This is a genomic window from Caloramator sp., assembly GCF_020054765.1.
Classification (GTDB): domain Bacteria; phylum Bacillota; class Clostridia; order Clostridiales; family Caloramatoraceae; genus Thermobrachium; species Thermobrachium proteoclasticum.
The window spans coordinates 1-41,619 of sequence record NZ_JAIHAO010000015.1; the positions used below are offsets into that span (position 1 = coordinate 1).

At 31.6% G+C, this 41,619-nt stretch carries 44 protein-coding genes and 1 tRNA gene; 37 read left to right on the forward strand and 8 right to left on the reverse strand.

The window, feature by feature from the left end; translation table 11 throughout:
- Positions 1-263 precede the first annotated feature (263 nt).
- The 24 genes from tsaE (at position 264) to JG776_RS07015 (ending at position 21,156) form a co-directional block, all read left to right on the forward strand.
- Positions 264-689, forward strand: coding sequence for a tRNA (adenosine(37)-N6)-threonylcarbamoyltransferase complex ATPase subunit type 1 TsaE (gene tsaE, locus JG776_RS06900; protein ID WP_291966061.1), 426 nt, complete (start codon positions 264-266; stop codon positions 687-689).
- Positions 689-1,399: a tRNA (adenosine(37)-N6)-threonylcarbamoyltransferase complex dimerization subunit type 1 TsaB gene (tsaB, locus tag JG776_RS06905; RefSeq protein WP_291965975.1), complete on the forward strand. Its 711-nt coding sequence runs from the start codon at positions 689-691 to the stop codon at positions 1,397-1,399. Before tsaE ends, tsaB begins: the two co-directional genes overlap by 1 nt.
- The gene (gene rimI, locus JG776_RS06910; RefSeq protein ID WP_291965977.1) at positions 1,368-1,850 is read left to right on the forward strand and encodes a ribosomal protein S18-alanine N-acetyltransferase; all 483 of its coding nucleotides are present in this window, start codon (positions 1,368-1,370) and stop codon (positions 1,848-1,850) included. Before tsaB ends, rimI begins: the two co-directional genes overlap by 32 nt.
- A 17-nt stretch (positions 1,851-1,867) precedes the next feature.
- Positions 1,868-2,944: a dipeptide epimerase gene (locus JG776_RS06915; protein ID WP_291965979.1), complete on the forward strand. Its 1,077-nt coding sequence runs from the start codon at positions 1,868-1,870 to the stop codon at positions 2,942-2,944.
- Between the two features lie 17 nt (positions 2,945-2,961).
- Entirely contained in the window at positions 2,962-4,239 is a 1,278-nt protein-coding gene (gene aroA / locus JG776_RS06920) for a 3-phosphoshikimate 1-carboxyvinyltransferase (RefSeq protein ID WP_291965982.1), read from the forward strand.
- On the forward strand, positions 4,232-5,332 hold the full coding sequence (gene aroC, locus JG776_RS06925; protein WP_291965984.1) for a chorismate synthase: 1,101 nt from the start codon (positions 4,232-4,234) through the stop codon (positions 5,330-5,332). The genes aroA and aroC overlap by 8 nt, the downstream gene beginning before the upstream one ends.
- Positions 5,320-6,150, forward strand: a complete 831-nt coding sequence (gene aroE, locus JG776_RS06930) for a shikimate dehydrogenase (protein ID WP_291965986.1) — start codon at positions 5,320-5,322, stop codon at positions 6,148-6,150. The genes aroC and aroE overlap by 13 nt, the downstream gene beginning before the upstream one ends.
- 157 nt (positions 6,151-6,307) lie before the next feature.
- Positions 6,308-7,294 carry a sulfurtransferase gene (locus tag JG776_RS06935; RefSeq protein ID WP_291965988.1) on the forward strand — a complete coding sequence of 329 codons (987 nt, stop codon included), beginning with the start codon at positions 6,308-6,310 and terminating at the stop codon, positions 7,292-7,294.
- A 94-nt stretch (positions 7,295-7,388) separates the two neighbouring features.
- Complete coding sequence (locus JG776_RS06940; RefSeq protein ID WP_291965990.1) at positions 7,389-9,200, forward strand: FAD-dependent oxidoreductase; 1,812 nt, start codon at positions 7,389-7,391, stop codon at positions 9,198-9,200.
- Complete coding sequence (locus JG776_RS06945; protein WP_291965992.1) at positions 9,181-9,966, forward strand: (Fe-S)-binding protein; 786 nt, start codon at positions 9,181-9,183, stop codon at positions 9,964-9,966. The genes JG776_RS06940 and JG776_RS06945 overlap by 20 nt, the downstream gene beginning before the upstream one ends.
- A gap of 13 nt (positions 9,967-9,979) precedes the next feature.
- On the forward strand, positions 9,980-10,666 hold the full coding sequence (locus tag JG776_RS06950; protein WP_291965994.1) for a TVP38/TMEM64 family protein: 687 nt from the start codon (positions 9,980-9,982) through the stop codon (positions 10,664-10,666).
- An 11-nt stretch (positions 10,667-10,677) separates the two neighbouring features.
- The gene (locus tag JG776_RS06955; protein ID WP_291965996.1) at positions 10,678-11,910 is read left to right on the forward strand and encodes an ABC transporter substrate-binding protein; all 1,233 of its coding nucleotides are present in this window, start codon (positions 10,678-10,680) and stop codon (positions 11,908-11,910) included.
- On the forward strand, positions 11,903-12,775 hold the full coding sequence (locus tag JG776_RS06960; protein WP_291965998.1) for an ABC transporter permease: 873 nt from the start codon (positions 11,903-11,905) through the stop codon (positions 12,773-12,775). Before JG776_RS06955 ends, JG776_RS06960 begins: the two co-directional genes overlap by 8 nt.
- Positions 12,776-12,996: 221 nt before the next feature.
- Positions 12,997-13,596, forward strand: a complete 600-nt coding sequence (locus JG776_RS06965; protein ID WP_291966000.1) for an ABC transporter permease — start codon at positions 12,997-12,999, stop codon at positions 13,594-13,596.
- A 16-nt stretch (positions 13,597-13,612) separates the two neighbouring features.
- Entirely contained in the window at positions 13,613-14,632 is a 1,020-nt protein-coding gene (locus JG776_RS06970; protein WP_291966002.1) for an ABC transporter ATP-binding protein, read from the forward strand.
- Positions 14,633-14,661: 29 nt separating this feature from the next.
- Positions 14,662-15,258: a CDP-alcohol phosphatidyltransferase family protein gene (locus JG776_RS06975; protein ID WP_291966005.1), complete on the forward strand. Its 597-nt coding sequence runs from the start codon at positions 14,662-14,664 to the stop codon at positions 15,256-15,258.
- 299 nt (positions 15,259-15,557) lie between these two features.
- Entirely contained in the window at positions 15,558-16,412 is an 855-nt protein-coding gene (locus JG776_RS06980; protein WP_291966007.1) for a sulfide/dihydroorotate dehydrogenase-like FAD/NAD-binding protein, read from the forward strand.
- Positions 16,412-17,827, forward strand: coding sequence for an NADPH-dependent glutamate synthase (gene gltA, locus JG776_RS06985; RefSeq protein ID WP_291966009.1), 1,416 nt, complete (start codon positions 16,412-16,414; stop codon positions 17,825-17,827). The genes JG776_RS06980 and gltA overlap by 1 nt, the downstream gene beginning before the upstream one ends.
- A 343-nt stretch (positions 17,828-18,170) precedes the next feature.
- Positions 18,171-19,256 (forward strand): YedE family putative selenium transporter, encoded by a 1,086-nt coding sequence (yedE, locus tag JG776_RS06990; protein WP_291966011.1) that lies wholly within the window; start codon positions 18,171-18,173, stop codon positions 19,254-19,256.
- A complete protein-coding gene (locus JG776_RS06995) occupies positions 19,246-19,461 on the forward strand; it encodes a sulfurtransferase TusA family protein (RefSeq protein ID WP_291966013.1) in 216 nt (71 codons plus the stop codon). The genes yedE and JG776_RS06995 overlap by 11 nt, the downstream gene beginning before the upstream one ends.
- A 4-nt stretch (positions 19,462-19,465) precedes the next feature.
- The gene (locus JG776_RS07000; protein WP_291966016.1) at positions 19,466-19,687 is read left to right on the forward strand and encodes a DUF3343 domain-containing protein; all 222 of its coding nucleotides are present in this window, start codon (positions 19,466-19,468) and stop codon (positions 19,685-19,687) included.
- A 182-nt stretch (positions 19,688-19,869) separates the two neighbouring features.
- Positions 19,870-20,121: a TIGR03905 family TSCPD domain-containing protein gene (locus JG776_RS07005; RefSeq protein ID WP_291966018.1), complete on the forward strand. Its 252-nt coding sequence runs from the start codon at positions 19,870-19,872 to the stop codon at positions 20,119-20,121.
- Positions 20,122-20,225: 104 nt separating this feature from the next.
- Positions 20,226-20,513, forward strand: coding sequence for an autorepressor SdpR family transcription factor (locus JG776_RS07010; protein WP_027308189.1), 288 nt, complete (start codon positions 20,226-20,228; stop codon positions 20,511-20,513).
- The gene (locus JG776_RS07015) at positions 20,500-21,156 is read left to right on the forward strand and encodes an SdpI family protein (protein WP_291966020.1); all 657 of its coding nucleotides are present in this window, start codon (positions 20,500-20,502) and stop codon (positions 21,154-21,156) included. Before JG776_RS07010 ends, JG776_RS07015 begins: the two co-directional genes overlap by 14 nt.
- Before the next feature lie 23 nt (positions 21,157-21,179).
- Here the strand turns inward: JG776_RS07015 and JG776_RS07020 are convergent, their stop codons facing one another.
- Positions 21,180-21,593, reverse strand: a complete 414-nt coding sequence (locus JG776_RS07020; RefSeq protein ID WP_291966023.1) for a LiaF domain-containing protein — start codon at positions 21,591-21,593, stop codon at positions 21,180-21,182.
- Entirely contained in the window at positions 21,497-21,844 is a 348-nt protein-coding gene (locus JG776_RS07025; RefSeq protein WP_291966025.1) for a DUF5668 domain-containing protein, read from the reverse strand. The genes JG776_RS07020 and JG776_RS07025 overlap by 97 nt, the downstream gene beginning before the upstream one ends.
- A gap of 162 nt (positions 21,845-22,006) precedes the next feature.
- On the opposite strand from JG776_RS07025, the gene JG776_RS07030 reads away from it, so the two are divergent.
- Complete coding sequence (locus JG776_RS07030) at positions 22,007-22,228, forward strand: hypothetical protein (RefSeq protein WP_291966027.1); 222 nt, start codon at positions 22,007-22,009, stop codon at positions 22,226-22,228.
- A 7-nt stretch (positions 22,229-22,235) separates the two neighbouring features.
- Here the strand turns inward: JG776_RS07030 and JG776_RS07035 are convergent, their stop codons facing one another.
- The 5 genes from JG776_RS07035 to JG776_RS07055 form a co-directional block, all read right to left on the reverse strand.
- Entirely contained in the window at positions 22,236-23,471 is a 1,236-nt protein-coding gene (locus JG776_RS07035) for an MFS transporter (RefSeq protein WP_291966029.1), read from the reverse strand.
- Between the two features lie 14 nt (positions 23,472-23,485).
- The gene (locus JG776_RS07040) at positions 23,486-24,661 is read right to left on the reverse strand and encodes an ectonucleotide pyrophosphatase/phosphodiesterase (RefSeq protein WP_291966031.1); all 1,176 of its coding nucleotides are present in this window, start codon (positions 24,659-24,661) and stop codon (positions 23,486-23,488) included.
- Positions 24,662-24,892: 231 nt separating this feature from the next.
- Positions 24,893-25,516, reverse strand: a complete 624-nt coding sequence (locus JG776_RS07045; protein ID WP_291966033.1) for a TetR/AcrR family transcriptional regulator — start codon at positions 25,514-25,516, stop codon at positions 24,893-24,895.
- A gap of 19 nt (positions 25,517-25,535) precedes the next feature.
- On the reverse strand, positions 25,536-27,725 hold the full coding sequence (locus tag JG776_RS07050; protein WP_291966035.1) for an ABC transporter permease: 2,190 nt from the start codon (positions 27,723-27,725) through the stop codon (positions 25,536-25,538).
- Positions 27,725-28,423 (reverse strand): ABC transporter ATP-binding protein, encoded by a 699-nt coding sequence (locus JG776_RS07055; RefSeq protein WP_291966037.1) that lies wholly within the window; start codon positions 28,421-28,423, stop codon positions 27,725-27,727. The genes JG776_RS07050 and JG776_RS07055 overlap by 1 nt, the downstream gene beginning before the upstream one ends.
- Positions 28,424-28,580: 157 nt before the next feature.
- Here JG776_RS07055 and JG776_RS07060 point away from each other — a divergent pair, with 157 nt between their 5' ends.
- The 12 genes from JG776_RS07060 (at position 28,581) to JG776_RS07115 (ending at position 41,121) form a co-directional block, all read left to right on the forward strand.
- Positions 28,581-30,503, forward strand: coding sequence for a PrkA family serine protein kinase (locus tag JG776_RS07060; RefSeq protein WP_291966039.1), 1,923 nt, complete (start codon positions 28,581-28,583; stop codon positions 30,501-30,503).
- A gap of 5 nt (positions 30,504-30,508) precedes the next feature.
- Positions 30,509-31,681, forward strand: a complete 1,173-nt coding sequence (gene yhbH, locus JG776_RS07065) for a sporulation protein YhbH (protein ID WP_291966041.1) — start codon at positions 30,509-30,511, stop codon at positions 31,679-31,681.
- Positions 31,681-32,958 (forward strand): SpoVR family protein, encoded by a 1,278-nt coding sequence (locus tag JG776_RS07070; RefSeq protein ID WP_291966043.1) that lies wholly within the window; start codon positions 31,681-31,683, stop codon positions 32,956-32,958. Before yhbH ends, JG776_RS07070 begins: the two co-directional genes overlap by 1 nt.
- Before the next feature lie 73 nt (positions 32,959-33,031).
- Positions 33,032-33,865 carry a PRD domain-containing protein gene (locus JG776_RS07075; protein WP_291966045.1) on the forward strand — a complete coding sequence of 278 codons (834 nt, stop codon included), beginning with the start codon at positions 33,032-33,034 and terminating at the stop codon, positions 33,863-33,865.
- A 189-nt stretch (positions 33,866-34,054) separates the two neighbouring features.
- On the forward strand, positions 34,055-35,419 hold the full coding sequence (locus JG776_RS07080; RefSeq protein WP_291966047.1) for a sucrose-specific PTS transporter subunit IIBC: 1,365 nt from the start codon (positions 34,055-34,057) through the stop codon (positions 35,417-35,419).
- 31 nt (positions 35,420-35,450) lie between these two features.
- Entirely contained in the window at positions 35,451-36,392 is a 942-nt protein-coding gene (locus tag JG776_RS07085) for an aminoimidazole riboside kinase (protein WP_291966049.1), read from the forward strand.
- 5 nt (positions 36,393-36,397) lie between these two features.
- Positions 36,398-37,105, forward strand: coding sequence for a glycoside hydrolase family 68 protein (locus tag JG776_RS07090; protein ID WP_291966050.1), 708 nt, complete (start codon positions 36,398-36,400; stop codon positions 37,103-37,105).
- Between the two features lie 130 nt (positions 37,106-37,235).
- Positions 37,236-37,403: a hypothetical protein gene (locus JG776_RS07095; RefSeq protein WP_291966052.1), complete on the forward strand. Its 168-nt coding sequence runs from the start codon at positions 37,236-37,238 to the stop codon at positions 37,401-37,403.
- A 174-nt stretch (positions 37,404-37,577) separates the two neighbouring features.
- Positions 37,578-39,380 (forward strand): diguanylate cyclase, encoded by a 1,803-nt coding sequence (locus JG776_RS07100; protein ID WP_291966054.1) that lies wholly within the window; start codon positions 37,578-37,580, stop codon positions 39,378-39,380.
- A 4-nt stretch (positions 39,381-39,384) separates the two neighbouring features.
- Positions 39,385-40,446 carry a bifunctional diguanylate cyclase/phosphodiesterase gene (locus JG776_RS07105; RefSeq protein WP_291966056.1) on the forward strand — a complete coding sequence of 354 codons (1,062 nt, stop codon included), beginning with the start codon at positions 39,385-39,387 and terminating at the stop codon, positions 40,444-40,446.
- 225 nt (positions 40,447-40,671) lie between these two features.
- A complete protein-coding gene (locus tag JG776_RS07110; RefSeq protein ID WP_291966057.1) occupies positions 40,672-40,836 on the forward strand; it encodes a hypothetical protein in 165 nt (54 codons plus the stop codon).
- Positions 40,837-40,845: 9 nt separating this feature from the next.
- The gene (locus JG776_RS07115) at positions 40,846-41,121 is read left to right on the forward strand and encodes an SHOCT domain-containing protein (protein ID WP_291966059.1); all 276 of its coding nucleotides are present in this window, start codon (positions 40,846-40,848) and stop codon (positions 41,119-41,121) included.
- Between the two features lie 18 nt (positions 41,122-41,139).
- Here JG776_RS07115 and JG776_RS07120 read toward each other — a convergent pair.
- Positions 41,140-41,215 (reverse strand) — tRNA-Trp (locus tag JG776_RS07120).
- Positions 41,216-41,619 lie beyond the last annotated feature (404 nt).

Consider the following 41,619-nt stretch of genomic DNA (forward strand, 5'->3'; position numbering starts at 1 on the left):
CACAGGACGTGCCGAGCCGAGCGGCCATCAGGACGATGGCATCGCGAGGGTAGGACTTTTTCAAACAAAGAAAAGCTTAGAATTGCTTGGCGAAATGAAGGGATGCCAAGAAATCCTTCATGGGGCTAATCAATATATAACTTTTTCAGCAGCTTGAGAGTTGCCTTTGGGCAACTTTTTGCTTTCTAATTGATGATTTCACATTTATGGTATAAAATAGATTTATGCCAAAATAAATACTTGTGAGGTTGGTGTAATAGATGATTACTTTTGTTACAAATAATGAAAGAGAAACATTTGAATTAGGATATAAAATAGGTACTAAGTTAAAAAAAGGAGATGTAATCTCATTAAATGGTGACTTAGGTGCAGGCAAAACACATCTTACAAAGGGTATAGCAGCAGGACTTGGAGTGGATGATTATATCACAAGCCCCACCTTTACAATAGTAAATGAATATATGGGAAGGCTACCCTTCTATCATTTTGATGTATACAGGATAGATGACATATATGAAATGTATGAGATAGGTTTTGATGAATATCTCTATGGCGATGGTGTTTGTGTTGTAGAATGGGGAGATATGGTAGAGGAGCTTCTTCCTAAGAATAAAATATATATATACATAAAAAAGTTAGATGATAGCATAAGAGAAGTACAAATAAATGGATTGGAAGGTGAAGTGTAATGAAGGTTTTAGCAATGGATACGTCATCAAGCGTTGCAACTGTAGCTATTGTATCTAATGATAAGGTTGAGGGTGAAATATATCTAAACCACAAGATGCAACATTCAGTAATACTTTTTCCAATGATAGAAAAGCTTCTTGAGATTACAGAAAACAGTCTTCAGGATATAGATATAATTGCTGTATCAGGAGGGCCAGGTTCCTTTACGGGACTTAGAATTGGTGTTGCAGCAGCAAAGGGAATGGTTCAGGGTTCAAATAAAACCTTTATAACAGTTTCAAGCCTTGAGGCAATGGCATATCAGCAGGGCTATTTTGATGGTGTAATCTGTCCTATTATGGATGCACTAAGGGATAATGTATATACTGCAGTTTATGAGTTTAAAGATGGAGAATTAATAAATACAATGCCTATAGATGCACTGCATATAGATGAACTATTAGATAAGCTTGAAGAATACAGTAAAATTTTATTCTGTGGAGATGCAGTTTCAATACATATAGGAAGAATTAAAGATAGATTAAAGGATAAGGCTTTTTTTTCAACACAAAATAATATGCTTCCAAGGGCATCAAGTATAGGAGAGATTGCACTTAAAAAATATAGTAAAGGTGAAATATCAGATATTTATACCTTCAGTCCTTTATATATAAGAAAATCTCAGGCAGAAAGGGAATATGAAAAGAGGACAGGTGAGAAGATTGAGTGAATATATTATAGAAGATATGAAATTAGAAGATATTGATGGAGTTTATGAGGTTGAAGTTTTGAGCTTTAAAACTCCCTGGAGTAAAGAGGCATTTCAAACAGAACTTACAAGAAATAGCTGTGCTGTTTATAAGGTTTTAAAATATAGGGGTAAAGTAATAGGATATGCTGGTATGTGGTGTATGATTGATGAGGGACATATTACAAACATAGCAGTTCATCCTGAGTTTAGAGGAGCTGGACTTGGTGAAAAATTAGTAGATGTCTTGATTGATGAGGCAAAAAAGAGAAATGTTAATGCGATGACCCTTGAAGTTAGAGTATCAAACCTACCTGCTATAAATTTATATAAAAAAAAGGGATTTACCTGTGTTGCAACAAGAAAGGGCTATTATCAAGACACAGGAGAAGATGCCTACATTATGTGGAAGTATAATTTAGACAAAATTTGATTTTTTGGGGGGATAAAATGAAAATAAATGGAGTAGATATAAAAACACTTGAGGTTCCTTTAGAAAAGCCCTTTAAAACTGCCTTAAGAGAGGTTACTACATTAAAAACATACATAATAGAACTTTACACTGATGATGGGAATATAGGATATGGTGAAGCGGCATCAACACCAGTTATAACTGGTGATTTAGAGGGAAATATAAAAGATGCAGTGTTTAATTATATATTTCCCTCTATAAAGGGAATGGATGTTGAAGAGATAGAAAACATAATGTATAGAATAAATAAATGCCTAATAAAAAATACAAGTGCAAAGGCAGCAGTTGATATGGCAGTTTATGATTTGTTTGCAAAAATGTGCAAAAAGCCTTTATATGTTATTTTAGGTGGTGCAAGAACTGAAGTTGAAACAGATATAACAGTTAGTGTTAAAGAACCTAAGGATATGGCAGAGGATGCAGAGGAGTACGTTTCAAGAGGTTTTAATACCCTAAAGATTAAAGTTGGAATCGACAGTGAACTTGACATAAAGAGAGTTAAGGCAATTATAGACTCTGTTCCAAAGGATATAAATATAAGACTCGATGCAAACCAGGGATGGAGTGCAAAAGAGGCGGTTAGAACCATTAGAAAAATGGAGGATATGGGACTTGATATAGAGCTGATTGAGCAGCCTGTACCATACTATGATATAGAAGGCTTGAAATATGTAACCGACAATACATATATACCTATTATGGCAGATGAATCTTTATTTTCACTTCAAGATGCAGTGAGACTTTTATCAAATAGAGCCTGCGACATATTAAATATAAAGCTTATGAAGTGTGGAGGGCTCTATAATGCACAAAAAATATTATCTATTGCAGAAGCCTATGGTGTTGAATGTATGATAGGTAGTATGATGGAAAGTAGCGTTGGGATAACCTTTGCAGCATCCCTTGCCTGTGGAAGGCTTGGAATAAAAAAGGTTGATTTAGATGCGGCTCTTCTTTTGAAGGAAAACAGGGTTGATGGAGGAATAGAGTATCATAAAAACATAATAAAGATGTCAAAGGGAGTAGGCTCTGGAATTAAGGGAATAAGATACTAAGGTTTGAGGTGAATTTGGTGAAGAGCATAAAAATAATACCTAAAAGGTTAAAGGGGTGCGTAGAAATACCACCCTCTAAAAGTATAAGTCATAGGGCAATAATATGTGCTTCTTTGGCAGATGGAATGAGTAAAGTAGATAATATAGTCTTTTCTGATGATATTATAGCAACGCTTGAGGCTGTTAAGGCCTTTGGTGTTCAATATGAGATAGATTTAAAAGGTGAAATCAGCAATCTTTTGATTAAAGGAAAGGATAAATTGAATTTAATAAAGAATGAAATAGACTGTAGGGAATCAGGGTCAACTTTAAGATTTTTAATTCCTATTTGTCTTTTGCAGGATGGGGAGGTTACCTTTACAGGTCGTGGTAAATTAGTTGAAAGACCTCTTCATGTTTTTTATAAAATATTTAGAGAGCAGGGGATTAAGTATAAAAATAAGGATGGAAGGCTTCCTCTTACTGTAAAGGGAACTTTAAAGAGTGGACTTTATGAAGTTGCTGGGAATATAAGTTCGCAGTTTATTTCAGGACTTTTGTTTGCACTACCCCTTCTTGATGGAGATTCTAAAATAGTTATAACAACCCATCTTGAATCGAGGGGCTATGTGGATTTGACTTTGGACGCTTTAAATAGTTTTGGAGTAGATGTAATAAATAATGACTACAGGGAGTTTTATATAAAAGGAGGTCAAAGATATATACCTACAGATTATAAGGTTGAGGGCGACTATTCACAGGCAGCCTTTTGGCTTGCTGCAGGAATTTTAGGAGAAGAAGTTAAGTGCAGAGGTTTGAATATAAATTCACTTCAGGGCGATAGGGTAATATTAGATATCATAAATAGGATGAAGGGAAATATTACTGTTAATAGAGACTATATAACAGCTAAAAATTCCATAACAGAGGGTGCAGATATAGATGTATCCCAGTGTCCTGATTTAACTCCGATTTTAGCAACACTTGCAGCCTTAAGTAGAGGAACAACAAGAATAATAAATGCTAAAAGATTAAGAATAAAGGAATCTGATAGGTTAAAGGCAATTGCAACAGAATTAAATAAATTAGGTGCAGATGTCGAAGAGTTTGATGATGGACTCCTAATAAAAGGTAAAGAAACATTAGAGGGCGGTGTTGTGGATAGCTGGAATGACCATAGAATAGCTATGTCACTTGCGGTTGCTTCAATTAGATGTAGAGAGCCTGTTATTATACATAATTTTGAAGCGGTAAAGAAATCCTACCCAAATTTCTTTGACCACTTTATAAAATTAGGTGGTGAAGTGTATGAGTAGTATGTGGGGAAAAAATATAAAGATATCATTATTTGGAGAATCCCACGGAGAAGCAATAGGTGTTATAATAGATGGATTACCAGCAGGATTAGAGCTTGATTTTGATTTTATTAAAGAAGAAATGTCAAGAAGAAAACCGGGTAGAAGTAGTATTTCTACTCCAAGAAGAGAAGAGGATGAAATAAAAATATTAAGTGGCCTTTTTAATGGAAGAACAACTGGTACACCCCTTTGTTGTATTATTCAAAACGAAAATAAAAAATCTACTGATTATGAAAAAACTAAGAACATTTTAAGACCAGGACACGCTGATTATACGGGATTTATTAAATACAGAGGTTTTAATGATTATAGAGGTGGAGGACATTTTTCAGGCAGATTAACAGCCCCAATCGTTTTTGTAGGGGCAATAGCAAAAACAATTTTAAAAAAGAAGGGAATAATAGTTGGTGCACATATAAAGAGCATAAAGGACATAGAGGATATAAGTTTTGACTACTGTAACATAGAAGAAGAAACATTTAAGTCTCTAAAGTATAAAGAATTTGCTGTTTTAGACGATGAAGCAGGGCAAAAAATGAAGCAGGCAATTTTAGATGCAAAGAAAAATGGAGATTCATTAGGTGGAATAATTGAAGCTGCAGTAGTAAACGTAGAGGCTGGTTTAGGTTCTCCATTTTTTGATTCTGTTGAATCAAAATTATCCCAACTTCTATTTTCAATACCTGCAGTAAAGGGAGTTGAGTTTGGGGAAGGTTTTAATATAACAAAAATGACAGGTTCAGAGGCAAATGATGAGTTTATTATAGATAATGGAGAAATTAAAACAAAAAAGAATAATAACGGTGGAATTTTAGGTGGAATTACAAATGGAATGCCTATAGTTTTTAGGGTTGCTGTAAAGCCTACTCCATCAATATTGAAGGAACAGGATACGGTGGACATAAGTTTAATGCAAAATGTAAAGTTAAAGGTTGAAGGAAGGCACGATGCCTGTATTGTACCTCGTGCTGTTCCAGTAGTTGAGGCTGTAGCGGCAATAGTTATTTTAGACTTACTTATTGAAAAGGATGGATATTTATGGATGGTTTAAAAAATATATATGGTTTAATAGGAGAGAAACTTTCCCACAGTTACTCTCCTATTATTCATAATGAAATATTAAAAAGGATAAATATTGACGGTGAATATGTTTTATTTGAAGTAGAAAGAGGTAGATTAAAGGAAAAAATAAATGAGCTAAAATATAAAGTAAAAGGATTAAATGTCACTATTCCCTATAAAGTCGAAGTAGTGGAGTTTTTAGATGAGGTATCGGAGGAGGCAAAAAAGATAGGGGCTATTAATACAATAGATTTTAAGGATAATTTATTGGTAGGATATAATACAGACTACTATGGCTTTAAGGCTATGCTTGATGTTTTTAATATAGATATAAAGAATAAAGGGGCTGTAGTATTAGGAAGTGGAGGAGCCTCAAAGGCAGTAATCCACAGCCTTTTAGATAATGGAATAGGCGAAGTAGTTTTAGTAAGTAGAGATAAGATAAGGGTAGAGGGTAGATTTAAAGGAATAAAATGTATAGATTATAGTGAACTAAAACATCTTCGTAATTATGATTACATAATAAACTGTACACCTGTTGGAATGTACCCTAATATAGATTTTTCACCTGTTGATAAAGATATTCTTCAAAATTATAGTGTAGCAATTGACTTAATTTACAATCCAACCAAAACATTATTCTTAAAAAAGGCAGAAGAAATAGGAATTAAGGCTGTAAATGGGTTGTATATGCTTGTAGCACAGGCTGTAAAATCTGAAGAGATTTGGAATGGAGTTAATATAGATAAAGAATATGTTTTTAACATATTTACAATTATAAAAAATAACATAGAACACAAAGATTAAAACGCAATAAAAGAAGAAATATACTGAAATTTATATACCATACATATGTACAGCATATTGACAAATATAGTAATATATAATAAAATAAAGGTAACAAATTATTAACATATTTAAATTTGTTTTTTAATTAACAAATAGTTTTGAAAGGGGGATTTATGTGAAGACAAGAAACAACAAAACTATCTTACTTACTTTATTATCAATTATCATAATTTTTGGAGCAGGGTACTTTGTATACCGAAAAATGTTTGGTGTTCGTAAAGTCTCTGTTGATAATTCTCAACAAGGTCAAAAGATACAAAAGTATGCAAATCCAAATGCATTTATCACTCCAAAGCAACTTAAAGATCTAATGGATAAGAATGAAAATGTTATAGTAATAGGTGCACTTAATCCTTCAAAGGGAGACAAACCAATATCAGGTTCATTTACAATATGGAGACCAGATTATTCAGCAAAAAACGGAACATATGAATATGAAGGAATGAGAAATACAGTTCAAGAAATGGAAGAACTTCTATCAAAGTTTGGTGCTACTCCAGATTCAACAATAGTTGTTTATGCATCAAATCAACATCATGATGCTGCAAGATTATGGTGGCAAATCAAATTGTTAGGACATAAGGATGTACGTTATTTAGATGGTGGATTAAATGCTTGGATAGGTGCAGGTTATCCAACAGGTAATGCTAATCCAAATGTAAAACCATCAAACTACAAAGCACCAAATCCATCAGAAGCATCACTTGCTAAATTTGATGATGTTGCAAATGCAATTGGAAAAGATAATGTTGTTATTATAGATACAAGAGCAAAAGATGAAGAACAAGGAACAAAAACATTAAAAGGTGCATTTGGACCAGGTAAGATAGCTGGTGCTGAGTGGATTGAATGGACAAATGCAGTGAATGAAGATACAACTTTAAAATCAATAGATGAATTAAAGAAGATATATGGTCATCTTGAAAATAAAGAAATAATTACATACTGTCAATCAGGTGTGCGTAGTGCACATACGTATCTTGTTCTAACTCAGGCTTTAGGATTTAAGAATGTAAAGAATTATGATGGATCTTGGATAGAATGGAGTTATGAACATTATCAAAAGAATAATCCAGCAGCAAAAATTGAAAATGGTCAATAGTATTTAATTGTAACCTAACCAGATTTTATATAAACTGGTTAGGTTAATTAATATAATTAAAAATTACTATATTCATAAAGAAAGGATGATTTCGTTGAATAAAGTTAACTTTAGTATCAATGTTATTAATGATGCTAAAAAGGTAATAAATGAATGTATGGGACTGGAAGATGCATATTGTAAAAGTAGATGTCCTATGGGAACAGATGTTAAGAAATATGTAAATTTAATAGCAGAAAAGAAATATGATGAGGCTATAAAGGTTATAAGAGAGAAATTGTTTTTACCTCAAACTTTAGGTAGAATCTGTGCACACCCATGTGAGAAGGAGTGTAGAAGAGGGAAGGAATTTAATGAACCAATTGCAATTGCAGCATTAAAACGTTATGTTGCTGAAAAAGCTGATGATGAATCAAAATGGGATACTAATGTAGGACAAGCAACAGGTAAAAAAGTGGCAATTGTAGGAGCGGGTCCAGCAGGAGCACAAGCAGCAATAGATCTTAGAAAAAAAGGACATCAGGTTGTTATCTATGAAAAGTTAAATGTTCTTGGTGGAATGATGAGAGTAGGAATTCCAGAGTATAGATTGCCAAGACATATAATAGATCATGAGTATAGCTATTTAACAAAGCTTGGTGTAGAATTTAAATTAGGTGTTGAAGTAGGAAAAGATATCGAATTTAAAGAATTGATAGAAAAGTATGATGCAGTCTTAGTTGCACATGGGGCACATAAAGGTAATATAATTCCTATTCCAGGGCATAAAGCAGAAGGAGTTTTTGCAGCTACTGAATATCTAAAGGAAATAAGTTTAACAAGGGCTTTCTCGAGACCAGTTAATAAAGTTATGATAATTGGTGGAGGAGACGTTGCAATGGACTGTGCCCGTTCTTCGTGGAGAATTGGTGCAAAAGAGGTATATCAATGTTCGTTAGAGGATATGAATACACTACCTGCCTCAAAGGAAGAAGTGCAAGAAGCATTAGAGGAGGGAGTTATTTTTAATGCTGGATGGGGTCCAATTGAAATAATTGAAGAAAAAGGTAAAGTAGTAGCAATAAAGATACAAAAGGTAAAATCGATATTCGATGCTGAAGGACGTTTTAATCCACAATATGAAGGAGAAATTAAAATTATTGAAGTCGATACAGTTATTATGGCAACAGGTCAACTTGTTGAGGACATAACAGGTGGTATGTTAAAACAAGTGGGTGGAGGAAGATATTTAGTTGATAAGGATACTCTTTCAACAGAAATAGACAAAGTATTTGTAGCAGGTGATGCAGCTGGTGGTAGAATAGTAGTTGAAGCAATGGCACTTGGACGAAAAGCAGCAATTAGTATTGATAGATTCTTAAATAAAAAGAGCCTAACAGAAGATAGAGATTTTACAAAGGAATGGTTCCACGAGACTAAATTAGATATTCCTTTACCTGAAGGAACAGAAGATATTCCAAGGCTTCACACAAATATGCGTCCTGCTGAGGAAAGAAAGAGGGACTTTGATCAAGTTGATTTAGGATTTACAGAAGAACAAGCAATAAATGAGGCTTCACGTTGTTTAAAATGTGAATGTAAATTATGTATGAAAGAATGTGTTATGATGAATGAATTTGGAAGTTGTCCTAAGGAAATCTTAGAACCATTAGCAAAAGAAGGAGAATTAGAACCTATAATTGCATATTCATGTAATGGTTGTGATAATTGTACAATTGTTTGTCCAAAACAATTACCAATGAAGAACATATTTATAGCTTCACGTAAAGACTTTGTAAAGGCAAATGACGGAGAATCCCCAATGAAGGGACATGCAGCAATAAAAATGCATCAATTGTTAGGATTTAGCAAATTATTTACAACTAAAGTTCATGGAGGTAATAAAAATGGTAATAAAAATAGATAAAAATAAATGTTATGGATTTATGCCAGGTTGTAGTTTACCATCCTATAGCCCAGAAGCTGTTAAGAAGACGGTGGAGTATTTAAACACTGTATTTCCTAAGTTTGCAGCTATACAAAAATGTTGTGGAAAACCTACTAAGGCAATTGGGCAATATGAACTTTTCAAAGAAAGATTTGCGAGCTTACAAAAAGATATGGATGAATTACAAATCGATGAAATGATAGTTGCTTGCCAAAGCTGTAAGCTAACATTTGATGAAACAAGCCCTACCCCAACTCACTCTTTATGGGAATTATTACCAATAATTGGGCTTCCTGAACACGTGAGAGGAAAAGCTAAGGATAGTGATGTTATATTTACTATACATGATTCTTGTTCAACAAGACATATGAAGGAACTTCAAGATGGTATTAGATGGATATTGGATGAACTGGGATACAAATATATAGAATCAAAGTATTCACGTGAAAATACAAGATGCTGTGGTTTTGGAGGTATGGTAGTTCCAGCTAATCCTGATGTTGCTAAAAAGGTAATGAAAAGACGTGTAGAAACATTAGATAGTGAATATATAGTTACCTATTGTGCAGCCTGTCGTTCTTCAATTATGCAGGCAGGAGCAAAAGCTTGGCATATATTAGACTTAATATGGGGACCTGTAGTATATTCTAAAGACAATCCGCCAAGTGATGTTTTATCATCTCCAGTTAAAGCTTGGATAAATAGATATAAGTCTAAAAGATATATAAAGAAATCTGTTAAATAAAGGAGGTATAAATATGAAAAAGAAATTCAAACCATTATTATTATTAGTTATTTTAGGTGCTGTATTTTTTATTATATATAAGACTGGTTTCATAGAAACACTTAAGGATTTAAACAAATTTAGAAGTTTAATCGAAGATGCAGGGGCTTTAGGTTATATAATATATGTATTAGTTTTTATAATTACTGCTGTATTTTCACTGCCAGCAAGTGTTGTTACAATTAGTGGAGGTATAGTTTTTGGACCAATATTAGGAGCACTACTTGCCTTAGTAGGTGCAACTATAGGAGCAGTAGCTGCATTTTTAGTAGCACGTTATTTAGCAAGAGGATTTATAGTTGAAAAATTTGGAGAAAATCCAATATTCAAAAAGATAGAGGCAGGCGTTGAAAAGAACGGAAGAGACTTCTTAATTTTAACTCGTTTAGTTCCAATCTTTCCTTACAACATTCAAAATTATGCCTATGGTGTAACAAACATTGATTTATTTACTTATACTATTATTTCGTTTATAACAATGGCACCTGGTGCATTTGTATATGCGTATATGGCAGGTGAAATCGCAACTAAGGGTGTTACCACATCATTCTTTATTAAGTTGGTCATAGCAGGATTAGTATTGTTTGGAGTAGCACAAATACCAAAATTCTTTGCAAAAAAGAAAGGAATTGATATTGAATCACTAAAGTCAGATAAATAGGAGTGAATTACATGAAGATTAAATTTAAATTGATATCTGGTATACTGGCATCAATTCTTTTACTTAGTAGTGGATGTTCTAAAAAACAAATTGAACAAGATTTAAGCAATAAATCTTGGGATGAAATAGAAAAACTTGCAAGTGGTACAAAGGTGACTTTTTATGGATGGGGTGGAGATGAAAATATTAACAGATGGTTAGATAATTCAGTTGCAAAAGAATTAAAGGAAAAGTATAATATAACATTAGAAAGAGTACCAATGTTGCCCAATGAGTATCTACCTAAATTACTTAATGAGAAACAAATTAATGCTAAAGGTACAATTGATATTGTATGGATTAATGGAGAAAATTTCTTTAATGCTAAACAACAAGGATTGTTGTATGGTCCATTTACGGACAAACTACCAAACTTTCAAAAGTATATAAATAAAAATTCGCCAGATGTTATATATGATTTTGGACATCCTGTTGAAGGATTTGAGTCACCTTATGGAAAGGCACAATTAGTGCTTATAGGAGAAACGTCAAAAATTGATTTTCTTCCAAAAGATTACCGTGAATTTATGGAACTTGCAAAAAAATATCCAGGAAAGATAACTTACCCAAATGTTACAGACTTTACAGGAAGTGCTTTTGTTAGAAACATTATATATGATATAGTTGGTTATGAAGTGTTTTTGAATCTTGAGGCGGATAAAGAAAAAGTTAGGGAGGCAATACAACCAGCACTTGACTATTTTGTTCAGTTAAAACCTTATTTATGGCGTCAAGGAAAAACATATCCGTCTACATTGGCACAGTTGGACAATATGTTTTCTGATGGTGAGGTTTATATTACAATGAACTATACTCCCTTTCATGTAGGAACAAAAATAAAAGAGGGTGTATTTCCAAAAACATCCAAGTCATTCCTTTTTGAAAAAGGAACTATAGGAAATACACACTTTTTAGCTATACCATTTAATGCTCCAAATAAAGCGGCTGCAATGGTTGTAATAAATCATATTTTATCTCCAGAAGTTCAAGCATCTAAATTTAATCCTAAGGTATGGGGAGATTTACCAGTAGTTGAATATCAATTATTAAATGAAGAACAAAAAAATATGTTCAATACTATTGATTTAGGAGAAGGTGTACTACCAGTAGAAACTTTATTAAAGCACCGTGTACCAGAAATGCGTGCAGAACTTGTTCCAATAATAGAAACCCTATGGAGGGAAGTTGTATTAGGAGATGAATAGATTAGTTAAAAAATTAATTCCATATATCTTATTATTACCTGTTTTGTTATTTATTGTAGGAATATTTTTAGTTGGTATTGGGCTGGGGCTTTTACAAAGCCTCGGCTATTTTCCTGCAATAGGGTTAAAAAAAATAACATTTGAATATTATAAAAACATTTTATTAAATCCAGGTTTTCTAAAATCATTAAGATTTAGTTTTTATACTTCTTTTATTTCATCTACAGTGGCGATGTTTTTAGGTATATTATTGGCATATCTTTTAGTTAAGTATAATACAAAAAAAAGATGGGGTTTTGACAATTTATATAGTGTACCTATAATAGTTCCACATACTATTGCAGCATTATTGGTTTTTATATTATTTACACAGAGTGGATGGATTCCAAGGATTTTATATCATCTAAATATTATTAATAGTATGGAAGATTTTTATCCTTTAGTATTTGATGATAAAGGTATTGGTATTATAATGGCGTATGTGTGGAAGGGCTTACCGTTTATTTGTTTGATATCCTATGATGTTATGAAGAAAGTAGATGAAAAATATACTAAAATAGCTATTAATTTGGGTGCTACATCTTTTAAAGCATTTTGGAATATAGTTTTACCGCTATCTTTACCAACTATTATAATGGGCTTTATAATATTGTTTACATTTTCATTTGGTGCTTTTGAAATTCCATATCTTTTAGGACCATCAAATCCAAGAGCTTTGCCTATATCGGCATATATATATTATAAAAGTGTAGATTTACTTCAACGACCATATGCTATGGTGATAAATATATGTATAACTTGCTTTTCATTAATTATGGTTGTATTTTATTTATTAGTTTATCAATTGATAAAAAAATATAAGTGATATAATGAAAATGAAAGAGTGTTATTATGAGGTTAGGTAATATATTAAAAAATACAATAATTTTTATTTTGATAATGCCTTTGCTAATTATGATTATTTGGAGTATTTCGACTTCTTGGCCTTGGCCGAGTTTATTTCCTAAATCATTTACGTTAAGGGCATACCATTATATATTAGAACCTTCAACTAGGATTTTAAAAATTTTACTTACAAGTGTAACATTGTCAATTATTGTTACTCTTTTAACACTGCTAATTAGTGTTCCAGCAGCAAAAGCAATTGCTTTTTATGATTTTAAGGGAAAGAAAATAATAAAAATTTTATTATTACTCCCACTATTGGTTCCTATTCTAACTGTAGCAATGGGAATACATTTACTATTTTGTCATATAGGTTTAGCAAATACCTATTTAGGAGTTATTTTAATACACGTAATTCCGGGTATACCATATGGCGTAAAGATTTTGCTTAATATATTTGAACTTTATGGTAATAAGATGGAATTGCAGGCCAGAACATTGGGAGCAAATAATTTGCAAGTTTTAAGATATATTACAATACCATTGATAAAACCAGGATTGATTATTGCAGGTAGTATTATATATATTATGTCGTTTACACAATATTTCATTACCTTCTTAATTGGCGGAGGAAGGATAGTAACATATGCTATGATTCTTTTTCCTTTTGTAGAATCAGGAGATAGGACAATGGCTGCAGCATTGAGTGTTGTATTTATCCTTTCGATAACATTTGTTCTTTTTATTTCTGAAAAGATAGTAGGAAATTTTTATGAAAATAGCAGTAGATACTATGTTTGATTAGAGTGAGGTAGGTATGGCTAAGATTAGGTTATTAAATGTCAGTAAGTCATATGACGACAAAAAAATATTAAAAAATATAAACCTAACTATTAATCAAGGAGAATTTGTTACTTTACTTGGTCCAAGTGGTTCAGGTAAAACAACTATATTGCATGGAATTGCAGGAATTATACCCTTTGATAGTGGAGAAATTTTATTTGACGATGAGCTAATAAATGATGTTCCTATAGAAAAAAGGAATGCAGTTTTAGTAGATCAAAATCTATTATTATTTCCACATATGACAGTATATTCTAATATAGCATTTGGTTTAAAAATGAAAAAGGTAGACAAGAAGATAATAGATGAAAAAGTTTACTATCTTATAGATTTAATGGGACTTAAAGGTCATGAGAAAAAATATCCTAATGAATTATCAGGTGGACAAATGCAGAGGGTTTCTATTGCAAGAGCATTAGCAATAGAACCAAAGGTTCTACTATTAGATGAACCTTTTTCTAAGCTTGATATTGTACTAAGAAAAAGCATGCAGGAATTTGTGAAAGATTTACATAATAAAATAGGATTCACAACAATTATGGTTACGCACGATAAAGAAGAGGCACTTTCAATGGCAGATAGAGTAGCAATATTGATAGACGGGGAAATAAAACAATATGATATACCTAAAAAAATATATGAACAACCAATATCAAAAGAAGTTGCAGATTTTTTTGGTTTAAGAAATTATTTTGAAGGTTATTTAGAAAATGGAATCTTTAGATGTGAGATTGGTGAATTTAAAATTAATGATGATTACAAAGGTAAAATTACTTTTGTATTTCGACCGGAACAAGTAATTATAGGTGATAAAAATGATTATAATATTAAAGGTGTTGTAAAGAAGAAGATCTATACTGGTGATAAGGTAAGTTATGTTATTAATATTTATGGTAAAGATATTTTATGTTCAGAACATGTATCTAAAAATTATCAAGTAGGTAATGAGATTAGTATTAAGTTAGATTTTGAGGATACCATATATTTCAAGTAATATTAACTTATTTTGATTGGGGGGATAATATGTTAGATACAAAGGCAAGGAATATAATACAACCTGTATTTGAAATAGTTGCGGATTTTTGCATAAGATTAAATTTATCAGCAAATAATATAACCGTTTTTGCGTTAATAGTTGGTATGATACCTTCATTACTTATACTTATAGATATGCCAAGAATATCAGTAGTAGTTGTATTATGGTTATCAGGTTTTTTAGATGCACTTGATGGAACTATTGCAAGAAAAACAAAAACATCATCAGCTTTTGGTACAGTTATGGATGTTACTTTTGATAGATTAGTTGAAATTTCATTGATTTTAGTACTTGCATATAAATATTCTTTAAATCCACTGGCATTTATTATTTTATCTTGTAGTATTATTTTATCAATGACAATATTTTTAACAGTAGGGGCGGTATCAAATAAGGTTAGCAATAAAAGTTTTTATTATCAGCCAGGTTTAGCAGAGAGAACAGAAGGTTTTATAATGTTTTCCTTGATGATTTTATTTATAAGATATTTAGATTTATTGGCATTGATTTTTGCAGCAATGATATTATTTACAGCACTTCAAAGATTTATAGAGGCGTACAATCAGTTAGAAAAAAATAAGTAAGTTAACAAAAAGGTCATCCATATAAGGAAGGCCTTTTTTCTTTAAATTAATAGTTTTAAATAACCATCAAGTAATAAACACATTGTTTATAAATATGCTAATACAACATTATATTGATAGAATGATATTGTAATATTGCGAATAAAGTAATAAGAACAAAAAATACTTTGATAATCAAAGAATATATACTCTACAGAACTTGATTTTAAGCTTTTAATCCAATAATATTATAATTAAATGTCTTAAGCCAAAAAAGAGTTTGATATAAAATAACATTGTGTTTAATTGGGGGTATATAAATGTATAAGATTTTAAACAAAAAGACTTTGGCAGAAAATATAATAATGTTTGAAGTAAAGGCACCAATGGTTGCAAAGTCTGCAAAACCTGGTCAGTTTGTTATTGTTAGAATAGATGAAAAGGGAGAAAGAATTCCTCTTACAATATGTGATTATGATAAGGATTTAGGCACTGTTACAATAGTCTTTCAGGTGGTTGGTGCTTCTACAAAGAAAATGTCAAAATTAAGCGAAGGAGAGTTTTTATTAGATTTCGCAGGGCCTCTTGGAAACCCATCTGAATTTGTTAGTTTAAATACTGATGAGCTTAAGAAGAAAAAGTTTCTCTTTGTAGCAGGGGGAGTAGGTACAGCACCAGTGTATCCCCAGGTTAAATATTTAAGAGAAAAGGGAATAGACTGTGATGTAGTTATAGGTACAAGAAATAAAGATTTAGTGATATTAAAGGATGAAATAGAAGCATTAGGATGCGGATTGTATATATGTACTGATGATGGAAGCTTAGGGCTTAAGGGGAGAGTTACTGATTTTATGAAAAAGCTATTTGATGAAGGTAATAGATATGATGAGGTTGTAGCAATTGGCCCAATGATTATGATGAAATTTGTATGTCTTCTTACAAAGGAATATAATATAAAAACTACAGTAAGTTTAAACTCAATAATGGTTGATGGAACTGGTATGTGTGGTGCCTGTAGAGTAACAGTTGGAGGTCAAACTAAATTTACGTGTACAGATGGGCCTGAATTTGATGGGCATTTAGTAGATTTTGATGAAGCAATAAATAGGCAGAATATGTTTAAGGATGAGGAAGTAAGAAGACTACATCATAGTAGAGAATGTAGCTGTTTTTAATGGAGGTTTTATCTATGGAAAGAGTTCCAGTTAGAGAATTAGATGCAAAGGAGAGAATAAAAAGCTTTAATGAAGTGTGCTTAGGTTATAGTGAAGAGGAGGCAATAAAGGAGGCCTCAAGGTGTTTAAACTGTAAAAATGCTAATTGTGTTAAAAAATGTCCTGTTGGAATTGATATACCAAAGTTTATCGATCACATTAAAAAGGGAGAGTTTAAAGAAGCAGCAGAGGTTATATTTATGTATAACAACCTCCCTTCCATTTGTGGAAGAGTATGTCCACAGGAAATTCAGTGCGAAGGTGGGTGTGTTCTTAAAAACAAGGGACAAGCAGTTGCAATAGGAAAACTGGAAAGGTTTGTTGGAGATTATGTATTAGAGAATAATTTAGATGTGGTAAAAAGAAAACCTATAAATGGTAAAAAGGTTGCTGTTGTTGGAAGTGGACCAGCGGGATTATCCTGTGCATCAACCCTTGCATCTTTAGGATATGAAGTTACTATATTTGAGGCACTTCACGAAGCAGGAGGTGTTTTGGTTTATGGAATTCCTGAATTCAGGCTTCCTAAGGAGAAGATTGTAAAAAGAGAGATAGAGAATCTAATAAAATTAGGTGTTCAAATTAAAACTAATGTAATAGTTGGAAGGACAGTAACGATAAATCAGCTTATGGATGAAATGGGATATGATGCAATATTTATAGGAACAGGAGCTGGGCTCCCAAAGTTTATGGAAATAAAGGGCGAAAATGCAAATGGTGTTTTTTCTGCAAATGAATTTTTAACAAGGGCAAATCTAATGCGAGCCTTTTTAGACGAGTATGATACACCTTTAAAGATAGGTAAAAAAGTGGCTGTTGTAGGTGGAGGAAATGTAGCAATGGATGCTGCAAGAACAGCAGTAAGACTTGGTGCAGAGGTTCACATTATATATAGGAGAACAGAGGAGGAAATGCCAGCAAGATTAGAAGAAATACATCACGCAAAGGAAGAAGGGGTAATATTTGATGTTTTAACAAATCCAGTTGAGATATTAAAAGATGATAAAGGCTGGGTAAAGGGGATGGTTCTTAGAAAAATGGAGTTAAAGGATGCTGATGAAACTGGACGTAGAACACCTGTTGAAATTGATGGTTCAGATTATATTGAGGAATTTGATACAGTAATTATGGCAATAGGAACAGTGCCTAACCCTATAATTACCTATACAACAAATGAAATAAAGATAAACAACAGAAAATGCATAATAGTTGAAGAGGAAACAGGAGAAACAACAATGAAGGGAGTATATGCTGGTGGAGATGCAGTAACTGGAGCAGCAACTGTGATACTTGCAATGGAGGCAGGCAAAAAAGCCGCCTATGCAATACACAAAAAGTGCCACCCAGGTGAAATGTTACATTTCCACTATATGTAAAAAATACCTGCAATTGTGACAGAAGCACCTTAATTTTAGTAAATAGTGATGAAGGTGATTCTAAAATTATCTATTTAATTTGCAGTATAGTAGACGAACCACATCTTAAGTGAAGTGAGTTTGCTTTTGAGATGTAAAGTTGAGATAATTCTCAATGAAAAGTTAAATATAAAAAACATTGTAAAATTGGTGCTGTAGAGTATTAATGTATTAACACTCTACAGCACTTTACATTTATAGGTAATTTTAATCAAAAATAGTTATTTATAAAAATTATCTATTTAACAAGTTGTGTAGAAATAAATTATACTAAAATTAGAAAATTCAAAAAAGGGGGATTAGTATGGGATCAAAAAAATCAATTATTATTAATGGCTTAATAGTAGGTTTATTGTCAGTTCTTCTTGTAAAGTATGGAAACCCTGTTAATATGGGTATTTGTATTGCTTGCTTTATAAGAGATACAGTAGGAGGACTTGGGTTACATAGGGCAGAGGTTGTTCAATATGTTAGACCTGAAATAATAGGTATAGTACTTGGTGCATTCCTTATGTCTTATGGTAAAAAGGAATTTCAATCAAGAGGAGGCTCATCACCTGTTACAAGATTTGTATTAGGATTTATAGTTATGGTTGGAGCACTAATGTTCTTAGGTTGTCCACTAAGAATGGTTTTAAGGCTTGCCGGAGGAGATTTAAATGCTTTATTTGGAATTATAGGATTTGTAGCAGGAATAGGTTTAGGAATAATATTTTTAAATAAAGGATTTACATTGAAAAGAACGTACAATCTAAACAAGGCAGAGGGTTTTATATTTCCAGCAATAAATATAGTGTTACTTGTATTACTGATTTCAGGTTCAGCGGTTTTAATCTTTAGTCAAAAGGGACCAGGTTCACAGCACGCACCAATTTTATTAGCACTTGCTGTTGGTTTAATTGTTGGTGTGTATGCACAAAGAACGAGGCTTTGTATGGTAGGTGGAATTAGAGATTTAATTTTATTTAAAGATTGGTATTTAATATCAGGATTCTTAGCAATATTTGTTGCAGCACTTTTAGGAAATATTGTCTTTGGATTTTTTAAATTAGGGTTTGTAGGTCAACCTGTTGCACATACTGATGGATTGTGGAACTTTTTGGGTATGGCCCTTGCAGGATTTGGTTCAGTTCTACTTGGTGGATGTCCTATGAGACAGTTAATATTAGCAGGAGAGGGTAATATAGATTCTGTAATTGCTGTCTTAGGTATGGCAGTTGGAGCTGCCTTTGCACATAATTTCAAACTTGCATCCAGTGCACAAGGTCCAACAGTAAATGGTAAAATTGCAGTTTTAATTGGATTTATAGTAGTGGCTTTAATTGGATATTTCAATATAGAAAGAAGTGTTGATTTTAAAGTGAAGGGGGATGTAAACATTGAAGGCTAATTTAGTAGATGCAAGAGGAAGATCGTGCCCAGAACCAGTTTTATTAACAAAAAAGGCACTCACTTTATACAAAGATGGGGTTGATGTTGTACTTGATAATTCAACTGCAAGAGAAAATATAAAAAGATTTGCAACCAACTTAGGATATAAAGTAAATGTTAAGGAAAACGGTCAAGACATATTTATAGAAATTAGAAAAGAGTGATTTTATGTATATTGTAACTTTTCATACACAATCAGCAGCTTTTATGTATAAAAGGCTTCTTGAACAAAACGGAATAGCTGTTGAACTTATGCCTACTCCTCGAAGGATAAGTTCAAGCTGTGGAATTTCCGCAAGGGTTTTTGATGAAGAGGCACTTAAATTTCTTATTGATGATTTAGATGGTATATATAGTGAAGAATTAAATTTAATAATAAAAAATGAATAACAAACTGAACCTTTGGTTAAATACCAAAGGTTATTTTTTAAAGGACTTTACGACGAAGCTAAAATTAGAGCAATAGACTTGATTAAAACTATATTGGATAATAATGTAGCTTAAAGTTGCTTTACCCTTAAATATATTGTTATAATAAATACTACTTACAATATAATTTTGGGGGTGGAAATATGTACAGCTATAAACCAAGTAGTGTATGTGCTGATGAAATATTATTTGATGTTAAGGATGGAAAAATCACTAATGTTGAATTTATTGGTGGATGCCCAGGTAATGCAATAGGCCTTGCAAACCTTCTTGAGGGTATGGAGGTAGAGGAGGCTATAAAAAGATTAAAGGGAGTAAGATGCGGAGCAAAAAACACATCCTGTCCAGATCAATTCGCAAAGGCACTTGAGGATATAATAAAAAATAGTCGCTAATTTTAGCGACTATTTTTATAACAGCTTGCACACAGTACAAAAAATACTATATAATAATAATAGATATTTAGAAGTTTGTCTAAATATCTAAAGGAGGTGGTTATATGAATTTGCCATTTAAAGCTTTATCAGACCCAACAAGAAGAAAAATAATTATGTTACTAAAGGAAAAGGATTTAACAGCAGGGGAGATAGCAGAACACTTTAATATGACAAAACCAAGTATTTCACATCATCTTAGCATACTAAAGCAGGCAGATTTAGTTTCTGATGAAAGAAAGGGACAAAACATATATTATTCTTTAAATACAACAGTATTCCAGGAACTTATAAATTGGTTTTTTGAAATCATAGATTATAATGAAGGGGTGAATAGAGATGAGAATAGGTGAAAAAATAAAAAAGGATTGGCCCATTTTATCTTTAATAGTTATTACCTTTATAATAAGTCTTATTTTATATCCTTATCTGCCAGATAAGGTTCCAAGTCATTGGAACATAAAAGGAGAAGTAGATGCCTATTCAAGCAAACTATTTGGGGTATTAATGATAAATTTAATGAATTTAGGACTGTATTTCTTATTTTTAATCCTTCCTAATCTTGACCCTAAAAAAGAAAACTATGTTAGGTTTTCCTCAGCCTATAATATAATTAGATATTTCCTGCACGTTTTTTTTGTAATTGTACAGCTAACCATAATATTTGCAGCTCTTGGATTTAAAATACAAGTAGATTTTATTATGACAATATCCGTTGCAATAATGTTTATATTATTTGGAAATGTTATGGGAAAAATTAAACACAACTATTTTGTTGGAATTAGGACTCCGTGGACGTTAGCAGATGAAAGGGTTTGGATTAAAACCCATAGATTTGCAGCACCTCTTTGGGTTATGTCTGGTTTTATTATGATTCTTGTATCCATTAAGGGTGGTATAACTGCATTCATAGTTTTAATTGTTGCAACGTTAATTAGTGCCTTTGTACCAATGATTTATAGTTATAATGTTTATAAGGAATTAAATAAGAAGTAGTTGGGTAAATCACCAACTACTTCTTAATTTTTGATTTCAACTCCGCCTAATATAGAAAAACATCTTACATAAAGTGTTTTTTCCTGTTCAGGACTAAAGAAGGTTTTATTATCCCATCCACCTAAGATAGGTATTCCAGTAACAACAACCTTACAATCCTTAGGCACCTTTAAATCTATTCCACCCATTATTGCAGTAGTAGTTATTTCGGCATAGCTGCCATCTATTTTACAATTCGTAAGATCAACTTCAGCACCACCTAATATACAAGTAATGCTTCCACCTTTAAATTTAGTAGCGGCATTAATAGTTTCAAGTGATGATAGTATTGTAAGATAATCTATAAAGTTGTCTTCTCTAAATTTGTTTTTTTTGTATTGGATACATTCTGTGAAAAAATAAGGGATATTCCTATTACAATTAATATTGTAGGCCATATATACTCTTTAAACTGGCCAGGAAGTAAATCAAGATGCCATACCTGAAGTATAATACCTACAACTAAAAAAGACATACCAGTTGCATTTATGCTCTTGTATTCTATAAATTTATAAATTCCATAGATAATAATCAAGGACGGCCAGTATTGCCTTATAAGTAAATTTATATCGATTATCTGTAATTGTGATAAAATTAGGAAGATACCAATTACAATTAGTAATAATCCCATTTTCTTTCTTCCATTCATTTTAACCCCTCCTTCCTTATAATTTATTATACTATAAAAAATTATATTTAGTAATAAAAATAAAATATTTACAATTATATAATATATTTAACAAAAATGGACAGCTATAAGTTTATGTGATAAAATTTATATATCATAAACTGTTTAACACGGGGTGTAACTATGATACCTACAGTTTCAAATGTTCAGTTTTCAAGTAATTTAAGAAATTTAGGTAATGCATCTCAGGATTTTTTAAATTTAGATTTAATATTAAGGGTTACAAAATCTCTTGAAGCCTCAATAGATGAATTTATTATGACCTATGATCCTAAAAAGTATTATAGGGGTATGAAGGGTATATCGACTAAAAATGTAGGTTTAAATATAAATATATATGCATAAAGGTACCTTAGTTAGGTACCTTTTTTAATAATATTCCACCTATAATAAATAAAATAATTACACTAAACACTCCATTGTTAGTTTTGCCTGTTAGCTGTGCAACAAGACCAACTAAAAATGGCCCCATTATAGCAGCAAACTTTCCAAATATGTTGTAAAAACCAAAGAATTCATTTGAACTTTCTTTTGGTACAAGCTTTCCAAAATATGAACGGCTAAGTGCCTGTATTCCACCTTGTGATGTTCCAACAAGCATTGCAAGTATCCAAAAGTCAACTGCAGTTTTTAAGAAGTATGCATAAACACAAATTCCAGTATAAATAGCTATTGCAACATAAAGCATAGTTTTAGTTGAGTATTTTTCTGAAAGCCTACCATATAGAATTGCAAAGGGGAAAGCTACAAATTGAGTAAGAAGAAGTATAATCAAAAGGCTTGTAGCACTAATACCTAAATCAGCACCATAGGATGTAGACATTTTTATAATAGTATCCACTCCATCTATATAGAAGAAATATGCTAAAAGGAATATAAAAAGAGGCTTGTGTTTCTTTATATCTTTAAATGTATTTATAATTCTTCTAAAACTTGCTGATATAGGATTTTTTTCAGGTTCTATAAAATATTTTTGCTTTACATTTTTAATCATAGGAATTGTAAAAATACCCCACCATATAGCAGTTATTACAAATGAAATCTTTGATGCAGTATATACGCTCAGTGGAATTTTATTAAACTGTGCTAATATTACAATAATCATACAAATTATAAAAGGGATTGTGCTTCCAATATATCCAAGTGCATAACCCATTGTAGATACCCTGTCCATTCTGTCTTCACTTGTTACATCAACTAAAAAGGCATCATAGAATATATTGGCCCCTGAAAAACCAACAACAGTGAAAAGATAAATTACAAGTAGAATAAACCACGCATTTTTTGTAGGAATTGCAAGTAAAGATGTAGAAATGATTCCAATTAAAAAGAATGTTACAAAAAATTTTTTCTTATACCCTTTATAGTCTGCAATTGTTCCAAGAATAGGTGCTAAAAGTGCTACAACTAAAGTAGCAATTGAGTTTGCATATCCCCAATAGGCAGTAGATGTTGCCTTATTAATATTAGCAGCGTCCGTTAACATTTTAAAATACAGAGGCAAGATAGTTGTAGTAACAGTCATAGAATATGCAGAGTTTGCCCAGTCATACATAGCCCAGCTTTTCTCTTCTTTGTTAAGGTTCATAAACATCCCCCAATTCATTTTAAATTTATAGAATTTAACAGTATGGCCTTTATATCTGTTATATTAATGCTGTTAAGCTGCCTTTTAGTTTCACCCCTATCCCATAGACAAAAGAGAGTTTTATGCTTATTAGGAAGTTGTCCGTGGGCAGCTCTGTGATCTGATGGTACAATATAATCTTTAATATTTTTGTCTGTAAAACAATATCCTGATGAAGGTTCAAGCATTAAAAATGCATTTTTGTCAAACCCTAATTTTATATAATCCGATGCGGTAAATATTTTTTCTATTGTTCCTTTGCTCTGTCTATTAAAATCCTCTATTGAATAATATATTTTATCTTTTATATTATTTGACACCTCCCTTCTTAAGTATATATATGCAGAACCATCACAGGATTTAAAATACAAATAATCTGAAAGCTTTTTCTGCTTAAAATACTCATTTAAAGAAATAGCACTATGAACATCTAAACTACCGTGGTCACCTAATATTGCTATTTTATAATCTAAATTAGATGCAACATCAAATATTCTCTTCAGCCTTTCTTCGTGTCTTAAAATAGCCTCTTTAACTTTTTCAGATTTTGTACCATATATGTGCTTCTGTGTATCAAGGTCTGTAAAGTGAACAAGTACAAGATTTGGTCTTTTGTATTTTAATGTGTATAGGGCTGATTCTAAGACAAAATCATCAAGATTTGGTTGTTTTAGACCATTGAGCATTTTTCCAAACTTTTTATAAATAGATAGTTGAAATAGCTTACTCCCTGCAAAGAGGGATACAATTATCTGATTTTGCCAAGGTCTATTGGCAAATATTTCAGGCATATTGTAATCTATTTTCCCTCCGCCAGTTGTAGGCCAAAGAAGTGTACAGAGCGTACCCCCTTTATTTTTTACAATATCTAATAGAGTCTCGCACTTTATATCACTTTTGTACCAAAACCAATCTGGAGAGGTGCGACTTGGCTGAAGCTTTGTGTTATTTACTATACCGTGCTCATAGGGCTTTTTTCCTGTTATTATACTGGCGTGGTTGGGATAAGTGAGTGTAGGATAAACTGGTTCTACGTCGAGGGAATAGATAGAGTTGTTTAATATATAATTAAACGTTGGTAGATCTCTTGTTGTTTTAAAATCATCTTTACATAAAGCATCAAAGGAGATTACAATAAGTTTTTCCTTCAATTTTAACACCTCAATTCAATTATAATACAAATATATTTAATATATATTAAGTTTTGGAAAAATATTTAACTATTTTATATGTATTAGAGTAGTTTTATTCTTTCTATGAAAACCTATTAAACTGAAACTAAACAAATAGATTATTTTATAAAAGCCCCATAAAGGACTTAAATACAAAGTGAATCCTTTATGGGGCAAATAATAAGCAGTTACTCAAACTACATTAATATTCTATTTATACATACCATCTTTTAAAATATTTGAAATAACTTTCATCTCCTCAATAATTTTATCTTTTTCTAAAACAATTTCACCCTTTTCATTTTTATGAGTTTTAATGTAGCTGTTACCATAACCTTCAAATACCCAAGAAATTATTTTAATTGCATTTTGAACATCCACGTCTTTTTTTAGTTTAGAAAAATCAATATTTTTGAAGATAGCGTCATATCCAAACCTTTGATATTCTAAAAGTATAGGTGTAAGCTCCTTGATTACCTCCTTTGGAGTGTTTAAAAAGGCATCTGTTAGAAGCTTAAAGATATATGGGTATTTCTCCATAAGATTAAATTTAACAAGGTTCCACTTAATGATTCTCTCAAATATATCAGTCTCTGAAAAATCCACAATTTTAAAGAATTCATCATACAGTAGAGGAACTGCATATTTTATTGTTTCTATATATAGTCCCTTTTTGCTTTTAAAATAGTGAAATAATATTCCCTTTGATATAGAAGCAGCCTCTACAATTTTATTAGTAGATGCGTTTTTATATCCTTCCTTTGCAAATTCCTCTATAGCAGCCTTTATTATTTTTTCTTTTTTTTCTTCAGGTATATTGTTTTCTTTTTCCAAAATAATTCACCTCTTGTCTTTAATCCTTCTGTAGTTTAAGGATGTCAACCATAGACACATTAAATATTCTCTTTCTTGAAATAAACTTAGAAATCAAAAGTACAATATAGATTATAGCATATCCTAAAATTGAATACATTGGGTCTATTTCTATAGGCATTGCTAAATTCATATCCTTTAAAGAGGTATTTAAAATAGAACTTAAGAATCCCTTTACAAAAGGTATAGAAATTATATAACCTATTAAACTTGGTATAAACATAAATGAAAGCATAAGTGAATTTATTTCCCCTTCGCTATATCCTAAAATCTTTAAAAGAGAGATAGAGTGTTTGTTTTCTTCAATTATTAAAGATGTAACAATATATACTACTATCAAAGCAATTATAAAGGATAATACTCCCATAGCAATTAGCATATATTTAACAGGTTCAAGGGCTACGTCAAAGGATTTTAATATTTCTTCAATGCTTTCAATTTTTAATATCTTATTATCATCAATATTAAGTTTTTTATCTGAGTAAATTCCATTTATGCTCTCTTTATCTTCATTCAAAATCTGGTTTAGCATTTGGAGGGGCATATAAATAACGTTTCCAGTATATACATCCACCACATCGTCAATTTGAATATCTATTGTTTTATTGTTGAATAGATTAATAAGCTTCACAGAACTTTTCTTATTTAACTTATCATATAAAGAGCTTGTTATATAAACCTTATTAACTTTAACTTCGTTTTTACCCTTTGTGAGCTTTATATGTTTTGGTGCTTCTTCAAGCCCGTATATTATTATATTATCGTTTGTTTCTTCGTTCTTAAAATATGCTATCTTAAATCCTTCAGCATTTATTTCATTTTTATTTATATTTTCCTTTAAAATATAGCTATATTTATACTTAAATGTCCCTTTAATAGATTTATTAATCAATGCGTCTACTGAACCCTTTGCAGCAAAACCAACAAGTAGAAGTGTTGATGCTGTAAATATACCAAATATAAGAAGTATAATCTTTGAAAATCCCCTCAATGATTCTCTTATTCTGAACTTATTCTTAAACTTAAATCTACTTAGATTAATATTTGCAAAGATTGATATTTTATCCTTTTCCATTTTTCCTCTTAAAAGAGTAGTAGGTGAATACTTTAAAAGTTTTGCAGATGCAACATAGGCAGACAAAGAAAGAATTAAAACAGATTCAAGTACTCCATATAAAAGAAAGCTATATTTAACATTAGGGCTTACAGGAATATTAAAGTAGAAAACATAGTAGTCTGTTAGTGGTTTTTGTAAAAGAATTGTAAAAAGTGTTCCAAGTATTGTACCAAATATAGATATTATAATTGGATAAAATAGATAATGTCTTTGAATTTCAGATTTAGTATATCCAAGGGCATAGAGTGTTCCTATTTCCTTTATTTCAAGTTTAATTATTCTTTTTAACAGAACAAATAGGAGTATAAAGGTTAAACTTAGGAATAAAAGAGGTATTTTAACCGCAAGCTGAGGAAGTTGTTCAATTTTCTTTTTTGCTAATGTGTATCTTAAATTATCCTTTATGTCCTGCCACATAAGTATTTTATATTCACTATCTATATATTCCTTTGCATTACTTATATCTCCCTTGATGCTGTAGAAATAAGTCAAATTGCCATATTTTTTTATGTCATTTGAAGTTATAATTGCAACACCGAATTTAGTTGGATCTGCCATTAAATCGGTAAGTGATTTAGTTGGATATATATAATCAGGAATTGATACAAAACCAGAAACCAAATATTCATATCCTCCTAAATTTATTACATCTCCAATTTTAATTCTGTTTGCCTTTGCGTAGGCAGGGTTTAATGCAATTTCACCATCCTTAATCATTCTTCCTTCAATTATAAGTGGCTTATTTATTTCACTGTTAAGTTCTATTAATCTAATAGTTGATTCCTTAAAATCAACATCTACCTCATATCTTTTTTCTAATGAGACATTAAACATATCTTCTATTTTATTAATATCTACTTCCTTCAGGGTTAAAAATTTTGCATCTTCAATATTTGTTCTATTGTTGTAGTTATCTGTTGCTTCATTAAAATTAGATGCCAAACTACCAAATATAGAGTATAAGGAGATTGATAGTGCAACTAAAAAAATCAGTCCAATATACTGCATTTTGTTTTGAAGAAGAACACGTTTAATACGTTTATTTAAAATCATTACCATTCTACCTCCTTAGGGGAGATTCTTTCTTTATTTAATTTAACATCTGTTATTTGTCCACTTCGCAACTTGATAATTCTATGACACATAGATGCAATGCTTGTATTGTGGGTTACAATAAATATAGTTGTACCATACATTTTATTTATTTTATCAAGCAATTCTAATACTTCTTTTGATGTATTGTAATCAAGGGCACCTGTAGGTTCATCACAAAGTAGTAGTTTTGGATTTTTAATAATTGCCCTTGCAATGGATATCCTTTGCTGTTCACCACCGCTTAGTTGTTGAGGAAATTTGTTTTTATTCTGTAGCATACCAACAGCCTCTAAAACTTCGTCTATTTTAAGAGAACTTTTAGTGAGTTCAGCAGCAACCTCAATGTTTTCATAGGCAGTTAAATTAGGTATAAGATTATAAAATTGAAAAACAAATCCTACATTGTCACGTCTGTATTTTGTGAGTTCCTTATCAGATAGTTTGCTAACATTTAAATCCCCAAACATAATTTCACCATCAGTTGCTCTGTCAATTCCTCCTAAGATGTTGAGAAGAGTTGATTTACCAGAACCAGAAGGGCCTAATATAGCAACAATCTCTTCTTCATTTGCCTCAAAGGATACATTCTTTAGAGCATAAAATGAATTAGTTCCAGTTTTATATTCTTTAGTAACATTTTTGAACTTAATTGACATATCTATACCTCCCTTGACCATATGGTCAATATTTTTAATTTAATTATACTTCCTTTTGACCACGTGGTCAATACCTGCAATACGTTATTTTTTCATCATAATTTATAAATTCCCCCCATATTATAGTAATAAAATAGAAGGGAAATTGGAGGGTAATATGGACTTCAATCAGCTAATTAAGAGTGATAGAGAAAAAAATAGCAAAGAAAAGTTTGAAGGTACTTTTTTAGATTATCTTGAAATATTAAAGAATAATCCAGAAATTGCAAAGCTATCTCATAAAAGAATGTACGACATAATAGTCAATAAAGGATACGAGGTTTTAAAACCAGAGGAAAATCCAAGGGTTAGAAAGATATATGGAAATGAAGTGATTAAAAAATACAACTTCTTTAGGGACGAGTTCTTTGGGATTGATAAGGTTCTAATGAAAATAGTAAACTACTTCTATTCTGCCTCGATGAAGGGAGAAGAATCAAGGCAGGTTTTGTATCTAGTTGGTCCTGTTGGTGCTGGTAAATCATCTATCGTTGAAGCACTAAAAAGGGCACTTGAACAGTCACCTCCAATTTATGCACTAAAGGGATGTCCAATGAGGGAAGAACCACTTCACTTAGTTCCAAATCACTTAAGACCTGAATTTGAAAAATTGCTAAATGTTCAAATAGAGGGAGACCTATGTCCTATATGCAAATACAGGCTTATGAATGAATATAATGGGGAATACGAGAGGTTCCCAGTTGTTACAACTAATTTTTCAATTAGATCAAGAAAGGGAATAGGAGTTGTACCACCTGTAGATCCAAATAATCAAGATACATCCGTTCTAACAGGTTCAATAGATATATCGAAGATGGATTTATATCCAGAAGATGATCCAAGAATACTTTCATTAAATGGTGCCTTCAATGTTGGAAATAGAGGAATTGTTGAGTTTATAGAGGTATTTAAAAACGATGTGGAATATCTCCACACAATAATAACAGCTACTCAAGAAAAATCAATCCCATCACCAGGTAAAGGACCTATGATTTACTTTGATGGAATTATAATAGCCCACTCCAATGAGGCTGAATGGAATAAGTTTAAGTCAGACCATACTAATGAGGCGATCCTTGATAGAATAGTTAAAATAGAGGTTCCATACTGCTTAGAGTTAAATGAGGAAGTTAAAATCTATGAAAAGATACTAAAAAAGAGTAATTTTAAGGCTCATATAGCTCCACATACAATTGAAGTTGCAGCAATGTTTGCTATTCTTTCAAGGCTGACACCTTCTAATAAGGTGGATATGATGACAAAGCTTAAACTATATAACGGTGAGGATATATTAGAAAATGGAACAACAAAGAAGATAGATATAAAGGAACTAAAGGAGGAGGCAGGCCCAAGGGAGGGAATGACTGGCATATCAACAAGATTTATAGTTAAGGCAATAGATAATGCTCTCTCAAGCTCTGAATATGATTGTATAAACCCATTAAGTGTAATGGAGAGTATATTAAAGTCTGTAAGAGAACTTGATGTTAGTGAAGATGAAAAGAAAAAGTATACTGCATATATACAGGATACAATAAGAAAAGAATATAATAAGATTTTAGAGAAGGAGATAACAAAGGCATTTATTCACGGATTTAGAGAGCAGGCAGAAAGTCTATTTAATAACTATATAGATAATGCTGAGGCATATGTTAACAAAACAAAGATAAAGGATAAGGCAACTGGTGAAGAACTAAATCCAGATGAAGCCTTTATGAGGTCAATTGAGGAACAGATAGGCATTTCTCCAAACTCAGCAAAGGGATTTAGAACTGACGTTACATCCTATATGTTCTATGTTATGAGAAATGGTGGAAAGATAGATTATACCAGCTATGAGCCACTAAGGGAGGCAATTGAAAAGAAGCTTATAGCCTCAGTAAAGGATTTGACAAGGATAATAACAAAATCCAAGGTTAGGGATAAGGAACAGGATGCAAAATACAATGCAATGGTAGAAAAGATGAAGGAGGATGGCTACTGCGACCACTGTTGTGATGTTATATTAAAATATGCAGCAAATAATCTATGGAAGGATTGATGTGTATGGCTATTTTTCGTGATATGCATTCGGATCCTGTTGAGCACGACCGTTCCATAGAGGATAGAAGAAGGCATAAAAAACTTGTTGAGAAGGCAATTAAAGACAACCTTGCAGATATATTATCGGAGGAGAGTATAATAGGTGAGAGTAAAAACAAAAAAGTAAAAATTCCAATAAGGGGGCTTAAGGAATATCAGTTTATATATGGCAAAAATACAAAGGGTGTTGCTTCAGGTGATGGTACTGAAAAAAGAGGAGACAGAATAGGAAGTGAAAAGAAGCAGGGTATGGGACAGCAGGGGGCAGGAAATCAACAAGGAGAAGAGATGTATGAACTTGAAATAACAATAGATGATATATTTGATTATCTGTTTGAGGATTTAGAGCTTCCTGATATGGATAGGAAAAAGACATCTGAGATATTAGTTGAAAGCAGCAAGAAGAGGGATGGATATCAAAAATACGGAATAAGGCCAAGGCTTGCAAAGAAAAAAACTGTTATGGAGAAGATAAAAAGAAAACAGGCAAGGAAAAGAGCCTTAAGAGAGATGAACCTACCTGTTGACATTGAAAGATTCCTATTTGTTGAGGATGATTTAAGATATTTTAGGATTAAGAAGAAGTTTAGAAGGGAGAGCAATGCAGCAATTATATGTATTATGGATATTTCAGGTTCTATGGATAATACTAAAAAGTTTATGGCAAGATCTTTCTTCTATATACTGTCAAGATTTATAAGAAAGAAGTATAAAAATGTACAGGTGGCCTTTGTGGCCCACACGACAACAGCAGAGGAGGTTAATGAATATCAATTTTTCCATAGGGTTGAATCTGGAGGAACCTATATTTCAAGTGGTCTTAATAAGGCACTTGAAATAATAAATACAAGGTTTAATCCAGAAAATTGGAATGTATATGCCTTCTATGTTAGTGATGGGGATAACTGGAGTGAGGATGATGAAAGGACTATAAAATCAGCAAAGGAACTTTGTAGAGTCTGCAACCTCTTTGCCTATGCAGAAGTTATGCCAAACAGCTACAGTATGACTATAAAAGGAAAACTCACAAAGGAGATTAAGGATAAAAATTTTATTGCAGTTTCTGTTAGCCATAAAAATGAGCTGTGGGACGGCTTAAAGGCAATGCTTAAAAAGAAGCAGAAGGGGGGATATTGATGGATTATTCAATAAAGGAGCTAATGTATTGGAATGATAAGATAGAGAAGATAGCAAAGGATTTTGGACTAAACTTCTATGAGCAGGAGTTTGAAATAGTAAGCTATGAAGAAATGCTATCCTATGAAGCGTATATAGGAATGCCATCAAGATATCCCCACTGGAGTTTTGGAAAGGCTTATGAAAGAACAAAAACTTTATATAGATACAATTTAACAGGACTTCCCTATGAGATGGTAATAAATTCAAATCCTTGTCTTGCATATCTAATGAAGGAGAATACTCTTCTCCTTCAAATTTTAACAATGGCACACGTCTATGCCCATAATGATTTTTTTAAAAACAATAGACTTTTTAAGGAAGGAACAAATGCAGATTATACAATAGATATGTTTAAAAGGCACGCTAATTTAATCCGAGAGTATATAAAGGATCCATCAATAGGTTATGATAAGGTTGAAAGGGTTATAGATGCGGCCCACGCACTTAAACTTCAAGTTAAAAGGACGATTTATAAAGGGAATGATGAGGAAACACAAGATTCTAAATATAAGTTACCTGAGGAGGATTTGCTTTTATTTATAATAAAATATAGTGATATTGAGGATTACAAAAAAACAATTGCCGAAATGATAAGAGAAGAGGCCCTATACTTTATACCACAGATTGAAACTAAAATAATGAATGAAGGATGGGCAAGTTTTTGGCACTATAGAATCCTAAAGGAATTAGACCTTCCTCAAGGACTCTATCTTGAGTTTATAAAAAGGCACAATGATGTAGTGGCACCTCATCTTGGGGGACTAAACCCATATTATGTTGGATACAAGATATTTGAAGATTTAGAGAGAAGATATGGTATTAAAAAAATATTTGAAGTTAGGGATGTAGATAGAGACTCCTCTTTTATTAGAAGATATTTAACACTTGAGCTTTGTCAGGAGATGAACCTTTTTGAATATGTAAAAAGAGATAGTGAATATATAATTAAAGAGGTTTCGGATGATGAGGGATGGAAGGAGATTAGAGATACCTTAAGTAATAACTGTGGAATGGGGCTTGTACCATATATACAGGTTGCTGATGTTGAAAGGGATAGAACTTTAATTTTAGAGCATATATACGATGGACGTGAACTTCTCCTTGAATATGCAGAGGCCACATTGAAGCATCTTGTTGAGCTTTGGGGGCATCCAGTTATTTTAAAGACACAATTTGGAGGAAAAGAATACAGGATATACTGTGATGAAAAAAAGAGTATAAAAAGGGGAGTATAAAAAATATTGACAAAAATAAATTTTATATATGATATAATTATTTTGTAATACAAATGAAAAATAGGAGGATAAAATGAAAATCAAAAAGATTCTAAATAACAATACTCTCCTTGTAAGTGATAAGGGAGTAGAAAAAATTGTTATAGGTTCAGGAATTGGTTTTCAAAAGAAAATAAATGATATAGTTGATAAGAGTAAAATAGAAAAAGTGTTTGTTATGGAAGATAAGAGTGAATATGAAAAGTTTGAAGAGATAGTAAAGAGCTTTCCTCAAGAATATGTAGATGTTGCTGAAAATATTATTCATTATGCTGAAAACAAATTAAATGTTGAACTAAATCCACACATATATATTGCCTTAACTGATCACTTAGCATTTGCCTTTGAAAGATTTAAAAAAGGTATAATAATAAAAAATAAGCTTCTTGAGGAGATAAGATCCCTTTATTTTGATGAATTTAAAATCGGAATTTGGGCGAAAGATTATATTAAGCAAAAACTAAATATTGAAATTCCAGAAGATGAAATAGGTTTTATTGCACTACACATTCATACAGCAAAGAATAACTATAGGGATATAACAATAACAATGGATATTGCTTCTATTATTAAGGATATGACAAATATAATAGAAACAAATCTTAATATAAAAATAGATGAACAGTCAATATCATATCAGAGATTAAAGACTCATTTTCATTTTGCATTAAAGAGAATCATTAAAAAAGAGAAAACTTTTGATATAGATGAGGAATTGTTTGAAGTAATAAAAACAAAATATTGGAGGGCATATAATATTGCAAAACAAATACAACAGCACATATATAATGAATATGAATATTTTGTTCCAGATGAAGAATTGGCTTATATTTCTCTCCACATACAAAGAATTATAAATTTTGCTTGACAACATAAAAAAAATTATATATTATGAAAGTACAAACAAATATTTAGGGATTGTTACTGGTGATGCAGGCAAGACCCAAAGTGACAGTAGTGTTGTTCTACTGGTGCTTTGGGTCTTTTTTGTTTATAACAATTTAAGTTAGTGCCCGGGACTAATTTAAATTGTAAAAAAAATAAAGGAGGTAGTTTTATGGAACATAGAGAAATAGCTAAAAGGATTCTTGAACTTGTGGGTGGAAAAGATAATATAATAAGTGCAGCACATTGTGCTACAAGACTTAGAATGGTTTTAAAGGATGAATCTAAGGCAAACATTGAGGAACTTGAGAGACTTGATGAGGTTAAAGGAGTATTTTCCAACACAGGACAATTTCAAATAATTTTGGGACAAGGTTTTGTAAACAAAGTTTACAAGGAATTTGTAAAAATAGCAGATATTAAAGAGGCATCCACAAGTGATTTAAAGAAGGATGCTATGCAAAAGATGAATCCAGTTCAAAAGCTTGCAAGAATATTATCAAATATATTTGTACCCATTATACCAGCAATAGTTGCAAGTGGACTTTTAATGGGACTTTTAGGTATGTTTAAAACATTTAATTTAGTAAATCCAGATAGTGGATTATTCATAATGGTAGATATGTTTTCAAATGCTGCCTTTGTATTTTTACCCATATTAGTTGCCTTTAGTGCAGCGAAGGAATTTGGTGCGAATCCATTTTTAGCAGCAGCCCTTGGAGGAATACTTATTCACCCTGCACTACAAAATGCTTGGACAGTTGGTGGAGGAATTGAAAAGACAATAAATGTATTTGGACTAAATGTTGCAATGGTTGGTTATCAAGGAACAGTATTGCCTATACTAATAGCTGTATGGATACTTGGTATAGTAGAAAGAAATATAAGAAAAATTGTTCCAGAAGTTTTAGATATACTATTAACTCCATTTTTAACAATAATGATAACAGGGTTTATTTCATTAACAGTAATAGGGCCTGCAGGTAGACTTATTGGAGAAGGAATATCCTTTGTATTAAATTTTGCTTACAATAGCGTTGGTGTATTGGCAGGACTAATATTTGGTGGATTATATTCAACTATTGTCATAACAGGAATACATCATAGTTTCCACGCAATTGAAGCAGAACTTATAAAAAACGTAGGGGCAAACTTATTATTGCCAATTTGGTCAATGGCAAACGTTGCACAAGGTGGAGCAGCTTTTGCAGTATATTTTAAAACACAAAATGCAAAGATGAAGTCTGTTGCACTTCCAGCAGCAACCTCTTGCTTACTTGGTATCACAGAAGCTGCAATATTTGGAGTTAACTTAAAACTTATGAAACCATTTATAGCAGCTGCAATTGGTGGAGCGTTAGGAGGAGCATATGTTGTTGCCACAAAGGTTGCTATGACAGCTGTTGGTGTCACTGGTATTCCAGGTACTGCAATTGTTCAAACTACATCAATGCTAAACTATATAATAGGTATGGTAATTGCATTTGTTGCAGCATTTATTGCAACCTATGTATTAGGATTTGAAGATAAAGAATAATAAGCGAATAATATTAAAAGTGGGTGAAAAAATGAAGGGTGTTGTAACGCTTGGAGAAGTATTAATTGATTTCATACCTATAGATGATAATATGACATTTAAAAAGAATCCAGGGGGAGCCCCAGCAAACGTTGCAGCTGGGGTTTCAAGGCTTGGAGGTAAGTCAGGTTTTATTGGTAAGGTTGGAAATGATAATTTAGGCAGATATTTAAAGGATGTTTTAGAGAACTTTAATGTGTCAACCCAAAATATGATATTAACAGATGAAGCACACACAGGTATTGTGCTTGTAACATTGGATGAAAATGGAGAGAGAAGTTTTGAGTTTTATGTAAACCCAAGTGCAGATAGCCTTTTGAGGGAAGATGATATAAAAGAAGAGATGTTTGAGGGATATAGAATACTTCACATTGGAACCATATCAATGATAAATGAAACCTCTAAGAAGGCTACACTAAAGGCAGTAAAACTTGCAAAGGAAAAGGGAATGTATATATCCTTTGATCCAAATTTAAGATTGAATTTGTGGGAAAGTGAAGAAAGGGCTAAAAATACTGTTTTTGAAGTATTAGATTATGTTGATATTTTAAAGCTATCAGATGAAGAGATAAGATTTATAACAGGTAAAAATGATTTAAAGGAAGCTATTAAAGAATTTGAAAAGTATGGTATAACATTAATACTTGTAACATTAGGAAAAGATGGTGTCTTATTAAACTATAAAGGAAGATTAGAAAAAGTAGAAGGTTTTCCTACAAAGGTGGTAGATACAACAGGTGCAGGAGATGCCTTTGTTTCTGGAATGCTCTATTCAATCTCAAGCTGCCAAAAAGGGTTTGAAGATATAACATTAGATGATATAAAGTATTTTGCAAAGATAGCCAATGTGTGCGGTGCCTTTGCAGTATCTAAAAAGGGAGCAATGTCTGCACTACCTACATTAGATGAGGTATTAGAGATATTAAAGAGGTGATGAATATGAAACTATATGCACCAGAGGGGAAATTCTTATGGGATTTTTGGATATATGAAGAAAATGGGATATATCATTTGTTTCACTTAGAAGCACCATTAAATGAGGACTCCCACAGTAGGCATAGAAATTCGACAGTTGGTTATGCAGTATCAAGGGATTTGGTAAATTGGGAGTATAAAGGAACTGTTCTTAAAGCATCGGAGTTAGAAGATGATTGGGATAGCGTATCTATTTGGACGGGATGCACTATTAAAAAGGATGATACCTATTATATGTTTTACACCTCAAGGTGTAAAAGGGATATTGCAGATGATGGATATGTAGGACACACACAAAGAATTGGAGTGGCAACATCTAAAGACTTAATAAATTGGGAGAAGTATAGAGGAAATCCTATCATAGTTGCTGACGATAGATATTATGAAAAACAGCCGGATGCCTATAACAAACACGAAGGTTGTAGAGATCCATTCGTTGTATATGATGAGGATGAAAAAATGTACTATGCATTTTTTACTGCAAGAGATAAAAGTGGACACCCTAAATATAGAGGTTGTATAGGAAGGGCAAGGTCAAAGGATTTAATTAATTGGGAGGTTATGCCTCCAGCTGCATCACCACATATTTTTACTGATATGGAGGTGCCATCACTTCATAAACATAATGATAAATGGTATATGATATTTGCAGTAAAAAAAAGAATGGTATAGCCCAGATTATATTAAAGAGATTCATCCTGATGAACCGCAAACGGGTGTTTTATATTATGTTTCAGATAGCCTATCAGGAGAGTTTAGACCATTATCTGAAAATATTGTTTTGTCTGGGAATGAACAAGAGATGTATACTGGAAGAATAGTTAAATCTCCACAGGGAGAAGATGTATTTTTATCCTGGTATGTTGGTGATGATGAAGGATTTAAATGGAACGAAAAATCCTATAAGTTATCTTTGCCAATTAAAATTGAGTATGATGAAGTAGGTAATATGAAGCTTAGTAATATATAAACTGAATAATAAATTTAAAAAACTTCCTTGGATAAAACCAAAGGGAGTTTTTTATTTTATATAAATTAAAGTTTTACAAAAAAATAACGATAAAAATAATGTCGAAAATAATAAATTAATGACGAATAATGTTATAATATTAAGGCAAAGTGGGAGAAAAAGGGAGGGAGCTCCGTGTATATAAAGAAAAAATTACCGCTATTTATTGCACTACTTGTGTCAATACCACTAATTATTTTAACAGCAGCTATCTATTATTATTCATCAAGACAGCTTATTGAAATTAATAAAGCAAAAATAAATGAAGTAGTTACAGTTGAGGCTGAAAATATCTCTGTAATATTGAGTATGTTTTCTAATGAAATAGAGGATATTGCACAAAACAAAAAAGTAAAGGATTTTATAATAAACAGGGATGAAAAAAGCAAATATCAGGCGTATGAGTATATAAAAAATAAAAGTGAAATAGAGAGTACGAGCTATTTGTCAGAATTTAGAAATTTTATTCTAAAGCCTAAGTTAAAATATAGATCTGTTATATTAGGAAGCAGAGGAGAGATATTGTTAGATACAGATGATAAGCAGTATATTCCTGAAGGGTTAAATTCTGAGATAATGAAAAATGTTAATATAAATAGAGTATATATGAAGCCAATTTATACAGATAAGTATGATTCAAAGCTTCTTGTAGCCGTGCCTGTTGTCTCTGATAATAATATAATAGGTGTTTATTGTGCGTATTTTGATATAGATGAAATAGGGTTTAAATTCTTTAATTATGAGATTGGTAAAAACAGATATACCTATATTGCGGATTTAAATGGTACAATTTTATACCATCCTGATATAGATAGAATTGGAACAAAGGTGGAAAATGAGCTTTTAAATAATATAATAAATAAGATTAATAATGGAGAAAAAATAGAAGAGTATAGTGGTATTTATGAATACAGGGGAACAAAAAAATATATGGCTCTAAAATATATGAAATCTACAGGATGGATAATTGTTGTAGCTCAGGATTTAAGTGAAATACTTTCAGTATCAAGGAATATAACGGGTATATCACTAATTCTTCTAATAACATTTATAGTTATATCCATACGTTTTGGGATGAGGTTTTCAGAGACAATAACAACACCACTTACCAACCTTATGAATGCAATGAAGGCAACAGAAGAGGGAAGATTAGAACAGCAGTTTATTTATAACCGTGAAGATGAGTTTGGAAGTTTAAGTAAAGCATATAACAGTATGATAAATAGATTAAAGAATAACTATACTGAGCTTGAGGCGTTATATGAGGAGCTTGCAGCAACAGAAGAAGAGCTTAGAGTACAATATGACAATTTAATAAATTCAGAGGAACAGTTAAGGATTAGCGAAGAGAGGTATAGGATAGCTCTCGAGGCTGGCAAGAATGGTATATTTGAGTGGAGCACAAGGGATGATATTTTGTATTTATCAGAACAGTTTAAAAAGCTTATAGGATACGATTTTGAGGATATTAAAGTAAGAGACTTAATAAATAAAATAGTTTTACAAGAAGATAGAAAAATATTGTATTCAGCCTATAGAGAACATATAGAAGGAAGAAGGACTTGTATAGAGTGCGAAATAAGGGTTAACACGGGGTATGGCCTGATAAGATGGATGTATATTAAAGGAAGAGTTATAAAAGAAAAAGAAGGCGAGAAAATAATATCTGGTGCTATGATGGATATAACAGAACGAAAGGAATATGAAGAAGATATAAAATATCTTGCCTTCTATGACACCCTAACAGATTTGCCCAATAGAAGATATTTCATAGAGGAGTTGGAGAAGGAAATAAAAGATAAAGATAAAAATAAAAAGTTTGCTGTTTTACTACTTGACCTTGACAATTTTAAAAAGGTAAATGATACCTTAGGGCACGATGAAGGAGATGCACTTCTTAGAAAAGTAGCATCTATATTAAAAAAAATATGCAAATGATAACGTGTTTGTTGCGAGGTTTGGAGGAGATGAATTTTTAATTCTTCTAAGGCAGTTTTCAAATTTAAATGAAATCAAAGCACTTGCAAAAAATATTATTCACGACCTAAAGGAAGGAATAGATGTTATAGGGAAAAACATATATACAACAACAAGCATAGGTATAGCAATTGTTCCAGATGATGGTGACAATGTAAATGATATAATTAAAAATGCAGATACCGCTATGTATAAGGCTAAGTCAGAGGGTAAAAATAGATATATTTTCTTCAGTGCTGAAATGATTGAAGAACTTGAGAAAAGGATAGAAATAGAGAAGATTCTTTTAGAGTCTTTGAAAAGCAAAGATTTTAAACTGGTTTACCAGCCACAGGTTTCTTCTAAAACTGGAGAATTACACGCCTTTGAGGCCCTCGTTAGGTTAAAAAATTATAATATATCTCCTGCAGAGTTTATTCCAGTTGCTGAAGAAACAGGCATTATTGTGGAGATAGGATACTTTGTTATTGAAGAAGCTGTGAGACAAATAAAGGAGTGGATAGATAAGGGGATAGAAGTAAAACCTATAGGAGTTAATTTGTCTGCAGTTCAATTAAGGGATGAGGGTTTTGTAAGTAATGTAAAGTCAATAATAAAAAAATATTCCATTGAGCCAAGTTTATTAAAGATAGAAATAACTGAGAGTGCATTGATGGAGGATAAGGAGAGAAATATAAATATAATAGAACAGCTCAAAGAAATGGGAATACAAATTGCAATAGATGATTTTGGGACGGGCTATTCCTCTTTAAATTATTTAACCTTTATACCTGTAGACTATATAAAACTTGATAAGTCATTTATAGAAAAGATGTTTGCAAAGGAAGGTAAAAAGGAAGTTTTAGATGGAATAACATTTTTAGCACATCAGCTTAATTTAAAGGTTGTAGTGGAAGGTATTGAAGATAGAGAACAGTTTAATTATCTAAAGTCTAAGGGATGCGACTATATGCAGGGATATCTTTTTAGTAGACCAGTTGATAAGGAAGAGGCAGAAAAGCTCTTTGGAAAGAGGTTTGAAGTATAAGGAGTGCCGCATATATGAAATGTTAAACTTACATTTTATTATTGATAATATGAAAAATTTATAAGTGAATCTATAATAAATAAGACAGGTATTACCAAATTTAATACCTGTCTTTTGTTTATATTGATTGAAAATTGTAATTCAAATTCACAGTCTATTAACAATTTTATCACTAACTCTCCACATAGAGGGTATATTCTATGTACAAGATGAGGAGGTGATTGAATGTTTGTAGGCTTAATAATTTTAGCTGTTTTTGCTATTTATTTTTACAATCAAAATAACAAAAATGTAAACCAAAGAGCTATAGAAATACTTGATAAAAAGCTCATAGATGGAGAAATTAGCGAAGATGAATATCTAAATAAAAAATATTTGATTGAAAGGTAGGGATTATTAATGAGACACGGATTTTCAGGTGGTTTGCCAAGAGGTTTTGGTGGAAAATTAGGAGATGGTAGCTTTTTATTTCCTTGGATGCATCTTATAGATTTAGCCTTTGTACTTTTAATTATATTTATTGGATATATGCTCTTTAAAACATATAAAAGGCAGAGCTCAATTAACTCAGCAATAGAAATTTTAAATATAAAGTTTGCAAAGGGAGAAATTAGTGAAGAGGAGTATATAAATAAAAAGAATTTAATAAAGAGTAAGAAAATAAATAAGGCCTAATCATAAGATTAGGCCTTTTGGCAGGGGCAGTAGGAATCGAACCCACAGCCTACGGTTTTGGAGACCGTTGCTCTACCAATTGAGCTATACCCCTTCGACATAGATTATTCTATAATATATTATGACATTTGTCAACACCTAATTATAAAAAAATATAGGATATTTTAATCAGTGTAATAAGTCTCCTATTTATATAAGTATGGGTAGTTTATAATATAGGGTTAGTATATATAAAAAGTTATGTATGAATTATCCCTAAGAAAAAACATTGTTTTTTTCAGATTGTTGACAAACCTAATTGTTAGCTAAATTATGAAAAAGCCCTATGAATGGATTTCAATTGGCTCTTTCGTGAGCTTTAGCAATTCTTAGCTTTTCGACTTTGGAAAAGTCCGTAACTCGGCACAGGACGTGCCGAGCCGAGCGGCCATCAGGACGATGGCATCGCGAGGGTAGGACTTTTTCAAACAAAGAAAAGCTTAGAATTGATTAGCGAAA

Excerpts from the sequence above, each read along its gene's own strand:
- JG776_RS07015 (WP_291966020.1), top strand. The coding sequence starts at position 20,500 with ATGAGAATAGGTGAAAAAATAAAAAAGGATTGGCCCATTTTATCTTTA.
- aroC (WP_291965984.1), top strand. The coding sequence starts at position 4,232 with ATGAGTAGTATGTGGGGAAAAAATATAAAGATATCATTATTTGGAGAA.
- JG776_RS07050 (WP_291966035.1), bottom strand. The coding sequence starts at position 27,725 with ATGATTTTAAATAAACGTATTAAACGTGTTCTTCTTCAAAACAAAATG.
- JG776_RS06975 (WP_291966005.1), top strand. The coding sequence starts at position 14,662 with ATGTTAGATACAAAGGCAAGGAATATAATACAACCTGTATTTGAAATA.
- JG776_RS07030 (WP_291966027.1), top strand. The coding sequence starts at position 22,007 with ATGATACCTACAGTTTCAAATGTTCAGTTTTCAAGTAATTTAAGAAAT.
- JG776_RS06980 (WP_291966007.1), top strand. The coding sequence starts at position 15,558 with ATGTATAAGATTTTAAACAAAAAGACTTTGGCAGAAAATATAATAATG.
- JG776_RS06970 (WP_291966002.1), top strand. The coding sequence starts at position 13,613 with ATGGCTAAGATTAGGTTATTAAATGTCAGTAAGTCATATGACGACAAA.
- JG776_RS07020 (WP_291966023.1), bottom strand. The coding sequence starts at position 21,593 with ATGGCCTACAATATTAATTGTAATAGGAATATCCCTTATTTTTTCACA.
- JG776_RS07110 (WP_291966057.1), top strand. The coding sequence starts at position 40,672 with ATGTTTGTAGGCTTAATAATTTTAGCTGTTTTTGCTATTTATTTTTAC.
- JG776_RS07085 (WP_291966049.1), top strand. The coding sequence starts at position 35,451 with ATGAAGGGTGTTGTAACGCTTGGAGAAGTATTAATTGATTTCATACCT.
- gltA (WP_291966009.1), top strand. The coding sequence starts at position 16,412 with ATGGAGGTTTTATCTATGGAAAGAGTTCCAGTTAGAGAATTAGATGCA.
- JG776_RS06945 (WP_291965992.1), top strand. The coding sequence starts at position 9,181 with ATGGTAATAAAAATAGATAAAAATAAATGTTATGGATTTATGCCAGGT.
- JG776_RS07095 (WP_291966052.1), top strand. The coding sequence starts at position 37,236 with ATGTATACTGGAAGAATAGTTAAATCTCCACAGGGAGAAGATGTATTT.
- JG776_RS07080 (WP_291966047.1), top strand. The coding sequence starts at position 34,055 with ATGGAACATAGAGAAATAGCTAAAAGGATTCTTGAACTTGTGGGTGGA.
- JG776_RS07075 (WP_291966045.1), top strand. The coding sequence starts at position 33,032 with ATGAAAATCAAAAAGATTCTAAATAACAATACTCTCCTTGTAAGTGAT.
- JG776_RS07005 (WP_291966018.1), top strand. The coding sequence starts at position 19,870 with ATGTACAGCTATAAACCAAGTAGTGTATGTGCTGATGAAATATTATTT.
- tsaB (WP_291965975.1), top strand. The coding sequence starts at position 689 with ATGAAGGTTTTAGCAATGGATACGTCATCAAGCGTTGCAACTGTAGCT.
- JG776_RS07055 (WP_291966037.1), bottom strand. The coding sequence starts at position 28,423 with ATGTCAATTAAGTTCAAAAATGTTACTAAAGAATATAAAACTGGAACT.
- JG776_RS07060 (WP_291966039.1), top strand. The coding sequence starts at position 28,581 with ATGGACTTCAATCAGCTAATTAAGAGTGATAGAGAAAAAAATAGCAAA.
- JG776_RS06915 (WP_291965979.1), top strand. The coding sequence starts at position 1,868 with ATGAAAATAAATGGAGTAGATATAAAAACACTTGAGGTTCCTTTAGAA.
- JG776_RS06950 (WP_291965994.1), top strand. The coding sequence starts at position 9,980 with ATGAAAAAGAAATTCAAACCATTATTATTATTAGTTATTTTAGGTGCT.
- JG776_RS07000 (WP_291966016.1), top strand. The coding sequence starts at position 19,466 with ATGTATATTGTAACTTTTCATACACAATCAGCAGCTTTTATGTATAAA.
- yhbH (WP_291966041.1), top strand. The coding sequence starts at position 30,509 with ATGGCTATTTTTCGTGATATGCATTCGGATCCTGTTGAGCACGACCGT.
- yedE (WP_291966011.1), top strand. The coding sequence starts at position 18,171 with ATGGGATCAAAAAAATCAATTATTATTAATGGCTTAATAGTAGGTTTA.
- JG776_RS07070 (WP_291966043.1), top strand. The coding sequence starts at position 31,681 with ATGGATTATTCAATAAAGGAGCTAATGTATTGGAATGATAAGATAGAG.
- aroE (WP_291965986.1), top strand. The coding sequence starts at position 5,320 with ATGGATGGTTTAAAAAATATATATGGTTTAATAGGAGAGAAACTTTCC.
- JG776_RS07010 (WP_027308189.1), top strand. The coding sequence starts at position 20,226 with ATGAATTTGCCATTTAAAGCTTTATCAGACCCAACAAGAAGAAAAATA.
- JG776_RS07090 (WP_291966050.1), top strand. The coding sequence starts at position 36,398 with ATGAAACTATATGCACCAGAGGGGAAATTCTTATGGGATTTTTGGATA.
- JG776_RS06960 (WP_291965998.1), top strand. The coding sequence starts at position 11,903 with ATGAATAGATTAGTTAAAAAATTAATTCCATATATCTTATTATTACCT.
- JG776_RS07025 (WP_291966025.1), bottom strand. The coding sequence starts at position 21,844 with ATGAATGGAAGAAAGAAAATGGGATTATTACTAATTGTAATTGGTATC.
- JG776_RS07115 (WP_291966059.1), top strand. The coding sequence starts at position 40,846 with ATGAGACACGGATTTTCAGGTGGTTTGCCAAGAGGTTTTGGTGGAAAA.
- rimI (WP_291965977.1), top strand. The coding sequence starts at position 1,368 with ATGAAAAGAGGACAGGTGAGAAGATTGAGTGAATATATTATAGAAGAT.
- JG776_RS06955 (WP_291965996.1), top strand. The coding sequence starts at position 10,678 with ATGAAGATTAAATTTAAATTGATATCTGGTATACTGGCATCAATTCTT.
- JG776_RS07035 (WP_291966029.1), bottom strand. The coding sequence starts at position 23,471 with ATGAACCTTAACAAAGAAGAGAAAAGCTGGGCTATGTATGACTGGGCA.